Source organism: Arthrobacter sp. Ld5 (assembly GCF_051172775.1).
Classification (GTDB): Bacteria; Actinomycetota; Actinomycetes; order Actinomycetales; family Micrococcaceae; genus Arthrobacter_D.
This window is the reverse complement of the sequence record NZ_JBPKBO010000022.1, coordinates 279,211-336,881: the sequence shown is the minus strand read 5'-3', so window position 1 is coordinate 336,881 and position 57,671 is coordinate 279,211. Positions and strand designations below refer to the sequence as shown.

Here is a 57,671-nt window from a genome sequence, read left to right as displayed (position 1 = left end):
GTAGGTCAACAGCCACGATGGCTGACGGACGATCGCCGCGGGTACATCAGGCTGCTGGCGTCGATCCGCGACTTCGCCGACTCGTTCGCGAACAGCTCCCCCGCGCGTCTCGCCCTGTTCATCTTCAGCGCCGTGATCCTGGTGTTCACCGCGCTGCTGAGCCTGCCGATGGCCACCAGCAGCGGGACCGCCGCCCCCCTGCACGACGCCTTCTTCACGGCGGTCTCCGCCGTGTGCGTCACGGGCCTCACCGTGGTGTCCACCGCCACCTACTGGTCCTTCTTCGGCCAGCTGGTGATCCTGCTGGGCATCTTCATCGGAGGGCTCGGCACGCTGACGCTGGCCTCGCTGCTCGCGCTGATCGTGAGCAAGCGCCTCGGGGTACGGGGGAAGCTGCTGGCCCAGGAGGCGCTGAACAACGCGAGCCGCCTCGGCGAGATCGGCACACTCCTGCGGATCGTCATCACGACGTCGGTGGTGATCGAGATCGTCCTCGCCGTCGTCCTCATCCCCCGCTTCATGATCCTGGGCGAACCCTGGTGGCAGGCCGTCTGGCACGGCATCTTCTATTCCATCTCCGCCTTCAACAACGCCGGCTTCACCCCGCACAGCGACGGGCTGGTCCCGTACGAGACGGACCTGTGGATCCTCACCCCGCTCATGGTCGGGGTGTTCCTCGGCAGCCTCGGCTTCCCGGTGATCATGGTCCTCGTGCAGGTGCGGCACCGCTTCAGCAAGTGGACGCTCCACGCGAAGCTCACGGTCTCCGTGTCGCTGATCCTGCTCGCGGCCGGGACGTTCGCGTGGGGCTTCCTGGAGTGGGAGAACGACCACACGATCGGCACGCTCAGCGTCACGGACCGGGTGATCCATGCCCTGTTCGCCTCGGTCATGACCCGCTCGGGCGGGTTCAACCTCGTGGACCAGAACGACATGACGACGACGACGATGCTCCTGACGGACGCCCTCATGTTCGCCGGAGGGGGTTCCGCCTCCACGGCCGGCGGCATCAAGGTGACCACCATCGCCGTCATGTTCCTCGCCATCGTGGCCGAGGCCCGCGGCGACTCGGACGTCCGGGCGTGGGGCCGCACCATCCCCTCCGGCGTGATGCGCGTGGCGATCTCCGTGATCTTCATGGGCGCCACCCTCGTCCTCATCGGCAGCGGCCTGCTCCTGCGCATGACGGACGAGCCGCTCGACAAGGTGGTCTTCGAGGTCATCTCCGCGTTCGCGACCTGCGGCCTCAGCACCAACCTCAGCGCCGAGCTGCCGCCCGAAGGAAAATACGTCCTGTCCGCCCTGATGTTCGCCGGGCGCATGGGTACCATCACCCTCGCCTCGGCGCTCGCGCTGAGGCAACGCAGCACGCTGTACCGCTACCCCGACGAGAGGCCGATCATTGGCTGAGAGACCCGCCCACAATGCACCCGTCCTCGTGATCGGCCTCGGCCGGTTCGGCGCGGCGACCGCGGAACAGCTCGTCCGCCAGGGACGGGAGGTACTGGCCATCGAGCGGGACCCCCAGCTCGTGCAGAAGTTCTCGGGCGTCCTCACGCACGTGGTCGAGGCCGACGCGACGAACCTCGATGCCCTCCGCCAGCTCGGCGCCCAGGAGTTCTCGGCGGCCGTGGTGGGAGTCGGCACCTCGATCGAGTCGAGCGTGCTGATCACCGCCAACCTCGTGGACCTCGGCATCGACCACCTCTGGGTCAAGGCGATCACGCCCTCGCACGGCAAGATCCTCAAGCGCATCGGCGCCAACCACGTGATCTACCCGGAGGCCGATGCCGGGCAGCGCGCCGCGCACCTCGTCGGCGGCCGCATGCTCGACTTCATCGAGTTCGACGACGGCTTCGCGATCGTGAAGATGTACCCGCCGAAGGAGACCCAGGGCTTCACCCTCGCGGAGTCCGCGGTGCGGTCGAAGTACGGCGTCACCGTGGTCGGCGTGAAGTCCCCGGGCGAGGACTTCACCTACGCGCGCCCCGACACCAAGGTCTCCAGCCGCGACATGCTGATCGTGTCCGGGCACGTGGACCTGCTGGAGCGCTTTGCCGGCCGACCCTAGCCGCACGGACGCCGCCGGCGCCCCGGCCCGGCGGGGGCGCACGCCTGGCGGGTCCCGCCGTCGACCACGCACCGCGGCCGCGCGGTCGGCGGCCTGCCGGTGGGTTGCCGCGGCCGGCGGCGCCCTCGTGCTCGCCGTCGTCGTGCTCGCCGCGCAGATCCACGGGCTGGACCTCTCGGTGTACCGCGAGGGCGCCCTCGCGCTGCTCGGCCGCGCGGAGGGGAAGGACCTGTACGACGACGCCCTGATCCTGACCGACACGCGGGGGCTGCCGTTCACCTACCCGCCCTTCGCAGCCCTGCTCTTCGTGCCCCTCGCGCTCGTCCCGGAGTCGCTCGCCCTCGGGATCGTCACCGCCCTGACCTGCGTGTGCCTCGTGGGCGTGGCGGTCACCGTCGTGCGCTACCTGCGCGCGTCGGGGGTGCTGCCGGAGGTGCCGCGGAACGGCCGTCCCGCCGCCGTCCTGACCGCGGTGCTGCTCATCGGCGTCAGCGGGCCCTGGCGCGAGGGCCTCGGGTTCGGACAGATCAACGCCCTCCTCATGGTGCTGGTCCTCGCCGACCTGCTGCGCTCCACCCGGCTGCCCTCGGGCGTGCTCATCGGGATCGCCGCCGGGATCAAGCTGACACCGCTCGCGTTCGGCCTGGTGTTCCTCGCCCGCCGGGACTGGCGGTCGCTGGCCTGGCTGGCGGGGTCCTTCGCGGCGACGGTGGCCGTCGGCTGGTTCCTGGCGCCCCGCGAGTCCGCGATCTTCTGGCTGGACGCGCTCCTCGACCCCTCACGCGTCGGGGCGACGGCCGATCTCTACAACGTGTCGCTGAACTCGGTCGTGGCGCAGTCGGGCCTGGCGGAGGGCCTGCAGCGGCCCGTGTGGATCCTGGCGTCGCTGGCCGTCATCGCGGTCGGCTACGCGGCGATCCGGCGCGCGGACGACGACGGCGACCCCGTGCGGGCGATCGCCGCCAACGCCGTCGTCATGCTCGCGATCTCGCCCATCTCCTGGTTCCACCACTGGGTGTGGATCGCCCTGGTGTTCCCGGCGGGCTGGGTCCTCGCCCGGCGGCAGGAGGGTGCCCCACGCGCGGTGGGCCGGGCGCTGCTGGCGCTCCTGGTGCCCGTGATGCTGTTCTCCTCGATCACCGTGACCCTCACGCTCACCGGCGCGGTCTCCGGCACGGGCCCGCTGCCGCTGCGGGTCTTCACGGGCCTCGGCGTGATCCTGCCGGTGGCCCTGCTGACCCTGTGGGCGCTCCGCCCCGTCAGCCGGCGGGACGCGTCAGTTCGCGGGTGATCTCCGCCGCGCGTGCCGTGGCGGCGCGGGCGCCGTACGCCACGATGCGGGGAAGGCCCAGCTCGTCGAAGGTCTCGATGGCGCTCTGCGTGGTCCCGTTGGGGCTGGTGACGGCGCGGCGGAGGGCCGCGGCGTCCGCGCCCTCCTCCGCGAGCATGAAGCCCGCTCCCGCGACGGTCTCCCGCGCGATCTGGGCGGCCAGGCCGGCGTCGAGACCCAGCTCGGCGCCGGCGGCGGCCATCGCCTCCGCGAGGTAGAACGCGTAGGCCGGTCCGGACCCGCTGACGGCGGAGAGGGCGTCCACCTGCTCCTCGGGGATCTCGACGACGGTCCCGGCGGACGCCAGGAGCTCCCGGGCCTGTGCCATCTGCCCGGGACCGGCCGCCGCCCCGGCGGAGATCGAGAGCACTCCCCGACCGAGCCGCGACGGCGTGTTGGGCATCGAGCGGATGACGGGCTGGCCGTCGGGCAGGACGGCCTCGATCATCGCGGTCGACACGGCGGCAGCGACGCTGAGGACGACGGCGGCCGGCCTCAGGAAGGGGCCGATCTCGCGGGCGAGCGCGACGGTCCCCGCAGGCTTCACCCCGAGGATGACGACGTCGGCATCCTGCACGGCCGTGGTGTTCGCGGCGTCGTCGTCCGCCGTCGCGCGTGCCGTGACGCCGTGCCGCTGCCGGAGCTCCGCCGCGCGCTCGGCGCGCCGCACCGTCGCGGTGACCCGGCCGGGGTCGAGGCCGGCGGCGAGGAGGCCTGCCAGGATGGACTCGTTCATGGATCCGCAGCCGAGGAAGGCGATGCGCGGGGCGCCCTGGGTAGTCATGCTTCCATCCTGCCACGCAGGTCTCACAGGGTACTCCCAGCCTGCGTGCTGTTGAGGCACAAGGAGGAGCCCTAGTGTTGGAGCTACCTCATAGGGGTGCGAGTGATGCGGCCGGAAATTCCTGATCCGGCCCGGCGTCGGCGGTACCGGATGGATCCCCCACCATCCGGTACCGCCGGCGCCATTCCTCGTTGAGGGGACCGGTCAGTGGCCCAGGTGCTCCCGGGCGAAGCGGAGCGTCTCGGCGAGCCAGTCCTCGCGCTCCCCGGCGGCCCGGGCGCGGCGCGTGCTCACCTCCACGGCGACCACGCCGTCCCACGCCGACCCCGCCAGATGCGCAAGCGCCTCCGCGCACCGCTGCTGGCCCTGGCCGGGGAGGAGGTGTTCGTCCTTGCCATTGGGCGTGCCGTCGGTGAGGTGCACGTGCGCGAGCCGGCTGCCGAGCGTCCTGATCTCCTCGTAGGAGTCCATGCCGGCGATCGCGGCGTGGGAGAAGTCCCAGGTGACGCGCTCGTACGGCTCGGGGATCGGGTTCCAGTGCGGCAGGTAGGCCTTCGCCTCGCGGCCGCGCACCTTCCACGGGTACATGTTCTCGACGGCGATGTCGACGCCGTACTCCGTCGCGATGCGGGCGATCCCCTCGGGGAACTCCTCGGCGTACCCGGTCTGCCAGCGGAACGGCGGATGGGTCACGACCGTCGAGGCGCCCACCTCCGCGGCCATCGCTGCCGACATCTCGATCTTCGTCCAGGCCCTGCCCCAGACCTGCTGGGTCAGGAGCAGGGTGGGGGCATGGACGGCGAGGATCGGGAGCTCGTAGCGTTCGCTCAGCGAGGAGAGCTGGGCCGGATCCTGGCTGACCGAGTTGTTGGTGACCATCACCTCGACGCCGTCGTACCCGAGGTCCTGGGCCAGCGCGAAGGCGTCGTGGACGGCGAGCGGGTAGACCGACGCGCTGGAGAGAGCGACGGGGATGGAGGGCAGGCTGCCGGCGCGCGCCATGTCAGGCCCCCCGCGCGACAGGGGTGCGCGGCGTGGCGTCGAGTTGGGTGTGGCCCACCCCGGCTCCCGGGAGGGGTTCGTCGGCGTCGAACATCTTGGCGTCGAAGCGCCTGAGCAGCAGTCCCTCGCGCAGCGCCCACGGGCAGATGCTGATCGACGGGACGCCGAACAGGTCGAGTGCGGATTCGGCGACGAGTGCGCCGGCGAGCACCTGCGGGGCGCGCAGCTCGGAGACGCCGTCGAGGTGGGTGCGGTCCTCCACGGTCATGGCCGCGAGCCGCTTCGTCCACAGGCCGAGGTCCTCGAGGCGCAGCTCGCGCCGGACGAAGGGCCCGGCGGCCGACGGCGCGGATCCCGCGATCCGGGCCAGGGAGCGGAAGGTCTTCGAGGTGCCCGCCACCAGGTGCGGGGTGCCGAGGTGGGCGAAGTGCGGGACGGCCTCCCGCAGGGTCGCCCTGATGTAGCGGCGCAGTTCCTTGACGCTCCTGGCCGACGGCGGGTCCCCGTGCAGCCAGTCGCGCGTGAGCCTCCCCGCGCCGAGCGGGACGGAGAGGGCCACCTCGGGCAGCTCGTCCGTGCCCATCGCCATCTCGAAGGAGCCGCCGCCGATGTCGAGGTTGAGGATGGACTCCGCGCCCCAGCCGTACCAGCGGCGCACGGCCTGGAAGGTCACCGCGGCCTCCTGGTCCCCGGACAGCTCCTGGAGGTCGACGCCGGTCTCCCGGCGCACCCGGTCGAGGACGTCGCTGCCGTTGGCCGCCTCCCGGATCGCGGAGGTGCAGAACGCGAGGAAGTCCTCGGCGTCGTGTCCCTCCGCGAACTCGCGGGCTTCGCGGACGAAACCGACGAGCTCGTCCTGCCCCGCCCGGGAGATGCTGCCGTCCTCGTCGAGGTAGGCCACGAGCTGCAGGGGCTTCTTGTGGCTCGCGAAGGGTACGGGCCGCCCCCCGGGGTGGGCATCCACGAGGAGCAGATGAACCGTGTTCGACCCTATGTCCAGTACGCCTAGCCGCATCGTTCCCGCGCTTCCAGCTCATCCCCCGCCAATGTGTGTGCCTGCCGTGCCCTTCGGGCTACTTCCCTGCGGCGACCTTCCGCTTCGCGGGAGTCCGGCGGGTCGTCTTCTTGGGCGCCGGTCCCTTGGCGCGCTTCTCGGCGAGCATGTCGATCGCCTGTTCGCGCGTGAGCTCCTCGATCGCCATCGACCCGGGGACGGTGATGTTCGTGTCGCCGTCGGTGATGTAGGGCCCGAAGCGGCCGTCCTTCACGACGATCGGCTTCTCGCTCACCGGGTCGTCACCGAACTCGGCCAGCGGCGGCGTGACGGTCCGGCCGCCGCGCTGCTTGGGCTGCTTGTAGATCTCCAGGGCCTGGTCGAGGGTGATCGTGAAGATCTCCTCCTCCGAGCCGATGGAGCGGGAGTCGCTACCCTTCTTCAGGTAGGGCCCGAACCGGCCGTTCTGCACCGTGACCTCCTTGCCCTCCTCGTCCGTGCCGAGGACCCGCGGCAGGTTCATGAGCCTGAGCGCGTCCTCGAGGGTCACGGTGTCCACGGACATGGACTTGAAGAGGGACCCGGTGCGGGGCTTGACCTTCGCTGGCTTCTTCGGGGGCTTGGGCTTGCCGTTCTTGTAGTACTCGACGGGCTGGGCGGCGAGTTCCTCCGCCGTCGGCTCGGTGATCAGTTCGATCACGTACGGTCCGTACCGGCCGTCGCGCGCCACGACGGTCCTCCCCGTCTCCGGGTCCGTGCCGAGGACACGCTCCTGCGACGTCGGCGCCTCCATCAGTTCGATGGCCTTCTCCGCCGTCAGCTCGTCCGGTGCGAGGTCCTCCGGGACGTTGGCGCGCTGCGGCTCCGTGCCCTCGGGGGCGTCGGCCGGCAGGGGCTTCTCCAGGTACGGCCCGAACTTGCCGACCCGCAGCGTGATCCCCTCCGCGATCTCCACCGAGTTGATGCTCCGCGCGTCGATCTCGCCGAGGTCGTTGACGATGGTGTGCAGCCCGGTTTCCTTGCGGTCCCCGTAGTAGAAGCTGTTGAGCCACTCGACCCGGCCGGCCTCGCCGCGCGAGATGCGGTCGAGGTCCTCCTCGAGCTCCGCCGTGAAGTCGTAGTCCACGTAGTCGTTGAAGTGCTCCTCGAGCAGGCGCACCACCGAGAACGCGATCCAGCTCGGCACCAGGGCCTGGCCGCGACTGCGGACGTAGCCGCGGTCCATGATCGTGGACATCGTCGCGGCGTACGTCGACGGGCGGCCGATGCCGCGCTCGTCGAGCACCTTGACGAGCGAGGCCTCCGTGTAGCGCGGGGGCGGCGACGTCTCGTGGCCGAGGGCCTCGATCGCCGTCGCACCGAGCGCATCCCCCTTGGCGACGTTCGGCAGGCGCGTGCCCTGGGCGTCGCCGTCCGCCGTGTCCTCGTCGCGGCCCGCGTCGCGGCCCTCCTCGTAGGCGGCCATGAAGCCGCGGAAGGTGATGACGGTGCCGGAGGCCGCGAACTCGGCGTCCCGGCCGTCCGCGCTCTTCGCGCCGAGGCGCAGTGACGCCGTCGAGCCCTTCGCGTCGGCCATCTGCGAGGCGACGGTGCGCTTCCAGATCAGTTCGTACAGGCGGAACTCGTCGCCGCGCAGGGACTGCGCCACCTGGGCGGGGGTCCGGAAGGAGTCGCCGGCAGGACGGATGGCCTCGTGGGCCTCCTGCGCGTTCTTGGCCTTGCCCTTGTAGACGCGCCGGGACTCGGGCACGTATTCGGGGCCGTACAGCTCCGAGGCCTGGCGGCGGGCGGCGTTGATGGCCTGGTCGGAGAGCGCGGACGAGTCGGTCCGCATGTACGTGATGTAGCCGTTCTCGTACAGCCGCTGCGCCACCTGCATGGTGACCTTCGAGCTGAACCGCAGCTTGCGGGCCGCCTCCTGCTGCAGGGTCGACGTCGTGAACGGTGCGGCGGGACGGCGCGTGTAGGGCTTCGTCTCGAGCGAGCGCACCGCGAAGGTGGCGCTCCCGAGCCCGGTGGCGAGTGAGCGTGCGGCCTCCTCGTCCAGCCGGACGACGTTCGCGGCCTTCAGTTCGCCGCGGTCGGAGAAGTCCTTGCCGGAGGCGATCCGGTTGCCGTCGACGGCGACGAGCTTGGCGGGGAAGGCGCTGCCCTTGGTCGTGTCCTCGGGCGTGAACGTGCCGGTCAGGTCCCAGTACGACGCCGTCCGGAACGCCATGCGCTCACGCTCGCGTTCGACGACGAGGCGGGTGGCGACGGACTGCACGCGGCCGGCGGACAGCCCGCGGGCCACCTTGCGCCACAGCACCGGGGAGATCTCGTAGCCGTACAGGCGGTCGAGGATGCGCCGGGTCTCCTGGGCGTCGACCATGGGGATGTCGACGTCGCGCAGCTCACCCATGGCGCGCGTCACCGCTTCCTTGGTGATCTCGCCGAAGGTCAGGCGGTACACGGGGACCTTCGGCTTGAGGACCTGCAGCAGGTGCCAGGCGATGGCTTCGCCCTCGCGGTCGTTATCGGTGGCAAGGTAGAGCTCGTCGGCGTCCTTCAGGGCGGCCTTCAGTTCGGCGACGGTCTTCCGCTTCTCCGGGGAGACCACGTAGTAGGGCTCGAAGTCCTTGTCGAGGTCCACAGCGAACTTGCCCACCGAGGACTTCTTCAGCTCGGCGGGGAGGTCGGACGGCTGGGGGAGGTCGCGGATGTGTCCCATGGACGCGGCGACCTGGAAACCCTCGCCGAGGTAGCCCGAGATGCTCTTGATCTTGCTGGGGGACTCAACGATGACGAGCTTCTTGCCGTGCTTCTTGTCCGTGGCCTTGGTCGGCACTTCTCTCCTATATATACGAGCGGGTGCCGCGGCAGATCCTCGGTATCCGGTCCGGATCCCGCTGCCGGGCTCACCTCACAGTATGCGCCATGAGTACCCGCACAAGACTAATGGCAGGTTTCAGGGGGCCGGAAGGAGGAAGCCCTCCCGGACGAGCTGCTCGACGTCCAGCAGCAGCTCCGAGGTGAACGCGGCGTCGGGCCTGTCCAGCAGCATGGCGAGCGCTCCCGCAATCTGCCCGGCCGTGAGCTCGCCGTCGCATGCGGAGGCGAACCCGGCCAATTCGGTGCTGAGCAGGGTGGTGCGCCGGAGACCGGCACCCTGCCGCAGCAGGATGACACCGGGGTGTTCGGCGCCGGGCCGCTGGTGGCGTTCCTCGGTGACGTCCTCGGCGACGAGCAGGAACTCGTCGGCGATGCCGATCCCGGACGCGGCCTGCTCGGTGTGGGCCGCGAGCCAGTCGCTGCGGCCGATCGCCGCGGCGAGGTGCGGGCCCACGGGCTGTTCGATGTCGTGGGTGATCTCCTCGAGCGTCACCCGGACGAGGTCGCTCGGGGTGCGGGGGCGCCGCAGCCAGACGGACCCGAAGCCGATGCCCTCGACGTCGCGGGCGGCGAAGTCGGCGAGATAGGCGGCGAAGCTCGCCACGTACGCGTCGCGGTCGCGGTTCTCGGCGGCGTCCCGCAGCCACGTCTCGGCGTACTGCACCGGGGTCAGCTGCTCGCGCTGGATGACCCACGCGTCGACGCCGGGAGGCACGAACTGCCCGATGCGGCGGTCCCACGGCGTCCCTTCGGTGATCTCCCAGTTGCCGAGAAGCTGCGCCGCCCCGCCCGGCGCGAGGACGTCCGGCAACGCCCCGACCAGCGTCTCGACGATCGCGTCGCCCGCGAGGCCGCCGTCGCGGTAGGTGTAGGACTCCTCCGGCGTACCGGTGCGCGGGGTGATGACGAAGGGCGGGTTGGACACCACGAGGTCGAACTCCTCCCCGCGGACCGGGTCGAGGAGGCTGCCGAGGCGGAGGCTGACCCGCGTGCCGGGCCGGCGGGGATCGACGTCCAGCGCTGGCGCGTTCAGGAGGAGGTTGAAGCGGGCGAAGGCCAGGGCCCGGGCCGAGATGTCGGTCACGGTCACGTGGGCGGCGTGGCCCAGCAGGTGGAAGGCCTGAATGCCGCAGCCCGTCCCCAGGTCCAGCGCCCGCCCGACCGGCGTCCTCAGGACCGTCTGGGCGAGGGTCAGTGAGGCTCCGCCGATTCCCAGGACGTGGTCGTGGCGCAGGGGGCCGGGGCGCTGCTCGGAGCCGAGGTCGCTCGCCACCCAGAGATTGCCTCCGACGTCGGAACCGTACGGGCGGAGCTCGACGGCGGCGCGCCAGCGGGGCACGGCGGGGGCCGTCGCGCTCTCCGGCACGCGCTCGATGAGCCTCAGCTGCTCGAGGCCCGCCAAGCCGCTGCCGGGGAAGGCCCGTCCGAGGTCCTGCCCGGCGACGGTCTCGCCGAGCAGCCACAGGAGCACGGGGGTGGCGCGCGCGTCGTCCGCGTCGGCGCGGCGACGCGATGCCAGCAGGGCCGGGACGAGCTGGCCCCGGCCGAGGGCCGTGTACGCGGCCGCGCCGAGGAGGGCCTCGACGCCCTCGACCGAGTAGTCGAGGGAGCGCAGGTCCTCGGCCAGGACCGCGAGGGCGTCGAGGTCCCGGCTCGACGGCGCGGACGCGACGTCGTCGTCGAATTCCGGCCAGGCCGGGGCATCCGCCCGCATCACGCGGCGCCCGCAGCCGTCGCCTCGGCCTCGTCCGACTCGCAGCCCTGCGGGCACCGCAGGGTCGAGGGATCGGCCGCGCACGCGGTGCAGTACAGGGTGAGGTTGCGGCAGGACTGGTTGGAGCAGTTCTCGTACGTGCTGGTCGGAGCCTGGCAGCGCACGCACCTGCCGAGCGTCACGGCGTCGTCGCTGAACTCGAGGTGCATCCTCTTGTCGAAGACGTACAGCGAGCCCTCCCACAACCCGGCGTCCCGGTACTTCTCGCCGTAGCGGACGATTCCGCCGTCGAGCTGGTACACCTCCCGGAAGCCACGGTTGACCATGAGGCTGGAGAGCACCTCGCAGCGGATCCCGCCCGTGCAGTAGGTGACCACGGGCTTGTCCTTCAGGTCGTCGTACTTGCCCGAGTCGAGCTCGCGGACGAAGTCGTGCGTCGTCCGCACATCGGGGACGACTGCGCCCTTGAAGCGACCGATCTGCGCCTCGAGCGCGTTCCTCCCGTCGAAGAAGACGACCTCCTCCCCCGCCTCGCGCCGGGCGTCGACGAGCGCGTGCAGTTCCTCCGGGGCCAGGTGGACACCGCCGCCCACCACGCCGTTCCCGTCGACCCTCAGCTCGCCGGGGGCGCCGAAGGAGACGATCTCGTCGCGGACCCTGACACTGAGCCGCGGGAAGTCCTCCGCGCCGCCGTCGGACCACTTGATCTCCAGCCCCTTGAAGGCCGGATATTCGCGCGTGGTCCTGACGTACTGCTTCACAGCGCCGATCTCCCCGCCCACGGTGCCGTTGATGCCGTCCTTGGAGATGAGGATCCTGCCGCGCAGCCCCCACTTCTCACAGAGGGCCCGCTGCCACAGCCTGATGGCTTCGGGATCGGGCAGGGGCGCGAAGGCGTAGTACAGGGCAATCCGGTTCATCGACACGATTTAAAGCCTACTTCGCGACTCATAACCGTCACCTCGGGGCCTTTTATACCATCGGCGCCGCCGGACAACTATCGTCAGGACATGAACGCCCATGCAGACAACGAACTCCTCCAGACCTGGCTCACCGGATGGTCCAGGTGTCGGGGCTACGAGCGTCATGACGACGGTCGCAGCACCTCCGTCGTGCTCACGGACGAGCAGAACCAGACCGAACACTTCCTGTTCGAACCCACCACCGAGCAGTTCCTCGAGCTCGCCGCCGAGACGAAGCAGGACCCCACACGGAAGCTGACGGTCGTCACCAACCGGATGCGGGAGCTGATCGACGCGGCGCACCCGCTCGGCGTGCGGGTCACCGACCGACAGCAGGCCCTGATGAGCGTGGACATGAGCGGCCAGGACGTCGAGGATCCGCGCCCTCCCGGTGACGACTACACGCTGGAGCGTATCGGCGACGACGGCTGCCGCCGCGTCCTGGTCCGCGCCCACGGAGAGCTCGCGGCCCGCGGGTCCGTGGTGGCCGTGGGCGACTACGCGGTCTATGACCGCATCATCACGGAGGAGAGCTACCGACGGCGGGGGCTGGGCAGCTTCGTCATGCGCGCCCTCACCGCGGGGGTCCTCGAGGACGACGTGACCACCGGCCTGCTCATGGCGTCGGCCGACGGCCGCGCGCTCTACGAGTTCCTCGACTGGGAGCACCTCGCCGACGTGTTCGTCATCAGAGGATAAGGCGCATTTCCACCGTCCCGGCCGTCCGCCGATGGAAGAATGGCCCGGTGGCTGCGCGTGACTCCCTCATCCCCCTGCTCGGGGGTGGACCCGACCCCGAGCAGCTGCTGCATGTCCGTGAGATCCCCGCCCGCGACGCGGAGAACGCGCCGTGGCCGGCCTGGGCGCACCCCGACGTCGTCGAGGCGTTCACCCGGCGCGGCGTCCACCAGCCCTGGCGCCACCAGGCGGAGGGTGCCACCTCCGCCCACGACGGCGCGCACACCATCATCGCGACCGGGACCGCGTCGGGGAAGTCCCTCTGCTACCAGCTGCCGGTACTCGACGAGATCCACCGCAGCGAACTGCTGGACCGCGCCACGCTGGCGCCCACCGGGTCCGTCGCCCTGTACCTGGCCCCCACGAAGGCGCTGGCCGCCGACCAGCTGTCGGCCGTCAACGCGCTGGGCCTGCCCACGGTCCGCGCGGAGACCTACGACGGTGACACCGAGTCGGGAGCCCGCCGCTGGATCCGCGACCACGCCAACCTGGTCCTCGCGAACCCCGACATGCTCCATTACGGCATCCTGCCGAACCACACCTGGTGGGCGCGGTTCTTCCGACGCCTGAAGTACGTGATCATCGACGAGGCCCACAGCTACCGTGGCGTGTTCGGGTCCCACGTCGCGAACCTCCTGCGGCGCCTGCGGCGCATCTGCGCGAGCTACGGCGCGGACCCCGTGTTCATCGGGGCATCCGCGACGTCGGCGGAGCCAGCCGCGTCCTTCGGGAAGCTCATCGGCGCTCCGGCGCGCGCCGTCGACCGGGACAGCTCGCCGCACGGCTCCACGACGGTCGCGTTCTGGGAGCCGCAGCTCACCGGCAGGAAGGGCGAGAACGGGGCACCCACCCGGCGGACCGTGATCGCCGAGGCCTCGGACCTCCTGGCCAACCTCGTCTCCTCCTCCGTGCGGACCATCGCGTTCATCAAGTCCAGGCGGGGCGCGGAGAGCATCGCGCAGACCTCGCGCCGGATGCTCGAGGACGTGCACCCGAGCCTGCCGCACCGCATCGCCGCCTACCGTTCCGGGTATCTCCCGGAGGAGCGGCGTGCCCTCGAGGCGTCGCTGCGCAGCGGCGAACTGCTGGGCGTGGCGAGCACCTCGGCCCTGGAACTCGGGATCGACATCTCCGGCCTCGATGCCGTCCTCGTGGCGGGGTGGCCGGGAACCCGCGCCTCCCTGATGCAGCAGATCGGCCGGGCGGGCCGCTCCGGCCAGGACGCCCTCGCGGCCTTCGTGGCGAGCGACGACCCCCTGGACACCTATCTCGTCCACCACCCGGAAGCGGTGTTCGACCTCGCCGTCGAAGCGACGGTCTTCGATCCGTCGAACCCCTATGTGCTGGGACCGCACCTCTGTGCCGCCGCAGCCGAACTGCCGCTGACCGAGAAGGATCTGCCCATGTTCGGTCCCACCTCGGAGGACCTGCTCGGCACGCTGTGCGAGCAGGGCTTCCTGCGGCGCCGTCCCGCCGGATGGTTCTGGACCCACCCCCAGAGTGCCGCCGGGATGGTGAACCTCAGGGCCGACGGCGGCGGGCCGATCAACATCGTGGAGACCGACTCCGGCGCCCTGCTCGGGACGATGGACTCGCCACAGAGCCACTACCAGGCCCACCCCGGCGCCGTGTACGTGCACCAGGGCCGCACGTACGTCGTCCAGGACCTCAATGAGCAGGACCGCTGTGCCGTCGTGGCGCGCGCCCACCCCGACTACTACACGCAGGCGCGGGACGTCACGCAGATCGAGGTCATCGACCGGGACGTGAGCAGCCTGTGGGGCGGCGTCCTCGCGAGTTTCGGGGACGTGAAGGTGACGACCCAGGTGGTTTCCTTCCAGCGCAAGGCCTTCTCCTCGAACGAGGTCCTCGGCGAGGAGCCGCTCGAACTGGCGGCGCGTAACCTGTTCACGAAGAGCGTCTGGTTCGAGATCAGTCCGGAGCTGCTCGAAGCCGAAGGGATCCTCGCCGAGGAGCTCCCGGGGGCGCTCCACGCCGCCGAGCACGCGGCGATCGGACTGCTCCCGCTCGTCGCCTCGAGCGACCGCTGGGACATCGGGGGTGTGTCGACAGCCCTGCATGCCGATACCGGCCTGCCGACCATCTTCGTCTACGACGGACACCCGGGCGGCGCCGGGTTCGCCGAGCGGGGGTTCGAGGCGGCCCGCACCTGGCTGTCGGCGACCCGCGACGCGATCGAAGCCTGCGAGTGCGAGTCCGGCTGTCCCTCCTGCGTCCAATCCCCGAAGTGCGGCAACCGGAACAACCCGTTGAGCAAGGGTGGTGCCGTGGCGGTGCTGTCCCTGATCCTCCAGCAGGCCGCCGGCAGCACCACCTCCGGTGGCGCCCTCCCCGGGGTGTCGCGATCGGATGCGCCGGGGCGGGAGACTCCGTCCGGGCAGGACGTGCCGTCGGGACCGAAGACCGGAGCGAGGGCCTCCGGAGCCTGACGGTCCGGGGGTCATTGTCCGGGGCGGCGTCACCATCGGCGTCGGCGTCGGCGCCGGCGTCATGGCGGCGGACCGGCCCGAGCTCTGCCCCCGGCGTCCGGAAGCAGGCCGGGCACGCCCACGGACACCCGGACGACAGCGGTCCCGACACCGGTCGCACCGATCTCGCAGGCCTCGACCACGGCACCGTGCTGTCCCGCCACGGCCGAGGCCGCCGCGCAGGGCTCCCCGGAGGAGAGCCCCCGGGCGGTGTCCGCGGCAGCGAGCGCCGCGAGGTCGGCCGCCGTCGCTGCCTTCGAGGCTGCTGATGCGGCCTGGAGCAGGAGCACCGCCGAGGCGACCAGCAGGAGCGCCAGGAGGGAGAGTGCCCCCATCAGGATCGTGCCGGCGCCCCGCTCTGCGTCGGCAGGGCGCGAGGGCGCCGCGTTCCCCCGCGACGTGGCCTGCTCCTCCTCCGGTGGTTCATCCATCGTGTTCCCTCCGTCCCGATGCCGATGCGTGCAGGTCGAGGTCCATGAACTCCACGAGCGGACCCTCCACCCGCGCCCGCACCTCGACGGTCGTCCATTCCCCGTCCCGCCCGACCTGCGCGGTCGCGGTGCGCCCGGCGAGGCGTTGCACGGTCTGCTGCACGCTCGCGGTGCTCTCGCCCCGCATCACCTCCCGTGCACCGGCCCGCGCAGCCTCCTCCAGGCGCAGCTGCACGGCGCCGACGTGGGCTGTCGCGAGCAGGAGTGCGAGCAGGACGACCACGGCGGGGAGCACGACCGCGACCTCGGCGGTGACGGATCCTCGCTGCGTCCCCGCTGCCCGTTCGCTCCGGGTGTGCCTCCCGCGGAGCGGCCGGGCGAGCACCGGGCAGCACGGAGCGGAGGGAGGCCCGTGCTCCCGCGATCGTGTCGGGGGTTCCCTGTCCGCGCGTTCCGCCCCGGTCCGACCAGCCCCTCCCCGGCCGGTCCGCATCAGCCGAAGCTCAGCGCCGAGGTGATGAGGGACATGAGGAGCCCCTTGATCTCACCGCTGGACAGGACCGCAACGAGGAGCGCTGCGAACCCGACGGCGGCGAGCGTGGCGATGGCGTACTCGGCGGTCGCCATGCCGGCCTCCTGATCCGTACTTTGTCCCCGGCCCTGCCGCATGACCCGATCATTGGCCCGCCGGCGCCGTGCCTGGGCCCGCCGTGTCGCCCGGTCCGCGAACCCACCGGATCCAGGGCCATCGGATTGCTCGGCCTCGGCCTCGGGTTGAGCCTCCGTGGACGGTGCCCACCGGATGAACGACACGGGGTTCCCCGCACACTCCTCGCCGCGCGGAGACCGTGGTGGCAGCGATGGCACCGGGGGCATCAGGATCGGCTCCCGCCGGCGCTCCCCCGACCGGCTCCCCGGCGTCTGGCCCTGCGCCCCGTGCTCTGCAGCGTTTGTGAACGCGCTGCTTCGACCGGCGCGGAGGCCTCCGGACTCCGTCTGGGGAGCCCGGAGTGCCGAGGCCCACTCCTCCGTATGCTGCGTCTCGATCGCCATGGCATGCCCTTTCATCGGTGTGGAGTCACCCCCACATGCTGTGAGCGACGAATGTCGCTGCATCAACTCTGGCCAGCCGGGAGTCGGCCGTGGACGGGAGCAGTGGCTAAGTGGATAACCGGGCTCCGCCCCGTCGGAGACGGCCGCGTGGTCGTGCAGGGTGTACGGGCCGCATCGGCCGGCACCGTCCGGCACAAAGGCACGACGGGGGCGACGGCGCGAAGGCACGACGGGGGCGACGGCGCGAAGGCACGACGGGGGCGACGGCGCGAAGGCACGACGGGGGCGACGGTACGAAGGCCCGGCGGCGGCACGACGGCGACGGCACGACGGGCCGGCGGCACGACGGGCCGGCGGCACGACGGGCCGGCGAAGACTGCCGGGCTACAGGTCGGGGAGCAGACCCAGGACCACCGGGACGATGCCCAGGCAGATGAACGCCGGGAGGGAGCACAGGCCGAGCGGCATGACGAGCCGGACACCCAGCGCGGCGGCCCTCCTGTCCACCTCGCGGTTGCGTCGCCGTCGAAGCTGGGCCGCGTGCGCGTGCAGGAGCGCAGCAGACGGCGCCCCGGTCGCCGTGCCGAACCGCAGACCCTGCCGGACGTCCTCGACGATCAGCAGCGGGTCGTACCGGACGCGGGCCGACCGTCCGGACGGCGACCGCGGGCGCATGGACCACCGGCCTGCCACCCGACGACCGTCCGCGCCCCGATCGGCGGGCGGCACGCCGGTGGACGGCTCGGCGTCGGAGCGGCCGTCCACCGCCCCGGCATCCCACGCGGCATCCCAGGAGGCACCGAGGAGCCGGGCAGCACGCACCCGCGCCAGCACCGAACCCACGGCGGGATCACAGGCTTCCCCCACCACCATGAGCGCGCTTTCGACGGATGCTCCCGCGGACAGCACGGCGGCCAGCAGATCGAGGATGAGGGGGCCGTCCTGGACGCCCCCGCGGAACGCCCGATCCATCGGTGCGCCGGTGACGCGCTGCAGGCGGCCCGACGGCGCGGTCAGGACCAGCGTTCCGCCGGCGAGGAGGAGGCCGACGACCAGCCCTGCCATCACGGCGTACCGTCGACCCGCCCGACCAGATGGCGGGACCAGAGGCGGGCCAGGAGCATGAGCACGACGCCGACGGCGAGCGTCAACCGTCCGAGGGCGGACCCCAGGAGCACCTCCAGCGGGTTCACGCCGAGGGCGAGGGCCAGGACGAGTCCCACGGCCGGGAGCCAGGCGAGAAGCAGGACCGTGGCTCGTGGTCCGGCGAGCGCCGTCTCGCGCGCGGACAGGCTGTCGAGCTGGGTGTCGAGCTGCCTGGCGTACTGCTCGAGGATGCCGGCCAGGGGCGCGCCGCTGCGCTCCGCGACGATCAGGCACCCGGCGAGGTCGATCCACAGCCGGTCGACCTGGGCACCGGCCCCTCCCCTCGGCGGGCCAGATCCGGTGTCCAGCGCCTGACGGAGAGCATCGGGGACGCTCAGTCCGAGCTCGGCTGCCCGCCGGGCCGTCGCGATCACCGGCAGCGCGGCCGCCGCGAAAGCGGTCCGTCCGTCCGTGTGGACGCGCTCCATGTCCTCCCACAGGTGATGCGGAGGGCGCCCCGCGCGGAGGAGACCCGCGAGCTGGTGCACGAACAGGGGAAGCTCGTGCAGGTCGACGGTGCGGTGTGCCGCCGCCCGTCCGTGGTCCTCGCCGAGGGACCTCCGTGGCTGCGCGGAGCCTGCCGTCAGGACACGTCCCTGACCGGCCCCGGGCACCACGCGTCGCCGGCCGGTCCGCGAGAGTGCGAAGGTGATGCCGGCGGCGGCCAGCAGGACGGCCACAGCGATCCCGGTCACCGGACGTGCTGTCCACGCCCCGGCCCGCGCCCCGGCCCGTGGTCGCGGTCCGGGGGCTGTCCCTCACCCTGCGGTGCGTCCGCCGCTGCGTCGGCCTCCCGTCCGGTCCCGGGCCAACCCACCCGCTGCGCGAAGCTGTGCCAGCCAGCAGCGCGGCGGCAGCCCTCCCCTGCATCGGTGAGGATGGGCGTCACGGTGAGCTCCCCCGTGCGGGCCAGCTCCAGGCTGCCGATGCTCGCCACGCGCCTGCCCCGCGCATCGCGCACCACGTGCACCACCACGTCGACGGCGCTCGCCGCCTGGAGCGCCACCCCCTCCGGGGTGAGCCCGGCGAGGGCCGCGAGGGCGCCGAGCCGCGCGGGTACCGCCTCGGCGGAGTTGGCGTGGATGGTCGCGCCGCCGCCGTCGTGCCCCGTGTTCATCGCCGCGAGGAGTTCGCGGACCTCGGCGCCCCGGCACTCCCCCACCACGAGCCGGTCCGGTCGCATCCGCAACGCCTGCCGGACGAGCTCGGTGAGGTCCAGCACGCCCGCGCCCTCCAGGTTGCCGTGGCGCGCCTGCAGCCCGACCGTGTGCGGGTGCTCGGGGCTCAGCTCCGCTGCGTCCTCGACGAGCACCACGCGCTCATGGTGCCCGGCCAGGCCGAGCAGGGTGGCCAGGAGGGTGGTCTTGCCCGTCCCCGTCGCCCCGCTGATGAGGAAGTTCAGGCGGTGCCGCATCACCTGCCGGAGCACCTCGGCCATCATCGGCGCGACCGTGCCGCTGTCCACGAGGTCCCCGAGCGAGAACATCCGTGCGCGGCGGATCCTGATGGAGAGCAGGGTCCCCGCCGTCGAGATCGGCGGGAGGACGGCGTGCACGCGCAGACCCTCGAGCCGGACATCGACGGCGGGGCAGCCGTCGTCGAGGCGCCGTCCGCCCGCCGCCACCAGGCGGACGGCCAGTGCCCGCACGTCCGCATCGGAGGCGAAGGCGCACCCGATGCGGCGCAGGCCCTTCGGACCGTCCACCCACACATCGTCCGGTCCATTGACGAGGATGTCGGTGATCGACTCCTCGGCGAGGAGGTGCTCGAGTGGGCCCAGCCCTTTGAGTTCCGCCCGCACCCGGTCGAGCGCGGAGAGGGTGCCCTGCGAGCCGAGCAGCCTGCCGCTCGCGCCGACGGCGTCCGCGAATGCTGCTCCGGTGGCCGGGACGGTCCCCGCGAGAACGGCCCGGCGAACCGATTCCACCATCGATTCCGTGCCCGGGTCACCCCCTGCTCCCGCGTCGGTCGCCCCGCCCACGGCGGTCGGCACCCGTCCGCCCGTCGCACGCAGCTGTCGCCGGGTGGGCGCTCCCACGGTGCCCCGGACCGCCCACGCCTCGGTCATGCCGTTCTCCCCGGACCGTCTCATGCCGCCACCTCCAGACCGGCGACGACCGATTCGACGAGTTTCCTGGCCCTTCGGGGCAGCGGGAAGTCCAACATCCTGCCGGTGGCTTCCGCCGTCGAGGATCCCCGGACGAAGGGCAGGTACGGCAGCGGCCCGGGGCGCCCGGCGAGATCGGCGACGAGCCAAGCGTCTAGTCCGTCGAGCACCGGGCCGCGCAGGACGACGGTCGTCGGCAGGGAGCCGTGTGCCTCGAGGATGCGGGCCACCGCGACGGCGCTCCGTGGCCGGGACGGCACCAGGAGGACGAGTTGGTCGCACAGCGGCACCAGGGCCTGGATCGCCGCGCTCCCGGCGCTGCCGAGATCGACGACGCTGAGCTCGAACGCCCCGCGGGCGGCATCGAGGACGGCGGCGGCGGACTCCATCCCGTGGCCGGGGTGTGGGCCTGCCGCGTCGGGATGCGCGGCGTGGGACAGGACGGCGAGGCGCCCTTCGGCAGGCAGCGCCGCCGCGAGCTGTTCGACGTTGAGGGTCCCCCGGAGATCACGCAGGTCGTGCCAGCGCACACCCGGGCGCTCCTCGATCCCGAGGGCCAGGTCCAGACCGCCGCCCAGGGGATGCCCGTCCACCAGCAGTGTGGACGTCCCCAGGTCGGCGGCATGGCGTGCGCACCAGAAGGCGAACGTGCTCACCCCCGCCCCGCCGGCCGCCCCGAGGAAGCCGACCACTGCGCCCGACGCCGCCGGGTTGAGGCGTCTGCCCAGGTGCTCCGCGAGCCAGCCTGCCCCCTGCGGGACGATGACCACGCGGGAGGACGCGACGGTCGCCGCGGCCGTCCACGCCCTCGCCTCGTCGTCCGCTGCGCCGACGACGATGACCTCGCGATGCCCCGGCATCCCGCCGACCGCCTGGTCGGCGCCGAGGAGCAGCACGGCCGGCTCGAGGGGAAGGGCCTGCGCGAGGTCGGGGGCGAAGTGCGGGGTGACCCCCGCGGCCGCGCAGGCACGCGCCACCTGGTCCTGGACGAACTGGGAACCGCCGGCGAGGACCACCGGCCGTCGTTCCGTCGGGGGAAGGGTCTGCTGAGTCATCCCTGAAGCATTCCCCGGAGGGACCCGTGCGGCGTGCCCGGGACGCCCTATGTGGACAACGCCCCGGATTGCGGGAATGACAGTGGTGCGGCCGATGATATGGACATGTACATCGCTCTGGCGCCCGGTCCGCCGACCCGCGACAGCCGCGGCTCCGTGGCGCTCCAGCCGCTGGACGCCGCGGGCCGGCGCGTCGGCGAGCCGCTGCTGGTGAACGCCGACCGACTGCCCGCCGCCGTCGCACAGGCAGGGCCCCCGCGGCCGATCTGGGTCTGGGCGGGCACGAGGCTCTGGTATCCCGATCTCCTGGCGGCGGGGGTCGACGTCGACCGCTGCCGCGACCTCGGCCTCACCCGCGCCCTCCTCGCGAACGCCCCGTCCTGCCCGCCGTCGCCCTACCTCGCGTCGATCCGGACCGCGGCCCTCGCGACGGACGGCACCGAACCTCCCCGGACGCTGCTCCCTCCCCCGCCCCCGCCCAACCAGCACTCGCTGTTCGACGAGCCGCGCGAGGCCACGGGTCCGCTCCTCGACGACGTCGTCGAGGAATTCACCCAGCAGCTCTCCACGATCGCGGGCGCCGCCGATCCCGGGCGCCTGGGCCTCCTCGTCGCCGCGGAATCCGCGGGCGCGCTGATCGCGTCCGAGATGGAGCACTCGGGGCTGCCCTGGCGCGCGGACGTGCACGAGGACCTCCTCGAACGGGCCCTGGGGCCGCGACCGGCCGAAGGCGTCCGGCCGGCGGGACTCGAACGGCTCGCCGGGGAACTGCGCCAGGCCCTCGGCAGCCCGGCGCTCAACCCGGACTCCCCGCAGGAGGTCCTGCGGGCCCTGCACCGGGCAGGCATCGAGGTGAGGACGACCCGGTCCTGGGAGCTCGAGCAGCAGCAGCACCCGGCCATCGAGCCGCTGCTCGCCTACAAGAAGCTGTCGCGGCTCCTGACGGCGAACGGCTGGACCTGGCTCGACACGTGGATCCGGGACGGGCGCTTCCGGCCGGAGTACGTGGTGGGTGGATCGGTGTCCGGGCGATGGGCCTCACGCGGTGGCGGAGCCCTGCAGATCCCGCGGCAGGTCAGGGACGCCGTCCGCGCCGACCCGGGGCACGTGTTCGTCGTCGCGGACGCCGCGCAACTCGAGCCGCGGGTCCTCGCGGCCCTCGGACGGGACTCGGCGCTCGCGGCGGCGGCCCGGGGCCGGGACCTCTACCAGGGCATCGCCGACCAGGGCTTCGGCGGCGACCGCTCGAAGGCGAAGCTCGCCATGCTCGGGGCCATGTACGGCGCGACGAGCGGCGAATCCGGGCGCCTGATGCCCCAGCTGACGCGCGCGTACCCGCGGGCCATCGGCGTCGTGGAGGCGGCCGCGCGGGCCGGGGAATCGGGCGACGGCGTGTCGAGCCACCTCGGCCGGGGCTGCCCGCCCGCCTCGGAGGAGTGGCATGCCCGGCAGCGCACGACGACGGCGGAGGAACAGCGCCGCGCGGACGGCGCCGCGCGGGCCCGCGGACGCTTCACCCGGAACTTCGTGGTCCAGGCGACCGCGGCCGAGTGGGCCCTGTGCTGGCTCGCGGAGATCCGGCGACGGCTCACCGAGAGCACCATGACGGAGCCGCGCGGCCGGATCGTGTTCTTCCTCCACGACGAAGTGGTCCTGCACGTCCCGGAGGACCACGCCGCCGAGGCTGCGACGATCCTCGCCGACGCCGCGCAGGCCGCGACCCGGCTGGTCTTCGGGGAGATCCCGATCGAGTTCTCGATCTCGACGGTCACCGTCACCTCCTACGCCGACGCGAAGTAACCGTCCGGACCGGAGGCCCCCGACGGATGGCACCGGCGCCTCACAGCGGTGCGGGGATTTCCAGCGACCGGTCCCACGGCGTCGTCCAGCCGAGCCCGTCGAAGATCGCGTCCAGCAGCATCGCGGTGAACCCCCAGATCACGGCGTCCGGAGTGAGGAAGGCGGGGGTCCGGCTGACGAACCCGTCCCGCCGCACCACGGCCGTCCTCCGACGCTCCGGATCGAGGAGCGTACTGACGGCGCACCGGAAGACGAGCTCGGACTCCGCGGTGTCCACCGCGTAGACCGGGGACTGCTCGGTCCACCACGCGAGCACCGGAGTGACCAGGAAGTTGCTGACCGGAAGTCCCACTTCGGGCAGCGTGCCCAGGATGTCGATGCCGTCGGGATCCACGCCGGTCTCCTCGCGCGCCTCACGCAGCGCCGCCGCGCCTTCGTCCCGGTCCCCGGCGTCGATGGTCCCGCCGGGAAACGCCACCTGCCCGGGGTGGTGTGCCAGGGAACTGGCGCGCATCACGAACAGGAGGTCGACGTCGTCCGGTGCGGGCCGCGCCGAGGCCGGGAACGGCAGGTCCTCCCTCGCCCCGAACAGGATGAGCACGGCGGCCCGACGGCTCTTCGCGGGGTCGAGGGTCGCGAACTGCCACCCGTCGGTCCGCAGGAGGGTCGTCGTCACCTGCATGGACTGCACCCAGCGGGCGAGCTCGTCGCGCGCCGTCACCGCGGGGCCCTCGCGGGTCGGCCGGTGACCGGCCGGGCGGCCCTGCGACGGCGTCCGCGCCGGCGTTCCCGTGCGAGCCGCGGGTGGGCGGTCCTAGGCACCCAGTCCGTGCCCTGCCTCGCGGAGCTCGGCGCGGGTGCGTCCGGCACGCATCGACGCGAGCAGCTCCTCCCGGCCGGGCGCGAGTTCGTACTTCAGCAGCTTCGCCGCCTTGAGCGGGTCCGTCTCCCCGTCGCCGTAGGACGGGCAGAGCGCGGCCACGGGACAGACGCCACAAGCGGGCTTCTTCGCATGGCAGACCCGCCGGCCGTGGAAGACCACATGGTGCGAGAGCATCGTCCAGTCCCTGCGCTCGAAGAGGGCCGCCACGTCCTGTTCAACCTTTACCGGGTCCTCCGACGCCGTCCACCGGAAGCGGCGGGCGAGGCGACCGAAGTGCGTGTCCACCGTGATTCCCGGGATGCCGAACGCATTGCCCAGGACCACGTTGGCCGTCTTCCGCCCGACGCCGGGCAGGGTCACCAGTTCCTCGAGCGTCGCCGGCACGTCGCCGTCGAAGTCGTCGACGAGGCGCCGGGAGAGTGCGAGCAGGCTGTTGGCCTTCGCCCGGTAGAACCCCGTGGGCCGGATGAGCTCCTGGAGCTCGGCTTCCTCGGCCTCGGCCAGGGCCTTCGGGTCGGGATAGCGCGCGAACAGCGCGGGCGTCGTGAGATTGACGCGCACGTCCGTGGTCTGGGCCGAGAGCACCGTCGCGACCAGCAGTTCGAACGGGCTCCTGAAATCGAGTTCGGCCACCGCGTAGGGGTAGGTCTCACCGAGGATCCGGTTGATCTTCCGGGCGCGTCGCTTCCGTGCGACCGGCGATTCCTCGTCGGTCTGCGCTGTCCTGCCTGCCACTCGTGTGTCTCCTTCCGGTGCTGCTGCCCGTCGGGATCGCAGCGGTGGGGTCAGTCCTGGGGGGCGCGTTCGATGTTGCGGAGGTTCCGGAGGATGCCGATCGCGCCCGTCCGCTTGTCCTGGACGAGGAATTCGCTGCCGCGGTCCTCGATGCCGACCTCCCAGTCGCCGGGCTGCAGGGTGAAGACCTCCTGGCCCGTCTGCTCGTCGAAGACCGGACGGGGGGACCCGACGGCGAACCAGAACGCCTCGACGACGGGCTCCTCCTCCGCCGAGCGCGTCGCGGTGATCGGCTCCTGGCGCTCCCGCTCCTCGGAGGGACGCGTGGTGTCGGGGGCGGGCTCCTCCCGGACGGCCTCGTGGACCCGGGTCTCGCCGGGGGACGACGCCTGGACCGCCGTGGAGGACGTCGTGTCCTCCACGGCGTCCTGAGCCGCGTCGCGGTCTTCGACGGCGTGGGATCCGCCCTCGGATGCCTCCGACACGCTGCGGGAGGTGTCAGCGGACGTATCGCCGGGCGTGCTGCGGGAGGTGTCAGCGGACGTATCGCCGGGCGTGCTGCGGGAGGTGTCAGCGGACGTATCGCCGGGCGTGCTGCGCGAGGTGTCGGCCGTGCCGGGCTCCATCCCGGACTGGCCCGAGGCAGCGGCGCCGGCGCCCACGGCTCCCGCTCCCCCCACCCCGTACAGGCCGGCGCCGTTCTGCAGGACGGTCGCAGCGGCGGGGTTCACCCCGGACTTGTCCTTCCGACCGAACCGGGGGCCCGATGGGGCGGCGTCCTTCGCGGCGGTGTCCTTCGTGAGGGCGGGCTGCGCGGCGGCGTCCTCCTTCACCGGCTTGGCGGGGCGGGGCTGCGCCGCCGTGATCGAGCGCGCCGCGGGGTGGGCAGGCACCTCGGGGCGGTCCGCGAAATCGTCCTTGAGGACGGGCAGGAAGGGAGCGAGGACGGTCGCCGTCAGCATGACCAGCCCGCCGATCAGCGCCACCAGCGGTCCCACGTGGAACTGGGTCACCGTCTGCAGGAAGAAGTAGGTCGTGGCCAGCACCGACGAGACCGAGGCGAACTGGTCGACGGACAGCGAACCGACACGCAGCCCCGAGCTACCCAGCCGGCGCCCGGCGACGAGGGCCAGGGCGATCACGGGCAGGAGGATCCCGATCCCGACGAAGAAGAGCGGAGCGGTGTTCCAGAAGTTCTCGTAGCGCACGATGCCGTCGATGAACGGCAGCAGGGTGCCGAGGAAGACGAGCAGCACACCGCCGCCGAACAGCACCTCCCGCAGCGGAAACGGTCCGACGAGGGCCCGGCTCCGGCCGACGGGGCGGCTCTCCGTGGACGGCGCGTCCGATCCGGTGGACGGCGCATCCGATCCGGTGGCCTGCGCGGAGGAGGAGGACCGCTCCGCGCCGCCGGACGATCCGTGGCCTGTGCTGCGGTGTTCCTCGGATGCTTCGGTCATGGTGTTCTCCCGTTCATGGCGCTGGTGTCCGGCCGGAGCACCAGCGGCCTCCGACGTCGATTGCCTCCCTCCACCCTAGCCACCGGCCCACCCCTTCTCCACCAAGCGCGGGCGCCGGCGCCCGCGCCGCTCATCGCACAATCGCCGCAGTTCGGCTAGGTCCTGTGACGGCGGGCACACGCGGCCGGGAGAACTCGATAGTGTCGGCGTAGAGCACGTGGTGGTGCGCCGGACCGGCGCACCACGCTACTTCTGTCCGTTACCGACCACGTCACAAAGGGGTAGATCATGACCGCCGAACGACAAGGCGACGCCTTCGAGAACCTGCTGCACGAGGAGCGCCGCTTCCCGCCGAGCGCCGAGTTCGCGGCACAGGCCGTCGCGCAGCCGTCCCTCTACGACGAGGCCCGTGAGCAGGGCGTCGAGTTCTGGGCCAGGCAGGCCCGCGAACTGCTCACCTGGGACCGCGACTTCACCCAGACCCTCGACTGGTCGGACGCCCCCTTCGCCAAGTGGTTCGTCGGCGGGACCGTGAACGCCGCCTACAACGCCCTGGACCGGCACGTGGAGGCCGGCCTCGGCGACCGGGTGGCCATCCACTTCGAGGGCGAGCCCGGAGACACCCGCACCATCACCTACGCGGAGCTGACCCGCGAGGTCAAGAAGGCCGCCAACGCGTTCGGGGCCCTCGGCGTGCAGAAGGGCGACCGCGTGGCCGTGTACCTGCCGATGATCCCCGAGGCCGTCGTCACGATGCTCGCCTGCGCGCGGATCGGCGCCGTCCACTCCGTGGTCTTCGGCGGCTTCTCCGCGGACGCCCTCCGCAGCCGCATCGACGACGCCGAGGCCAAGCTCGTGGTCACGGCCGACGGCACGTACCGCCGCGGCAAGCCGAGCGCCCTCAAGCCGGCCGTGGACGGCGCCCTCGAGAAGGACGGCCACACCGTCTCGCACGTCGTCGTGGTCCGGCGCAACAACGAGCCCGTCGCCTGGAGCGAGGGACGCGACCTCTGGTGGCACGACGTCGTCGAGAGCGCCCCGGACGAGCACACGGCCGTCGCGCACGACGCCGAGCACCCCCTGTTCATCCTCTACACCTCGGGGACCACGGGGAAGCCCAAGGGCATCCTGCACACGACCGGCGGGTACCTCACGCAGACCGCGTTCACCCACCGGAACACGTTCGACCTCCGCCCGGAGACCGATGTCTTCTGGTGCACCGCGGACATCGGATGGGTCACCGGGCACAGCTACGTCGCGTACGCGCCGCTCGTGAACGGCGCCACCCAGCTCATGTACGAGGGGACGCCCGACACCCCGCACCAGGGCCGCTGGTGGGAACTCGTCGAGAAGTACAAGGTGAGCATCCTGTACACAGCGCCGACGGCCATCCGCACCTTCATGAAGTGGGGGCGGGACATCCCGAAGAAGTACGACCTCTCGTCGATCCGCGTGCTCGGCTCCGTCGGGGAGCCCATCAATCCGGAGGCCTGGATGTGGTACCGGGACGTGATCGGCGGAGGCACGGCGCCCATCGTGGACACGTGGTGGCAGACCGAGACCGGAGCGCACATGATCGCCCCGATGCCCGGGGTGACGGCCACCAAGCCCGGTTCGGCCCAGGTCGCCGTTCCCGGGATCGCCGTCGACGTCGTGGACGAGATGGGGCAGTCCGTCCCGGACGGCGCCGGCGGCTACCTCGTCATCCGCGAACCGTGGCCGGCGATGCTGCGCGGCATCTGGGGCGACCCGCAGCGGTTCAAGGACACCTACTGGTCACGCTTCGACGACATGTACTTCGCCGGCGACGGCGCGAAGAAGGACGCCGACGGCGACATCTGGCTGCTCGGCCGGGTCGACGACGTCATGAACATCTCGGGCCACCGGCTCTCGACCACCGAGATCGAATCGGCCCTGGTCAGCCACCCCTCGGTGGCGGAGGCCGCCGTCGTCGGGGCGAGCGACGAGACGACGGGCGAGGCGATCGTCGCGTTCGTGATCCTGCGCGGCTCCGCGAAGGACGACGACGACATCGTCACCACCCTGCGCAACCACGTGGGCACGGAGATCGGCCCGATCGCGAAGCCGCGGAACATCCTGGTGGTCCCCGAACTGCCGAAGACCCGCAGCGGGAAGATCATGCGGCGGCTGCTCAAGGACGTCGCGGAGGGCCGCGAGGTCGGCGACGCCACCACGCTGTCCGACCCGACGATCATGCAGCAGATCGCGGTGTCGCTGCGCAAGTAGCGGCTCGCGGAGACGAGGAGGGCCCCCGCACCTGCGGGGGCCTTCCTCGCGTCGGATCGGCTCAGCCGATCGTCGCGTCGACCGTGACCTCGATGTTGCCCCGCGTGGCATTCGAGTAGGGGCACACCTGGTGCGCGTGCTCCACGAGCCGGTCAGCGGTCTCCTGGTCCACCCCGCCGATCTCGGCGTGCAGGGCGACGGAGAGCTGGAACCCGCCGCCGTCGGTCGCGCTGATGCCGACCTCCGCGGTGACCGCCGTCTCGCTGATGGTGGCCTTGCTGCGGGACGCGACGAGCTTGAGGGCGCTGTGGAAGCAGGCCGCGTAGCCGACGGCGAAGAGCTGCTCGGGATTCGTCGCGCCGCCGGCACCGCCCATCTCCGTGGGGACCGCGAGGTCGACGACGAGCTGGCCGTCGTCAGTGCGTGCCTTGCCGTTGCGACCGTCACCGGTCGCCGTCGCCACTGCCGTGTAGAGAGCGCTCATGGTGTCGTTCCTTTCGTCGTGGGGGCCGGATGCCCTTGCCGACTATGTAGACTAACTAGTAACTCCACTCCCGCCAAATCAGCACGACGACCGCAGATCGGAGCAGCATGACCACCCTTCCCGTCCGCGAGCGCATCCTCGCCTCGGCGACCCGCCTGTTCGACGCCACGAGCATCCGCTCGGTCAGCGCCGACCGGGTGATCGCCGACGCCGGCACCACGAAGGTGACCTTCTACCGCCACTTCCCGACCAAGGACCACCTCGTCGTGGCGTACCTCGAGGACCAGCTGCACCACCTGCAGGAAGCGGTCGACGCCGCGCGGGCCGAGGGCTCGGACGCCTGCAAGATCCTGCTCCGGCTGGCCGCCGCGAACGGCGCCGCGGCGTGCCGGCCCGGCTTCCGCGGATGCACGTTCATCAACGCGGCCGCCGAGTACCCCGCGGAGGGCCCGGTCCGCGACGCCGTCGGGCAGTACCGGGCCTGGCTGCACGCCGTGGTGACCGAGCTGCTGACCGAGCTCGCGGTGGAGGGACCCGCCGTCGTCGCGGACCAGCTCATCATGCTGCGCGACGGCGCCATGGTGCACGGCTTCATGGGAGACCCGACGGCGGTGGCCGAATCCCTCACCACGGCCGGACGGGCGATCATCGGCGCGCGGCGCCGCACTCCCCTGCCGGCCTGAGCCGGGCTCGGGCCGGTCCCGTCCGGTCCGGTCCGGATGTGACGTTCGTCCTGAAAGGTGGCCGGTACCCTGCGGCGAGAGGATGATTTCAGCGTGTCCACCACCCTGCAGCAGCCTCCCGCCACCGATCCCCGCATGGCCCGCCGCGTCGCCGGCGCCTCGTTCGTGGGGACGGCCCTCGAGTCCTACGACTTCTACGTGTTCGGCACGGCGGCAGCGCTCGTCTTCAACACGGTCTTCTTCACCGCACAGGACCCCCTGGCCGGCACCCTCTCGGCATTCCTCGTCTTCGCGATGGGCTTCGTCGCCCGTCCTCTCGGCGCCATCCTCTTCGGCCACCTCGGTGATCGGATCGGCCGCAAGCGCACGCTGATCTGGACCATCACCCTGATGGGACTGGCGACCGGCGCGGTGGGTCTGCTGCCGGACTACTCGACCATCGGCATCTGGGCGCCGATCATCCTGACCGTGCTCCGCCTCCTGCAGGGACTCTCGCTCGGCGGCGAGTGGGGCGGCTCCATCCTCATCGCCACCGAGCACGCCGAACCGCGCAAACGGGCGCTCTACGCCTCCATCCCCCAACTCGGGTCACCCGTGGGCACCATGCTGATCTCCGCCATCTTCCTCGCCCTCACCGTCGTCGCGCCGGAGGTCATGACCACGTGGGGCTGGCGCATCCCGTTCCTGCTCGCCTTCCCGTTCCTCGCCATCGCGATCTATCTGCGGCTCGCGATCGACGAGACGCCCGTCTTCAAGGAGACGAGCCGCGGGCAGGCGCTCCCCCGGATCCCCTTCCTCGCCGTCCTGGCATCCCAGCCGGTCGCCATCGTCGTCGCCATCGCCTCCGCCGTCCTGGGCATCGGCTCATACTTCCTGATGGTCACCTACACGCAGGCGTACGGCACCGGGACCCTGGGACTGTCCCAGGCGACGGTCCTGAACGCGGCCCTCGTCGGATCCGTCCTGCAGCTCGTCACCATCCCCGCGTTCGGCTACCTGGCGATGCGCATCGGCTCCGCGCGGGTCGTCGCCGGCGGGGCGCTCGGCACGGCACTGATCGCCTTCCCGCTGTACTGGGTCATCAGCATCGCCACCGAACCCGTGTACGTCGCGGCGATCATCCTCGGCGGCATCCTCCCGACCGCCAGCTGGGCGGCGCTCGGCGGACTCATGGCGGACATCTTCACCCCGGCGACGGCGTTCACCGCACTGTCCTTCGCCTACAGCATCGCCGCGATCGTCGCCGGCTTCGCGCCGTCCATCACGCAGCAGTTCGGCATCGCCACCGACGGCGCGTGGTGGCACCCGGGCGTCGTCCTCGCCGCGATGAGCCTCGTCACCGCGGCCGGCGCGCTCGGCGCGGTGCGCCTGCGCGCGCGACGCCACACTCCCCTGCCGGCCTGAGCCCGACCCGTGACGCCCTCCGCCCCGCGGGTGCGGCATAGTTAGGGCATGACCCCGCGCACGCCCCGCATCCTCGTGATCAACGGACCCAACCTGAACCTGCTCGGCACACGGGAACCGGACGTCTACGGGACGGCGACGCTCGACGACGTCGTCCGGCTGGCGTCGGACACGGCCCGGGACCGAGGCTGCGCCCTCAGCGCAATGCAGTCCAACCACGAGGGCGGGATCATCGACGCCGTCCACGCCGCCCGGACGACGGCGGACGGCATCGTCATCAACGCCGGCGCCTACACGCACACCTCGATCGCCATCCGCGACGCGCTCGCGGGGGTCGGACTGCCCGTGGTCGAGGTCCACATCAGCAACGTGCACCGCCGCGAGGACTTCCGGCACCACTCGTACATCTCCGGCGTGGCCGACGCCGTGATCGTCGGCGCCGGCATCGACGGCTACCGCCTCGCCGTCGACCACCTCGCCGGGCGGCTGGGCGCATCGGCCACGAACGGTGCGCCGACACCGGAAAGTTAGCCCCGGCACCGGTCGCCACGACACCGATCTCCCGGCGGATGAGGCACGATGGTCCTATGACGGACATCACCCCCGCCGGCAGCGCCGCCGCCCAGCCCCTCGACCCCGACGCACCCCTGCTCGAGGTGAGGAACCTGGCGGTGAGCTTCCGCACCACCCACGGCGAGGTCCAGGCGGTCGAGGAGGCCAGCTTCACCCTCCGGCGCGGCAGCGCCCTGGCCATCGTCGGCGAATCCGGGTCGGGGAAGTCGACGACGGCGATGGCCTGCATCGGCCTGCTGCCGGGCAACGGCAGGGTCACCTCCGGCAGCATCCTCTTCGAGGGCCAGGACCTCACGAGCCTGTCCGAGGCGAAGATGCGCTCGATCCGTGGGAGGGCGATCGGCCTCGTCCCGCAGGATCCGATGTCCAACCTGAATCCGGTCACCAAGATCGGGACGCAGGTCGCCGAGACCCTCCTCGTCCACGGGATGGCCACGAAGAGGAACGTCAAGCAGCGCGTCATCGAGGTCCTCACCGCGGCAGGCCTGCCCGACGCCGGGGAGCGGGCCAAGCAGTACCCGCACGAGTTCTCGGGCGGTATGCGCCAGCGCGCTCTCATCGCGATCGGCCTCGCCTGCCAGCCGCGCCTGCTGATCGCCGACGAGCCGACGTCCGCCCTGGACGTGACGGTGCAGCGCACCATCCTCGACCAGATCGAGAGCATGACGGAGCAGATCGGCACGTCGGTGCTCCTGATCACCCACGACCTCGGCCTGGCCGCCGAACGCGCCTCGCAGCTCGTGGTCATGCATCGCGGTCGGGTGGTCGAGACGGGTCCGGCCGCGCAGCTGCTCAACGACCCGCAGCACCCCTACACGCAGTCGCTGGTGCGGGCCGCCCCGAGCGTCGCCGCCGTCCGCCTGAGCCCGGGCGCCTACACCGCGGACGCCGCGAGCCGCCTGAAGCTTGCGGAGGCCGCCCTCGATGAGCACGACGCCGCACCCGCCGAGTCCTCCCCGTCCACCGCGCCCGCGGCCGGCGGGGCGCACGCGGCGACGTCGTCATCGGACCGGCAGGCTCCGCCCGCGAGCACGGGGACACCCGCCGCTCCCCCGAACATCGTCGAGATCCGCGACCTCACGAAGGTGTACAGGCGGCGCGGCAGCACGGAGGACTTCTACGCGGCGAAGAACGTCACCCTCGACATCCCGCGCGGGCAGACCGTCGCGATCGTCGGCGAGTCCGGCTCCGGCAAGACCACGACGGCGCGCATGCTGCTGAAGCTGATCGAACCGACGTCGGGCACCATGACGTTCGACGGCATGGACGTCGCGACCCTCGACAAGGCGCAGCTGGGCGATTTCCGGCAGCGCGTGCAGCCCATCTTCCAGGACCCCTACTCCTCGCTGAACCCGATGTTCACGATCGAGCGCATCGTCGAGGAGCCCCTGAACGCGTACAAGCGCGGATCGAAGAAGGAGCGCGCGGCCCGGGTCCGCGAACTGATGGACCAGGTCTCGCTGCCGCAGAACGCCCTGCGCCGCTACCCTGCGGAGCTCTCGGGCGGGCAGCGGCAGCGCGTCGCGATCGCGCGCGCCCTGGCGCTGAAGCCGGAGCTGATCGTGTGCGACGAGCCGGTCTCCGCCCTCGACGTGCTGGTCCAGGCCCAGATCCTGAAACTCCTCGGCGACCTGCAGTCGGAGCTCGGCCTCAGCTACCTGTTCATCTCGCACGACCTCGCGGTGGTGCGGCTCATCTCGGACTACGTCTGCGTCATGAAGGACGGCGAACTGGTCGAGGCCGCGAGCTCGGAGGAGGTCTTCCAGAACCCCCGCCACCCGTACACGCGGAAGCTCCTGGCGTCCATCCCCGGCAACGAGCTCAACATCGGGGAACTGGCCTCCTAGGGCCCCTCACCAGCTGATCCGTTCGAAGGCGTCCCTGAGCCTGCGGCCCCGCTGCGGGTTCAGGGACGCCACCCAGGAGATCCGCTCCGCAAGTACGCCCGAAGATCGGCCTGCCCGCGCCGCTGGGACTCCGGCCCGTATACGCGGCAGTTGTGGAGGATCGCCGTCAGGGCGTCGTAGTCCGTCCGCGCCCCGTTGGTGCGCGCGTTCACCACGACCCCGGCCACCGTCTGCCGGACCGGCGCCGCGCACCCGGGTCTTCCGCCGGTTCACGGTGTGGCCCTCGGCGACGACGACGTCGGCCCTTCCGGGGCTGTGCGGAGCGCAGTCGGGCGCCTGAGGCGCCCTGTGCCTGTCGGCCTGCGTGCCCCAGGGCAGCCCCGGAGAGGACCGCGCACGGCGTACGCTGCCCGCCTCGGCCGGGGTCCGTCGCTGTCACACCTGCAAGCGGTCCGGGCCCGCCCTGTACGGGCAGCCCGCGCGCCGCATAAATTGTCCGCACGCGACGACGGAGGACACCATGAGCGGGCACGGCACGATGAACGGGACGACGACGGCCGGCGGCTGGCCCGCCCTCCGGGTCGAGGACTGGCAGGACACCCGCGCAACCCTGCACATGTGGTGCCAGATCGTCGGCAAGATCCGGATGGCCCACGCTCCCCTGGTCAACCACTGGTGGCAGGTGCCGTTCTACCTCACCGCACGCGGCTGGGGCACGTCGTCGATCCCCTATGGCAACGGCCTCTTCGACCTGGAGTTCGACGTCGTGAACCACCGTCTGCTCCTCCGCGCCAGTTCGGGTGAGGACCGCGTGGTCCCCCTCGAGCCGCAGTCCGTGGCCCGGTTCCACGAGCGGACGCGAGGGGCGCTGGCCGAGCTGGGGATCGACGCGCCGATCCGCTCGGTCCCCACGGAGGTGGAGCCGGCAGTGCCCTTCGCCGAGGACCACGGGCACGCCTCCTACGACGCCGGCGCCGTCGCGGCCTTCTGGCGCCAGCTCATCCAGGCCGACCGCGTCCTCACACGGTTCAGGGCCGAGTTCCTGGGCAAGGTGAGCCCCGTGCACTTCTTCTGGGGAAGCATGGACCTGGCCTGCACGCGCTTCTCGGGACGGCCCGCGCCCACCCATCCCGGAGGCGCCCCGAACTGCCCTGACTGGGTCATGGAGGAGGGATACTCCCACGAACTCTCGAGCTGCGGATTCTGGCCCGGAGGCGGCGAGGAGGGGGCGTTCTACTCGTACGCCTACCCCGAACCCGAGGGGTACCGGGACGCACCCGTCGACGTCGAGGGCGTGTTCTACAGTGCCGAGTACCGCCAGTTCCTGCTGCCCTACGAGACCGTGCGGAAGGCCGACGACCCGGACGCCGTGCTGCTCGCCTTCCTGCGGGCCACGTACGACGCGGCCGCGGCGGCGGGCGGCTGGGACGCGCGGCTCCTGACCGACCCCCGGCGGCTGGAGGTGCACGCGCGCTGAACGGCGCAGGAGCGGCCACCCGCCCGGAGGCTGATGGCCACTCCTGTCCGGCGTCCTGCTCGCGCCGTCTACTTCTTGCGGGTCTTCGGGTCGAGGGCCTCGCGCAGCGACTCGCCGAGCAGGGTGAAGCCGAGCGCCGTGATGGCGATGCACGCACCCGGCAGGAAGGCGAGCTGCGGAGCGACCGCGAGTTCCACCTGCGCGTAGGTGAGCATGCGCCCCCATTCGGCGGCCTGCGGCAGCCCGCCGCCGAGGCCGAGGAAGGACAGTGCGGCGGCGTCGATCACGGCAGTGGCGAGCGTGAGGGTGGCCTGCACGATCACGGGCCCCATACTGTTCGGCAACAGGTGGCTCATCGTGATCGTGCGGCGGCTGAGGCCCAGGGTCTGTGCCGCGAGGATGTAGTCGGCACCCCGCTGCGAGAGCATGGTGGACCGCAGGAGCCGCGCGAAGATGGGGATCTGCGAGACGCCGATGGCGATCATGATCGCGTAGGAGCTCTGGCCCAGCACCGCCGCGATGCTGACGGCGAGGAGGAGGTTGGGGACGGACAGCAGGATGTCCACGAAGCGCATGATGGCGTTGTCCACCCAGCCGCCGATGCCCCCGGCCAGGACGCCGAGCAGCATCCCGCCCGCGAGGCCGAGCGCCGTCGAGACGACGCCGATCAGCAGCGACGCCCGGGCACCCCAGATGAGCTTGCTGAGCACGTCCCCGCCGAAGCGGTCGAGTCCCAGCGGGAAGCCGTCGATCTCTCCCGGCCCGGGGATGGTGGTGGGGGTGATGGACGTGCGTCCCGGGAGGTCGTCGCCGCCGTAGGGCGCGAGGATCGGCGCCAAAATGGCCACGATCAGGAAGATCCCGATGATGATCGCGCCGACGATGGCCTGCGGGTTCCTGCGCAGCCGGAGGTACGCGTCCTTCCACAGGCCGGTACCGCGCCCGGTGTCGATGGCGGGATCGTTCGGAGCCGCGGAGCCGCCGGCGGCGGGAGGCAGGATGGTACTCATTGCACACGCACCCTCGGGTCGATGACGGAGTAGGAGAGGTCGACGATCAGGTTGATCAGCGCGTAGAGGATCGCGATGAAGATGATGAACCCCTGGAGGACCGGGTAGTCGAGCCCGAAGATGGCGTCCCGCAGGAACCGGCCGATCCCGTTGAAGGCGAAGACCGTCTCGGTCAGCACCGCCCCGGAGATGAGCAGGCCCAGCTGGAGGCCGATGGTCGTCACCACCGGGAGCATGGCGTTCCGGAGGATGAAGCCGTTGCGGATGCTGCGTTCCATGAGGCCCTTCGCGCGGGCGGTCCGCACGTAGTCCGCGTTCTGCACCTCGAGCACGGAGGCACGCGTGATGCGGACGATGATCGCGAGCGGGATGGTGCCGAGGGCGATCCCGGGCAGGATCAGGTGCAGGAACGCGTCCCAGGCGGCGTCGTACTCGCCCGTCAGCAGGCCGTCCAGGACGTAGAACTCGGTGTAGTGGGTGGCGTCGATCCTCGGGTCCTGCCGGCCGTCCGGGGGCAGGAGCGACCACTGGATCGCGAACAGGTACTTGAGGATGAAGGCGAGGAAGAAAACCGGCACGGTGATGCCGACCAGACTGAGGACCACCGAGCTGTGGTCGATGAACCGCCCGTTGTGCCGTGCCGCGAGGTACCCCAGCGGCACGCCGACGCCGATGGCGAAGACGAGGGCGATCATCGTCAGTTCGAGGGTGGCGGGGAACCGGGTGGCGAACTCCTCCAGGACGGGGCGCCCCGTGTTGATCGAGACGCCGAAGTCGCCCTGGAGCAGCTTGCCGATGTACGTCAGGTACTGGGTGATCAGCGGGCGGTCGAACCCGTACAGCTCGTTGACCCGGGCGATGGCCTCCGGGGTGGCCTTTTCCCCGAGGAGGGCCGTGGCCGGACCTCCCGGGAGGCTCCGCACCCACAGGAACAGCAGGATGGAGAGACCGAACAGGGTGGGGACGAGCAGGGCTAGCCGCTTACCGATGACGCGTAACACTGGGGATCCTTCCGGGTGAACCGGGGTGACGGGCGGGTAGAACAGTGCGGGCCGGCCACCGGGATCAGTGGCCGGCCCGCACTGGGTGAGGCTACTACTCGCTCAGCTCGATGTCCGTGAAGACCTCGTCGTTGACGGGGCTCGCCGGGTAGGAGGTGACGCGCTTCGCGAACGCCAGCGACGGAGCGGGGTGGGCGAGCGGGATGGCCGGGTTGAACTCGGCGATCTGCTCGTTGATCTCCTTGTACAGCTCCGTCTGCTCGTCGCGGTCGCTCATCCCGCGGGCCTCGTCGAGGGCCTTGAACAGCTCGGGGTTGTCGAAGCCGAATTCCAGCTTCTCCTGGCCGAAGAAGACGCCGATGAAGTTGTCGGTGTCGTTGTAGTCGCCGGTCCAGCCGAGGAGGTGCAGACCGTGGTCCGGGGTGCCCTGGACCTGGTTCAGGTAGTCCGGGGACCAGGCGGCGGGAGCGGGCTTGACCGTGATGCCGACCTCGCTGAGCTGGGCCTGCAGATTGGTGAAGACCTGCTCCGGGGTCGGCATGTACGGACGCGAGACGTTCGTCGGGTAGTTGAACGTGACCTCGAAGCCGTCGGGGTAGCCGGCCTCGGCGAGCAGTTCCTTCGCGCGGGCGGGGTCGAAGTCGTAGGTCGTGACGTCCTCGTTGTATCCGTCGACGACCTCGGGGATGAACTGCGTGGCCACCTCGGTACCCTCGGGCAGGGTCTGCGCCACGAGGGCGTCCTTGTCGATCGCGTGGGCGATGGCCTCTCGGACCTTCGGGTCCTTGAGCTCGGGGATGGCCTGGTTCATGCCCAGGTAGAGGATGGTGAACGGGTCGCGTGGGGTGATGTTGTAGCCGGCGTCCTTCAGGGACTGCGTGTCGGCGGGTGCCACGAGGTCGTAGCCGTCGATGTCACCGGCCTCCAGGGCCTGGCGGCGTGCCTGCGGATCGTCGATGATGCGGAAGATCGTCTTGGTGATCTGCCCCTTGTCGCCCCAGTAGTCGTCGTAGATCGAGAGCTCGAGCTGCTGCCCGACGTTCCACGAGTCGAACTTGAAGGGGCCGGTGCCCACGGGGTGGCCGAGGGCGTATTCACTCAGCGAGGGGGCTTCGGCGGTCCCGCCGATCTCGTCGGCGGAATACTCCTCGAGAGCCGTCGGACTCTGCATGGCGAAGGCGGGCAGCGAGAGTGCCGCGATGAACCCGGCGAAGGGCTTGGCGAGGTTGACGGTGACTTCGTTGTCGCCGTTCGCCTCGCAGGACTCGTAGACGGCATTCTCGGGGCTGTCGGCGAACCCGCGGAACAGTGACCCGTAGTAGTACGACGTCGTCTCGGCCTGCTGGATGCCGGTCCAGTTGTACCAGCGGTCGAAGTTGAAGCACACGGCCTCGGCGTCGAAGGGCGTGCCGTCGTGGAAGGAGACGCCTTCCTTGAGCTGGAAGACCGTGGACAGGCCGTCCTCGCTGGTCTCCCAGGACTCCGCGAGCAGCGGTGCGGGGTCGGCGGTGCCGGGCTCCACGCCGACGAGGCCCTCGAAGATCTGCCGGCTGACGCGGAAGGACTCGCCGTCGCTCGCGAAGGCGGGGTCGAGCGACTTCGGGTCGGAGGACGCGGCGAAGACGAAGGTGGAGTCGATCCCGGAGTCCCCTTCGGCGCCGGTGTTCTCCTCGCGCTGGCTCTGGACGCAGCCGGTGAGGAGAAGTGCGGCGATGGAGATTCCCGCGGTGAGAGCGGCGCGCTTCCTGACGAAACCTGCGCCGCGCACGGATGTGCCTCGGTTGGACATGTAGTACTCCCTGGTGACGAGTGATTCCTGGCGGCCGTGCCGGACCCTGGGGATCGCGACGACGACGCGCTATAGGTGTGATGAGCCTAACTTCCAGACGGGGCTCAAACGGTATTTCGGGGGTCCGGGTGGTTACGATTTGGTATCGTCGGCGCGCCGGACGGGCACGTCGACGGCGCAGCCGGCCAGGAGGACCGATGACGGAGACGGAAGCGACCACCGCGGAGCGCTACCGCCGCTTCGCCGCGATCGAGGCACGCGGCTACTCGCCGCTCTACGACGAGTGGTGCACTGGGATCGCCGACGACGACGACCTCCTCGCCCGTCTCGACACCCTGGCGCCCGAGCGACGCCAGCCGGTCCTCTTCCTCGGCGCTGCACGGTTCGTCGGGGTGCCCCTCGGCGACTACTCCGCCTTCCGCTCCTTCGTCCTCGCCCGGTGGGCTTCCATCCGGGACGTCGTGGAGACCAGGACCACCCAGACCAACGAGGCCGGACGATGCGCGGTCCTGCTCCCGCTCCTCGCCGCCATCAGCGCCGACGAGGGGCGGCCGCTCGCCCTCATCGAGGTCGGAGCCTCGGCCGGTCTCTGTCTCTACCCGGATCGGTACGCCTACGCCTACACCCCGGGCCCAACGGTCCGCCCGCGCACCGGATCACCCGTCCCGCCCCTTGAGTGCGCCGTGTCCGGGGACGTGCCCCTGCCCTCGCGCCTGCCCGAGGTGACCTGGCGGGCCGGGATCGACCTGAACCCGCTCGATGCGCGGAACGAGGACGACGTCCGGTGGCTCGAGGCGCTCGTCTGGCCGGAGCACGCGTTCCGGGCGGAGCGGCTCCGCACCGCCCTCGACGTGGTCCGGGCCGATCCGCCGCTGCTCGTCCGGGGTGACCTGAACGAGCACATCGAGCCTCTCGTCGAGCGCGCCCCGCGGGACGCCGTCGTCGTCGTGTTCCACAGCGCGGTGCTCCCCTACCTCGGCCGGACGGGTCGCGACCGCTTCGCCCGGACCATGCTGAGGCTCGCGGCGGACCGGACCCGCCCGCTGCACTGGCTGTCCCACGAGGGCCATCGCACGCTCACCGGCGTGCCCGGCGCCATGCAGCCGGCGCCCGGGGAGCAGGACGGGCTGTTCGTGCTGCAGCACAACGGCCGGTCGGTGGCCCGGACGGGTCCGCACGGACAGTCCATCGCCTGGCTGCAGGAAGTCCCGGATCGGTCCGGCTAGCTGCGGGTGCACTGTCCTGCGGAGACCGTGTCGTCGAGGCCTTCGGCGCTCTCGGCGATGGGCCGCAGTTCCTCGAGGGAGAGGGCGTAGCCGACGGGGGCGTCCGCCGTGGACTTCGCGAAGACGACGCCTGCCACCCGGCCCTGCAGGTCCAGCAGCGGACCGCCGGAGTTCCCCTGCTGGACGTTGGCGGCGAGGCTGTAGATCTGCAGGGGCCGGGGGTCGGCGCCGTAGATGTTGTTGACGAGCACGGGCGAGAGACCCTGCACGCTCGCCGGCTGGATGCGGTAGGGGCCGCCCGCGGGGTAGCCGGCGAAGGCCGCCGTCGAGCCGTTCGCCAGTTCCTCACCGAGGGACAGCGGCGGGGCCTGCAGGCCGTCGACGGCGATCACGGCGACGTCGCGCACGGTGTCGAGCTGCACCACCCGGCCCGGCAGCGCGCCACCGCCCGGCACCTCGACGACGGGCCGTTCGACGCCGGCCACGACGTGCGCGTTCGTGACGACGCGTCCGGGCGCGATGACGAAGCCCGAGCCGGTCTGGTTCTGTCCGCACTGGAAGGCGGTTCCGGTGATGCGGACCACCGATGCGCCCGCGGCGGCGAGCTCGGGCGTGTCCACCGACGCGTCGGGGACCTCGGCGGGGGCCGCGGGACCCACGCTCTCGAGGATGGTGGGGATGCCGTCGTCGACCGCGATGGTGCGCAGCTGGGCCATCCACGTGCGGACGTGTCCGGGTGTCGCCGTGTCGATGGTCCGGATGACCTGGGAGGAGGCGAGCTGCTGGGACAGGAGCGGGACGCCCAGGGTGCCGACGCTGAAGGCGAGCATCGACAGCACCAGTGCGGCGACGGCGACGTTCACCACCCCGCCGAGGAGCCGGTCGATGAGGCGCAGGGGCGGGAAGTCGGACCAGCGGCGGATGGACGCCCCGAGGGCGGAGCCGATGCCCTGGCCGACGACGATGAGCACGATGACGGTGCCGATGACCGCGATCAGGCGCCACGGGTTGTCGGGTACCCAGCCGCTGACCAGCGGGACGGCGAAGAAGGCCGCCACCGCTCCGGCGACGAAGCCGGCGATGCCGCCGAGCGTCACGAGGAACCCGTTGCGGAGCCCCGCGACCAGATAGCCGAGGAGGACCACCACGAGGATGATGTCGAGGAGGGTGAACTCCCCGAGACTGACTTCCGGCACGTACATTCTCCCCTGGCTATGGGTGCGGGACTGCGGCGCGGGTCCCGGCACTGCGAGCGAGTCTAGCGGCGAAGCTTGGGAGAAAGCGGGGAGAAGGCCCGCTTCCCGCCCGCAATACGGGCCGGAGGCGTGTAGCGGTCGTCACAGCCGCCCCGGTACGGCAAGATGGACAGGAGACGACGGCGGGGACCGCCGCGGAACGACGCACTACAGACGCATCAGGAGAATCAATGGACATCGAGGTACTGCGCCGGGCACCCCTCTTCGCATCACTGGGAGACGACGTCTTCGCCGCTCTCACGGACGAGCTCATCGAGGTCGATCTGCCCCGCGGGTCGTCGGTCTTCCGCGAGGGCGATCAGGGCGACCAGCTGTACTTCATCGTCTCCGGCAAGATCAAGCTCGGACGCACTGCCCAGGACGGCCGGGAGAACCTCCTCGCGATCCTCGGCCCCGGCGAGCTGTTCGGCGAGATGGCGCTCTTCGATCCGAGCCCCCGCACCGCGACCGCGACCGCCGTGTCCGAGACACGCCTGGCCGGCCTCAAGAACGAGAACCTGCGGGCACTGCTCGAGACGCGCCCCGAGGTCTCGGCCCAGTTGCTGCAGGCCCTGGCCCGACGCCTGCGCCGTACCAACGAATCGCTGGCCGACCTCGTGTTCTCCGACGTTCCGGGACGCGTCGCGAAGGCCCTGCTCGACCTCGCGGACCGGTTCGGCCGGCCCGCGACGGACGGCATCCTCGTGGCCCACGAACTGACGCAGGAGGAACTGGCGCAGCTCGTGGGGGCGTCCCGCGAGACGGTCAACAAGGCCCTGGCCGAGTTCGTCCAGCGCGGTTGGCTCCGGCTCGAGGCGCGCGCCGTCGTCATCCTCGACGTGCAGCGTCTCCGCCAGCGCAGCCGCTGACCGAGGGGCCTCTGCCGGCCCCGTCCCGCCCCGTCCCGGCCCTGAGCGGGCAGCTGTGGCGGGTCCCACGCGCGGACACCCACCACACGTGCACACCGAGCCCCCGGGGTTCTCGCGCCACGCGTGTGCCGTCCCTGAGTGTGCAGCTGTGGCGGGTCCCTCGCGCGGACACCCACCACACGTGCACACCGACCTCCGGGCCGGCTTCAGACGACCCGCCCCCTCCGCTGAGCGCACAGCTGTGGCGGGTCCCACGCGTTACGACCCACCACATGTGCGCACCGAGCCCCCGGGGTTCTCGCGCCACGCGTGTGCCGTCCCTGAGTGTGCAGCTGTGGCGGGTTCTCGGCGTTCCGACCCACCACACGTGCGCACCGAACTCCCGGATGCCGCTCACGCGAGGCGTCAGGATTGCCATCCGCGTCGCCTGAGGACGCGACCGACCTTGGCTGCGACCCACCAGGGACCTTCCCGCAGATCGAGACGGTTCAGCTTCACCTGCGCCCACCCCAGCTCGGCGGTCAGTGCGTCACGGTGCATGTCCCTCGTCTGCTGCTCCGGCGTCAGGTGATGGGCTCCGTCGTACTCGACAGCCACTCTGTACTGCTCGTTCGTCAGGTCCGGCCAGAGTGCCGCGACACCGTCCGGGGCCAGAATCGGGCTGTCGACCGCGAACACGGGGAGGCCCGCATCCTCGAGCATGAGGCGCATGAGGGTTTCGGGCGGCGAGTCGACGCCGACGCGCAGGCGATCAAGCGCGCGTTGTGCAAGAGCGAGCCCCCGCACCCGTCCATGACCTTCGACATACGTGCGCAACTCGTCGATCGGGACGAGTGGGTCGGTCCACGCGCCGAAGGACCGCCGATGCCTGCTTACGAGGTAATCACCGGCAACGACGAGGGGGACGGGACCCAGGAGCGCGGACAGGTCGAGCCAGGTCCGCGCCGGCGTCGTCACCCTCAGGCCGTCGATCTCGACGGTCTCGGCGTCCTCCAACGACAACCGCCGTCCGACCACTCCCCGGCGGCGCGGGTTGGCAGCACCACGCGGCCGAGCGAGATGCACGCGCCGGTCCTGCTCGAACACCGGAGGCAAAGGGATGCCGTGCAGCCGGGCCGCTGAGACGTGGCTCAGGCAGCCATCCGGGGTGACGAGCAGGTACGGCCGACAAAAGTCGGCATAGCCCTCGCTCGCAGCGCGAGGGTGCCGGATCCCCCGGCTGGGAGTCACCAGATCCGCACAACGCGTCCGACTGCGCGGCACCTCGGATGCCACCACGAGGGCGAAGGACACACCGCTGATCGACGGCGGCAACTCGGTTCGGCGGGTCATCGCCCCAGTCCACTACGGCCCCCGTGTCCTGGGCGATTGTCCACAGGGCATCGCGCCGAGTGGGCAGCTACGGTCGGTGCACGACACCCCCACCCACCACAACTGCCCGACGAACCGAGGCAAGGGGGAAGGGAAGCGCGACGAACCGAGGCGGAGGCCCGACGAGCGCGGTCAGCGCCCGCGCTGGACCGACCCACCCTCGGTGAGCTTGGGGCACTCGACCTGCAGCATGAGATCGCCGTCGTGCTCGGCGAGTTCCGGATGGTAGAGCTTCACCGGGCGCTTGTGGGAGAGGTAGGCGATGCAGCCGCGCGAGGAGCCGATCTTCTCGAGGATGATCTCCACGGCCGGCACGGCGAGCTCGCTGAGCGTGCGGCCCGCGGTGTTCTGCTGGCCCACCTCGTCACCGAGCCGTGTGGTGTCGCGGTCGGCCACCTCCTGGGCGGCCCACCGCCATTCGCCCCACACGCCCTTGCTCTCGAGGATGCTCGGCTCCTGGTTCACGGGCTGCGCGGCGGCGAAGTAGTGGGTGTCGAACCGGCGGTGCGCGAAGTCGGGTGTGAGCCAGTGCGAGAGCGGCTTGATGAGGTCCGTCCGGACGCCGAGGCCGCGCCGGCTGAGGATGTCCGAGAACCGGCACTCCCCCTCGTTGATCGCCTCGCGGGCCTTCATCCACTCCCGGGCCTGGGTGCCCTCGACCATCGATGAGGCGTCGGGCCCGGCGAGCAGGACGCCGGTCTCCTCGAAGAGCTCCCGGATGGCGCACAGCACGTGGCGCCTGGCCACGCGGTGGTCGTCGAGGCCCAGCGTCTTCGCCCACATCGTCGGCGTGGGGCCGTACCAGGGGATCTCGTCGTCGTCGGACTCCTCGATGCTGCCGCCCGGGAAGCCGATGATGCCCAGCGGGGACTGCCCGCGGCGGTAGGAGAGGTAGGTCTCCGTGCCGATCGCACTGTCGCGCAGCAGGACCACGGACGACGCCGCGCGCGCCTTGAGGGGCGTGCGCTCCCCGTGTTCGACCCAGCTCTGCGCTGCCGTGCGCTGGTCCGGGTGCACGGGGAAGAACCTGGTGCTGAGACGGTCCACGATCTAGACGAACTCCGCGATGATCTCGACCTCGACGGGCGAGTCGAGAGGCAGAACGGCCACGCCGACGGCGGAGCGGGCGTGCACACCGGCGTCGCCGAGGGCGTTGCCGAGAAGGTCCGACGCGCCGTTGATGACTCCCGGCTGACCGGTGAACGAGGGGTCCGAGGCGACGAAGCCCACGACCTTCACGATCCGCGTGATGCGGTCGAGGTCGCCGATCGCGCTCTTGAGCGCGGCCAGCGCATTCACGGCGCAGACCGCCGCGAGATTCGTGGCGGTCGCGGCATCGACACCCGCTCCGACCTTGCCCGAAGCTGGGAGTTTGCCGTCAATGAAGGGAAGCTGCCCCGAGGTGTAGACGTGATGCCCGCTCACGACGGCGGGAACGTAGGAGGCGACCGGCGGAGCGACGGCCGGCAGGGTGATCCCGAGATCGGCGAGACGCGCTTCGACCCCGGAGATCACGGAATTCTCTGCGGACACTGCTAGTTCTTCTCCCTCTTGAGATAGGCGACGAGGCCGTTGCCGTCGGGCCCGGGAACCACCTGCACGAGCTCCCATCCATCGTCACCCCACTGATCCAGGATCTGCTTCGTCGCGTGGATGATGAGCGGAATCGTGGAGTACTCCCATTTGGTCATGAAGAAAGCCTAGCGCGTGCTTGTAAACTGGAATAATGGCTGCGCGCAAATCACCCCTCTTCGACACGGCTACCACTCTCGGCAAGATCATTGCATTCCTCGGAATCAGTGGGCTCGCCGGCGTGCTCGCCGCAGGCCTCCTCGTACCGGTGGCCGCGGCTGCCGGGACAGGGGCATCCGCTTCGATCCAGTTCTTCGAGGAGCTGCCGGCCGAGCTGGAGCGGGAGGCGCTGGCCCAGCCCACGAAGATCCTCGCGGCCGACAACTCGCTCATCGCGACGCTGTACGAGGAGAACCGGCAGCCGGTCACGCTCGACCAGGTGTCGCCGTCCATGAAGGACGCCCTCATCGCGATCGAGGACTACCGCTTCTACCAGCACGGCGGCGTGGACCTCGAGGGCATCTTCGGTGCCATCGCCAGCAATCTCACGAGTGATACGACCCGCGGTGCCTCGACCCTCACCCAGCAGTTCGTCACCAACGTCCTGAACGACTCCGCCCGGCAGAACGGCGGCACGGTCACGCTGAGCGGCGGGAAGTCGGTGGGTGACAAGCTCCGCGAGATGAAGCTCGCCATCGCCGTCGAGAAGGAGCTGTCCAAGGACGAGATCCTCGAGGGGTACCTCAACATCGTGCAGTTCAGCGGCACGAGCTACGGGGTCCAGGCGGCCTCGAAGTACTTCTTCGACGTGGATGCGAAGGACCTCAACATCCAGCAGAGCGCACTGCTCGCGGGTGTCGTCAACGGCCCCACCGTCTACAGCCCGATCGAGAACCCCGAGGGTGCGCTCCAGCGCCGCAACCTCGTCATCGACGCCATGCTCACGCGCGGCAAGATCACGCAGGAGGAGCACGACGCGGCCATCGCGACGGACCTCGGCCTGAAGGTCACCCCGACCCTGAGCGGCTGTGTGGGCGCGGCCCAGGCGCCGTACTTCTGCGACTACGTGACGCACCTGATCCTGAACGACCCGGCCTACGGCGAGACCCAGGAGGACCGCCAGAAGGTGCTCTACCGCTCCGGGCTCACGATCAAGACGACGCTCGACGCCCGCGTGCAGGCCGCAGCCCAGACCGCGGTGACGGAGACCGCCAACCCGGACACGACCGACGGCAAGGTGGGGCACACGATGGTGAGCCTCGACCCCAAGACGGGCAACATCCTGTCGATGGCGCAGAACACCCGGTACAACCCTGAAGCAGGCGAGGGCAACACGGTCCTGAACTTCAACGTCGACCAGTTCGACGGCGGCGATCCCACCAAGAGCCTCGGCGGCGGCGGCGGCTTCCAGCCCGGCTCGACCTACAAGCCGTTCACGGTCGCCGCGTGGGTCGAGGACGGCAAGTCGCTGAACCAGTACCTCGACGGCAGCAAGAAGACCTACCGCCAGGGCGACGAGTGGGAGGCCAGCTGTGCACGGGGTGGCGAGTTCCTGGTCCAGGAGGAGGACGGCTACACGCCGCAGAACTATGGGGACACGAACTACTACTCCACGACGGTCCTGGAGGGCCTCGCGAAGTCCCTGAACACCATCACCATGGCCAGCGCGAAGCAGCTCGACCTGTGCCGCATCCGTGACATCGCCTACGACATGGGTGTCCACCAGGCCAAGAGCTCGGAGGGCGAGGAGGAGCGCTTCGCCTTCCAGCCCTCCGCCCTGATCGGTGGCGGCGGCGAGGCCGCTCCCATGTCGATGGCCAAGGCCTTCTCCGGCTTCGCCAACGAGGGTGTCGTCTGCGACCCCCGCGCGCTGACCGAGGTGACCGCCGTCGACGGCACCAGCTACCCGGTGCCCGCCGTGGACTGCGATCGGAAGATCTCCCAGGACGTGGCCCGCGGGGTCAACTACGCCACCGAGCGCGTGATGACCGAAGGATCGGGCCAGCTGCTCGAGTACGGTGACATCCCGATGGCGGGCAAGACCGGCACCAATGACGCCCGGTCGCAGACCTGGTTCATGGGCTACAACTCGGGGATGGTCACGGCGAGCTGGATCGGCAACTGGCAGGGCGAGGGCCCCGACAGTTCGCTGAGCGGGTTGCAGATCGGCGGGCAGGTCTACCCGGAGATCGACGGCTCGCTCATCGCCGGCCCTTCCTGGGCGCGGTTCATGCAGCAGATCCCGGGACTGTACGTCGGGGAGCCCTTCGTGGACCCGCCCGCCCGGATGATCAACGGCTCGCGGGGCTCCGCCCAGGACTCGGGTAACCGGGGAACTGGCACGGGCGGCTCCACCGGTGGTACGACTGGTGGAACGAACGGCGGCAACAACGACGACGGAGGAAACGACTAGCGTGACATCGACTCGGACATCCCGGAGCGGGGCACCGCTCGGCTGGGCAGCAGGGCTCACCCTGACCGCCGCGGCCGCAACCCTCGCCTACGCTTCGGCCGTCGAGCGCACGCTCTACCAGCTGAGGGAGGAGACGCTCCCCATCCTCCCGCCCGGCGCTGCTCCCCTGCGGGTCCTGCACCTCTCGGACATCCACATGGTGCCGGGGCAGAAGTCGAAGGCCGACTGGCTGCACAGCCTGGCGAGCCTGAAACCCGACCTCGTCGTCAACACGGGCGACAACCTCAGCCACCGGAAGGCCCTGGGCCCCCTCCTCGACGCGCTCGGACCGCTCCTGTCGGTGCCCGGCGTCTTCGTCCCGGGCTCCAACGACTACTACGCGCCGATGTTCAAGAATCCGCTGCGCTACTTCGCGGGTCCGTCGATCGCGCCCAAGGAGTCGACGCCCCAGGATCTGCCGTGGGCGGAGATGTTCAGCGCGTTCGGCGCGGCCGGATGGGTTGACCTGACGAACCGGTCCCAGTCGATCGGTTTCCGGAACATGCGCATCGACTTCACCGGCGTGGACGATCCGCATCTGAACCGGGACCGGTTCGCGCCCTACCCGCCCGGGAGCAGCACGTCGGCCGAGGCGCCGCACATCCGGGTCGCCGTCGCGCACGCGCCCTACCAGCGCGTCCTCGACTACTTCACGGCAGGTGGTGCGGAGCTCATCCTGGCCGGGCACACGCACGGCGGCCAGGTCTGCGTCCCGGGCTATGGCGCCCTTCTCAGCAACTGCGACCTCCCGACCTGGCGCGCCCGGGGGCTCACCCAGTGGGAGTCGGACGGCCGCTCCGTCCCCCTCAACGTCTCGGCGGGCATCGGGACCTCCCGCTTCGCACCGATCCGGTTCGCGTGCCGCCCCGAAGCAGTACTGCTGACGCTCACGCCCCGGAGCCGCACCTAGCCTGCACCCGCCTGCTTCTTCGGGCCGGGCCCTGTGGCCGGCATTACAGACCTCGTGGCCTAGGATCGTTGCTGAGGGACACCAACAACCGTCGATCACCGAAGAGTTGGCATGAAGAAGCAGAACACCCTGTGGGAGTCGCTCGGCCGCCTCTACCCGCACGTCAGACCCATCGTTCCCCGGCTGGTCCTCGGGCTGCTCTGCGCGCTCGGCGCCAGCCTCATGGCCCTCGCGATCCCCCAGGTGCTGCGCGTCCTCATCAACGACACCCTCGCAGAGGGCGGATCGGCACGCACCGTCTGGATCGCGTCCGGCGTCGTCCTGCTCCTCGGTGTCCTCGAGGCGACCTTCGTGGCGCTGCGGCGCCAGTTCGTCATCACCCCGGCGACGACGGTCGAGACCGCCATGCGCACGTCCTTCTACCGCCACCTGCAGAACCTCACCGTCGAGTTCCACGACCGATGGGGCAGCGGCCAGCTCCTCTCCCGCGCGATGAGCGACCTCAACCTGATGCGGCGGTGGATGGCCTTCGGCCTCATCATGCTGGTGGTCACCTCGCTGACCGTGGTGATCGGCGTCGTCATCATGTTCTTCATGAGCTGGGTCCTGGCCCTGATCTTCCTCGCGGCCGCCGTGCCGCTGATGGTCTACGGCTACCGCTTCCGCACCTCCTACAGCCGGGTGTCCCGCAAGAGCCAGGACCAGGCCGGCGACCTCGCCACCACGGTCGAGGAGTCCGTCCACGGCATCCGGGTCCTGAAGGCGTTCGGCCGCAGCCGTGAGGCCCTCGAGGGCTTCGAGGAGCAGGCCGAGGAGCTCCGCCAGACCGAGATCCACAAGGCGAAGTCCCTCGCGACCTTCTCCATGGTCGTCACCCTGCTGCCCGAGCTCGCCCTCGGCGCATCGCTGATCGTCGGCGTGATGCTGGCCGCGAGCGGCGACGTGAGCATCGGCGCGCTGGTCGCCTTCTTCGCGACCGCCGCCGCCGTGGCCGGACCCGTGGAGTTCATCGGCCCGCTGCTCGCCATGACCTTCACGGCGAAGACGGCGATCGACCGGCACTACGAGGTCATGGAGTCGGAGAACACCATCACCGACCCGGCCACGCCCGTCCACCTCGCGGCGCCCCGCGGGGACGTCGTGTTCGACGCCGTCCACTTCCGCTACCCCGACGCGCAGGAGGGCACCGGGGACGTGATCGACGGCGTCGACCTGGCCCTGCGCGCCGGGGAGACCATGGCGCTGGTCGGGGTGACGGGGTGCGGCAAGAGCACGCTCCTGCAGCTCGTCCCCCGCCTGCACGACGTCACGGCCGGCAGCATCACGATCGACGGCGTGGACATCCGGGGCCTCGCACTCGGCGAGCTGCGGACCCTCGTCGCCGTGGCCTTCGAGGACACCACGCTGTTCTCGAACTCCGTCCGCGACAACGTCCTCATGGGATGCGACGCCACGGGCGCGGAGGCGGAGCGCGTCCTCGCCGAGGCGCTCGAGGTCGCGCAGGCCCGGTTCGCCTACGACCTGCCCGAGGGCCTCGACACCCTCATCGGCGAGGAGGGACTCAGCCTGTCCGGCGGCCAGCGCCAGCGCCTCGCCCTGGCCCGTGCGATCGCCGCACGGCCGACCGTCCTGGTCCTCGACGACCCCCTGTCCGCGCTCGACGTCGCCACCGAGGAGCGCGTCGAGGTGGGGCTCCGCGCCATGCTCCGCACCACCACGACGCTCATCGTCGCCCACCGCCCGTCCACCGTGGCCCTCGCGGACCGGGTGGCGCTGATGCAGGACGGGCGGATCGCCGACGTCGGCACCCACTCGGAGCTGCTCGCCCGCAACGACCACTACCGGTACGTCATCGCCAGCCTCGACGACGAGGAGACCGCCCAGCCCGGGCTGATCGGCGGGTCCGTGCACGACGACGAGGAGGCGCTGGCATGAACCGCACCACGGCTGCGCCCGGCGGGGCGCCGAAGGACAGGGACGGGCAGGGCTCCACCTCCGCCGGTGTCCTGAACGAGGACGACGTCCTCCTCGACCGGGCACAGAGCAAGTCCGTCCGGTCGCGGTCCTTCCGCCTCCTCGGCTCGCTGGTCCGGCCCAACCGCCGGCAGTTCCTCTGGACCGTGCTGCTGGTCGTGATCTCGCAGGCGGCCCGGGTGGCCGGACCGGCGATCATCGCGTTCGGCATCGACCGCGCCCTGCCCGCCCTCCTGGCGGGGGATCCGCGCCTGCTGTGGTTCGCCGGCGGCACCTACCTCCTTGCGGCCGTCCTCGCCGCGGTCCTGACGGCGGGCTACGTACGGGCGACGGCGCAGCTCAGCCAGGCCATGCTGCTGGACCTGCGGGTCCGGGTCTTCCGGCACACGCAGCGCCTCAGTCTCGAGTTCCACGAGAAGTACACCTCCGGCCGCATCATCTCCCGGCAGACCTCGGACCTCGAGGCGCTCCGGGAGCTGCTGGACTCGGGTGTCAGCTCGCTGGCCTCCGGCGCCGTCTTCATGCTGTTCACCGCCGCCACCATCTTCGCCCTCGACTGGCCGACCGGCCTGCTGATCCTGGCCGCGGCGATCCCCATGTTCCTGCTCGCCCGCTGGTACCAGAAGCACTCGCAGATCGCCTACCGGGAGTCCCGCGTGGTGTCGGCGAGACTCATCGTCCACTTCATCGAGACGATGACCGGCATCCGCGCCGTCAAGGCGTTCCGCCGCGAGAAGGTCAACGCCGATCGCTACGACGAACTGGCGGAGGACTACCGCAGGGTCACGGTCCGCTCGATCAACCTCAACGGCGTCTTCCAGCCGGGGCTCGTGCTGATCGGCAACGTGACCGTCGCCGTCGTCCTCGTCGTCGGCGGCTTCCGGGTGCTCGACGGAACACTCGAGGTCGGGGCGCTGCTCGCGCTGCTGCTCTACAGCAAGCGGTTCTTCCAGCCCGTGGACCAGATGGCCATGTTCTACAACTCCTTTCAGTCCGCCGCCGCGGCGCTGGAGAAGGTCTCCGGCCTGCTCGAGGAGGTCCCGACCGTACGCCCGCCGAAGCACCCGGTCTCCCTCCCCGACCCCCGCGGCGCCGTCGAGTTCCGCGACGTCGAGTTCCGCTACGGCACCGGGCCCGTGGTGCTACCGCGCCTGGACCTGACCATCCACGCCGGGCAGACGGTCGCCCTCGTGGGCCAGACGGGTGCCGGCAAGTCCACGCTGGCCAAGCTCATCGCGCGGTTCTACGACGTGTCCGAGGGCCGCCTCACGCTCGACGACGTCGACCTCCGCGATCTCGCGCCGGCCGACCTCCGACGCGCCGTCGTCATGGTGACGCAGGAGGCCTTCCTCTTCAGCGGCTCCGTGGCGGACAACATCGCCCTCGGCAAGCCCGAGGCGAGCCGCGAGGAGATCGTCGCCGCCGCCCGCGCCGTGGGCGCGGAGGAGTTCATCCTGGAGCTGCCCGAAGGCTTCGACACGGACGTCAACAAGCGCGGCGGCCGTGTCTCGGCGGGGCAGCGCCAGCTCATCAGCTTCGCGCGGGCCTTCCTCGCAGATCCGGCGGTCCTGATTCTCGACGAGGCGACGTCGTCCCTGGACATCCCGAGCGAGCGTCTGGTGCAGGAGGGACTGCAGAAGCTCCTCGGGAACCGGACGGCGCTGATCATCGCGCACCGGCTCTCCACGGTGGCCATCGCCGACCGCGTGCTCGTGGTCCACGACGGCCGGGTCGTGGAGGACGGGACCCCCGCCGACCTGATCGGCGGCACGGGACGCTTCGCCACGCTGCATGCGGCGTGGAAGGACTCGCTGGTCTGACGCCGGGCCGAGTGCCGCCGGTTTTCCTCGCCGCGGATCCTCCGCTATCCTTGGACAGTTGCTGTTCGGGAGTCCGCCCGCCGGGAGCGACATCGGGGTGTGGCGCAGCTTGGTAGCGCGCGTCGTTCGGGACGACGAGGTCGCAGGTTCAAATCCTGTCACCCCGACCACCAGAAGCAAGAGGCCCGCCGGCAGCAGCCGGCGGGCCTCTCGCGTTCCCGATCAGGACCAGTCGGGGTCAGCCAGAAGCCCCATGGGCGACGGCGGCCTGGACGGTCGCCGCGTGCAGGGCGATGTCCGCGTCGTGGCCGGGCCGGGCCGGCGCGAGGTCGAAGACGACCTGGCGCACGTCACCCGTGAAGGCGTAGGGGGCGCGGTCCTCGTAGTCGAGGTCGACGACGCCCCCGTTGTCGCGTCCGATGTCCATGCCGGCGTAGGTGGTGAAGATCAGGGAGATGCTGCGGGGCAGCACTCCCTCGCCGATCGTCCGGTCGTTCGCCAGCAGCGTGACGCGGCCACCGGTGCCGGGGGTGGACTCGTCGGCCTCGAACAGCATCGTGAGCGTGACGTCGCCCGTGGGGATCGGTTCGGTGGAGGTCTGCCGGTAGGTGTCGACCCCGAGGAACTGGTAGGTGTGGTTGAGCAGGCCGTTCTCGTCGACCCAGAGCGCGAAGCCTCCGATGAAGTCGGCGAAGGCGACGAGCACGCCCTCGGCGCCGGCCTCCGGCACGTGGACGTGCGCCTCGATGGCGTAGGACCGGCCGTAGATGCGGGGGATCATCGTCGTCTGGATGTTCTGCACATCACCGGCGAAGGTGAACCGCGTCTGGGTCGGCAGGGGCGGGAGGATCCCGAAGAACGCCGCGAACCCGCCGAGCAGCGGGAGGACGTGGTTCCGCTCCGCCTCGGCCCAGAAGAGGTCGACGAGCTCGGCGACCCTGCCCGGGTTGTCGGCCGCGAGGTCGTGGGCCTGGGAGAAGTCGTCGGGCAGGTAGTAGAGCTCCCAGACGTCGTCGGCGGGGTCCCACGTCCCGCCGGAACCGAACCGCGCCAGCGTTGCGGGAGAGAAGTCCCAAGGCAGCTTGTCGAGTTTCGCGCAGGCCCACCAGCCGTCCTTGTAGATGGCGCGGCTGCCGTACATCTCGAAGTACTGCACGAGGTGCTCCTCGGGCGCGGCCGGGGCGTCGAAGGTGTACGCGAAACTGGTGCCGTCCATCGGCTCCTGGTCGACGCCGTCCACGACGGTGGGCTCCGGGAGTCCTACGACCTCCAGCACCGTGGGCACGACGTCGATGCAGTGGGTGAACTGCGTCCGCAGCGTACTGTCGGCGGCGATCCTGCGCGGCCAGGAGATGACCATCGGATCACGGGTGCCGCCCAGGTGGGAGGCCATCTGCTTACCCCACCGGAACGGGGTGTTGTTCGCGTGCGCCCATGCCGCGGCGAAGTGCGGCGCGGTGTGGAAGCCGCCGAGCTCGCCGATGCCGCCGTACCTGTCGATGAGCGCGAGCTGCTCCTCCGGATCGAGGACGACCCCGTTGAAGAAGGTGGTCTCGTTGAACGACCCGGTGAGGGTGCCTTCCATGGACGCGCCGTTGTCGCCCCAGATGTAGATGACGAGCGTGTCGTCGAGTTCGCCCATCGCCTCGACCTCGTCCAGCAGGCGGCCGACGTTCCAGTCGGCGTTCTCCGAGAAGCCGGCGAACACCTCCATCTGGCGTGCGTAGAGCCGGCGATCGGCTTCCGGGAGGGAGTCCCACGCGGGGAACGCGTCGGGGCGCGGGGCGAGGTCGGTGTCGGCGGGGACGATGCCGAGCTTCTTCTGCCGCTCGAGGGTCCGTTCGCGGTAGGCGTCCCAGCCGTCGTCGAACTCTCCCCTGTACTTGTCCGCCCACTCCTGGGCCACGTGGTGCGGCGCATGCGTGGCGCCGGTCGAGTAGTAGACGAACCACGGCTTCTCGGCGTCCTGCGCGCGGACGGCATGCAGCCACTCGACGGCCTTGTCGGTGATGTCGTCGGGGAAGTAGTACAGCGCGCCGTCCTCCCCCTCGGGGACGCCCAGGGTGGAATTGTCCTGCGTGATGATCGGGTCGTACTGCCCGGCGGCCCCGGTCAGGAACCCCCACCAGTGGTCGAAACCCCAGCCCGTGGGCCAGTGGTCGAAGGACCCCGCCGCCCCCATGTCGCGGCCGGGCGTCATGTGCCACTTGCCGAACCCGCCGGTGACGTAGCCGTTCTCCCGCAGGATGCGCGGGAGTGCGGTGCAGGCCTGCGGCCGGACCCCGGTGTACCCGGGGAACGGGCCGGGGAACTCGGCGATGCCTCCCATGCCCACGCGGTGATGGTTTCGACCGGTGAGCAGGGCGGCGCGGGTGGGCGAGCAGACCGCCGTGACGTGGAACCGGTTGTACGTCACGCCCTGCTGCTGGACACGGGTGAGGTTAGGGGTGCGGATCCCGCCGCCGAACGTGTCCGGCGCGCCGAAGCCGGCGTCGTCGATGAGGACGATGAGCACGTTCGGCGCGTCCTCCGGCGGCTTGGCGCCGGCCACGATGGTCCAGTCCCCGACGGACTCGTCGATGGTGCGGCCGGCCACCCCGCTGAAGGGCTTGTCCGGCAGCGGGAGCACCGAGCGGTCGGGCGAGAACTTGCCCATGGCCTCGGCCAGCCTGGCCTTGAGCTCGTCGATGCCCTTCTCGTCGCTCTCGACGACGGACTTCAGCGGGGCGCCGGGAAGGGCGCGCTCGACGGCCAGCCGATCCTCGGCGGGAAACACCCCGATGGTGACGGCCGTGCCGGCCTTCAGTGCGGCGCCGACCTGTTCCTGCACGGCGCGGGTCAGCTTGTGGCCCGCGAAGTGACCCACGACGGCGCCCGCGGCCGCGCCCACCGTGACCGCTCCGAGCATCGGCGGGGCGAACATCCCGACGAGCACGCCCGCGCCGCCACCCCAGCCGGCTCCGCGGCGGCCGAGGTGGTTCCCGGTGTCCATGAGCCGGGGTTCGCCGTCGGCGTCCTTGCCGACGAGGATCATGCCCTGGCTTCTCAGCTCCCCGGCCTCGACCCGGGTGGTGAGGGCCCTGAACTCCCTCTCGGCGACATCGACGTCCGGGTAGCCCGCGACGATCAGCATCTGGGTGTCACTCATGCGATTCTCCGATCCTTGCGGCGAGGACGTTCCCTGCGGGGTCGTCCCTCATGCGCTCCTGGGGGTGGCCCGGCCCGTAGCCGATCCGCCAATGCTCGCCGCCGGCGGTACACCCGGGCATCGCCTGCACGGGGTGAGACCCCCTCCCCGGGGCGTCAGGGCATCGCCGCGCCATGGCAGGAGCCCCAGGGTCGTCCGGCGCCGCAGGTGCACGGTTCGTGGGCCGTGCGCCGGGCATCCCGGGCGGCATACCAGGCGCGGAGTCCGGTGGCGTCCCTGCCGTCCCGGAGCAGTCCCGCCATGACGCGCATGGGCTCGTCGACATGGCGGAAGAAGAGCTGGTAGCCCTCGCACAGGTAGTGCAGCCCGGGCTCGCCGTCGGGCGTGGTGATGAAGCGGTCCTTGGGGCACCCCCCGTTGCAGGCGAACCGGACGTCGCAGGAGCGGCAGTAGGCGGGCAGCGTGTCGAGCTTGGCCTGGCCGAACGCACGCTGCTGCGGCAGGTTCACCAGCTCGAGCATGGTCCGCCCCTCGGCGATGTTGCCGAGGAGGAACCCGGGCTCGACGTAGTGGTCGCAGGAGTAGAGGTCACCGTTGTGCTCGAGCGCGACCGCGTCCCCGCAGGTCCGGGCCTGCACACACGAGCCGACCTGGTCCATGCCCAGCCAGTGCGCGAGGGCGGTGTCGAACATGGTGACGAAGACGTCGCCGACGTCGTGCCGGGCCCACTCCTCGAAGACCTCGACGAGGAACTGGCCGTACTCCTGCGCCCCGACCGTGCGGTGGGTGACCAGGTGGCCCTCCTGGCGGTACAGGGGGCGGTCCCCGGCCCGGCGGCCCCAGCCGGACTCCGCGAGCGGCAGCAGTTCGGCGGTCACCCGTTCCACGATCGGGATGAGCTGGACGTACGCGGCCCCGAGCTCGTCGCGGAGGAACCGGTAGACCTCCAGCCCGTGCGGGCCGTTGGCCGAGTTCACGGTGGTCAGGGCGTTCCAGTCGACGCCGTGCCGCTTGAGCGCGTCGATCCCGCGGACGACGCGGTCGAAGGTGGGCTTGCCGCCCTTGTCCACCCGGTAGGCGTCGTGCATCTCGCGCGGCCCGTCGATGGAGACCCCGACGAGGAAGTCGTGCTGCCTGAAGAACGCGCACCAGGCGTCGTCGAGCAGGGTGGCGTTCGTCTGGATCGTGTTGAGGATGCGCTGGCCGGGTGCCGCGTACTGGCGCTCGAGCTCGAGGGTCCGGCGGAAGAAGTCGAGACCCATGAGGGTCGGTTCCCCGCCCTGGAAGGCCACGACGACCTCGTCGGCGCCGCGGTGGGCGGCGAGGAGCTGGGAGATGTACGCCTCGTGGACGTCCGGCGGCATGCGGAAGCTGCTGCCCGGGTACAGCTCGTCCTTGGACAGGAAGAAGCAGTACTCGCAATCCAGGTTGCAGATCGCCCCGGTCGGCTTGGACATGACGTGGAAGGCCCGCGGCGCGGTCAGGGATGGAGTCCTCGACGAGCCGTCACGGGCCCCCGTGGTCACCGCCACGCGAGCCTACCTGTGCTCCGGTCCATGAGCCCTCCCTCTCCCGTGTCCGGGCGGGGCCCTCCCCCACCGGTCCCGCGTCCTGCCGCACTGCGTCCCCACTGTGCCGCGGGGCCCATTCCCCGGCATCACCTCTGACGGATGAGGCGCCTACCCGGGCGCCCCCGAACGGCAGCCCGGATAGGAGTGTCGGACCGGCGGTCAGCGCGCCGGGACCGTCACCACCTCGTACCCGCCGGGATCGACGACGCCGAATTTCGCATTGACCAGCGCGAGCGTGTTGCCGAACAGCGCCACCGTTGTCGGCACATCGAACAGCGGGCTCGTGATAATGTCCTCGACCTCGCCTCGCGTCAGGTCCCTCGACAGATCGATCCGGCTGACCTGGTTGATCCTGTTCTGGACGGCGTACACGGTGTCTCCCTTGGCGAGGATGCCGTCCACGTTGGGGAGCGCACCTGTGGCGATGACCGCGCTGACGCCCGTGTCCGGGTCGACGGTGTAGATGGCCTGGTTCGCCGAATGCGCCACGATCAGCGTCCTGCCGCGGTCCACCGACGTGATGCCGTTGAGGTTGAAGCCGGGTGTCACCGCTGCTGCCGGTCCGGACAGGACGATGGTCTCGGGTTCGCCGAGTGCCCCGTCATGGCCCACGGGGACGAAGTACAGCGCCGCACTCCGCGAATCGGTGAAGTAGGCGCCGTCCCTCGTGAGTGTGACGTCGTTGATGAACGCATCGCCCGTGGCGAGTTGGAAGTCCGCCACCGCCTGCCCCGTGTCGGTGTCGTAGACGTACGCCTGGCCCGTCGGTCCCCCGGAGACGAACAGGAGGCCGTTCCGCACATCGGCCTTGAGGCCGACGGCCGCCCTGCCGTCGGGTGCGTCGATGAACAGTTCCGCGGTCCCCCTCCGGAGGTCGCCGCGGAAGATGTCACCGCGTCCGAGGTCTCCCGCATAGAACGTGGATCCCTTGCCCTTGGCGATGCCTTCGGCGGAGGAGGCACCGGGCAGCGGGATGGTGGTGTCCTGCTGCCGGTGGGATGACACCGACGCCGGAAGGGACGACGTCGGCGGTGCTGCCACGGCGCCCGCCGCCGGCAGCAGGAAGGCTGTCGCAGCGAGGGCGACGGCTGCTCGGGTCGCGTGTCGGGTGGCTGTCGAGCGGCGCGGGGTGTGCTGGGTGCTGTTCACGGTGCTCCTCGAAGATTCGACGCCGGTCGCGACCTCGACGATCCGCACGGCGCTGGGTCGGACAAAGCTGGGACGGATGAAGCAGGGTCGGGGGAGGCTGGGGTGAGGCCTGCTCCGACCGGCCGGGCGCTGCCCGGACCGAGACGACAACGATCCGCACACGGGTATCGTCCCCGGACCCGGTGTGGCGCCGTCGTGGTCGCGTCGCCGTCGTGCACGGGTTTGCTGCCCGGA

The 57,671-nt window shown here is 71.0% G+C and carries 46 protein-coding genes and 1 tRNA gene (1 of these 47 running past the window's edge); 19 read left to right on the top strand and 28 right to left on the bottom strand.

The features are described from left to right. The 3 genes in view from ACSGDB_RS12300 to ACSGDB_RS12290 are tightly spaced (each overlapping or abutting the next) and all read left to right on the top strand, a layout consistent with a single transcriptional unit that may run on beyond the window. Positions 1-1,410: the 3' portion of a TrkH family potassium uptake protein gene (locus ACSGDB_RS12300; RefSeq protein WP_434995054.1), read on the top strand. It extends 3 nt beyond the left edge of the window; the window shows 1,410 of its 1,413 coding nt (coding positions 4-1,413); the start codon falls outside the window, past its left edge; its stop codon occupies positions 1,408-1,410. Then, positions 1,403-2,071: a potassium channel family protein gene (locus tag ACSGDB_RS12295; RefSeq protein ID WP_434995053.1), complete on the top strand. Its 669-nt coding sequence runs from the start codon at positions 1,403-1,405 to the stop codon at positions 2,069-2,071. The genes ACSGDB_RS12300 and ACSGDB_RS12295 overlap by 8 nt, the downstream gene beginning before the upstream one ends. Next, positions 2,055-3,362, top strand: coding sequence for a glycosyltransferase 87 family protein (locus tag ACSGDB_RS12290; protein WP_434995052.1), 1,308 nt, complete (start codon positions 2,055-2,057; stop codon positions 3,360-3,362). Before ACSGDB_RS12295 ends, ACSGDB_RS12290 begins: the two co-directional genes overlap by 17 nt. On the opposite strand, the gene proC is transcribed toward ACSGDB_RS12290, so the two are convergent. The 6 genes from proC to ACSGDB_RS12260 form a co-directional block, all read right to left on the bottom strand. Continuing rightward, complete coding sequence (gene proC, locus ACSGDB_RS12285) at positions 3,331-4,185, bottom strand: pyrroline-5-carboxylate reductase (RefSeq protein WP_434995051.1); 855 nt, start codon at positions 4,183-4,185, stop codon at positions 3,331-3,333. The two genes, ACSGDB_RS12290 and proC, sit on opposite strands and share 32 nt — an antisense overlap. Before the next feature lie 204 nt (positions 4,186-4,389). Then, on the bottom strand, positions 4,390-5,187 hold the full coding sequence (locus ACSGDB_RS12280) for a sugar phosphate isomerase/epimerase family protein (RefSeq protein WP_434995050.1): 798 nt from the start codon (positions 5,185-5,187) through the stop codon (positions 4,390-4,392). Between the two features lies 1 nt (position 5,188). Continuing rightward, positions 5,189-6,202: a Ppx/GppA phosphatase family protein gene (locus ACSGDB_RS12275; RefSeq protein WP_434995049.1), complete on the bottom strand. Its 1,014-nt coding sequence runs from the start codon at positions 6,200-6,202 to the stop codon at positions 5,189-5,191. A 58-nt stretch (positions 6,203-6,260) separates the two neighbouring features. Further along, the gene (gene topA / locus ACSGDB_RS12270) at positions 6,261-9,008 is read right to left on the bottom strand and encodes a type I DNA topoisomerase (protein ID WP_434995048.1); all 2,748 of its coding nucleotides are present in this window, start codon (positions 9,006-9,008) and stop codon (positions 6,261-6,263) included. Between the two features lie 120 nt (positions 9,009-9,128). After that, a complete protein-coding gene (locus ACSGDB_RS12265; RefSeq protein WP_434995121.1) occupies positions 9,129-10,766 on the bottom strand; it encodes a DUF7059 domain-containing protein in 1,638 nt (545 codons plus the stop codon). Continuing rightward, complete coding sequence (locus ACSGDB_RS12260; protein ID WP_434995046.1) at positions 10,766-11,692, bottom strand: rhodanese-related sulfurtransferase; 927 nt, start codon at positions 11,690-11,692, stop codon at positions 10,766-10,768. The genes ACSGDB_RS12265 and ACSGDB_RS12260 overlap by 1 nt, the downstream gene beginning before the upstream one ends. Positions 11,693-11,776: 84 nt before the next feature. On the opposite strand from ACSGDB_RS12260, the gene ACSGDB_RS12255 reads away from it, so the two are divergent. Further along, positions 11,777-12,427: a GNAT family N-acetyltransferase gene (locus ACSGDB_RS12255; RefSeq protein ID WP_434995045.1), complete on the top strand. Its 651-nt coding sequence runs from the start codon at positions 11,777-11,779 to the stop codon at positions 12,425-12,427. A 47-nt stretch (positions 12,428-12,474) separates the two neighbouring features. Next, positions 12,475-14,916 carry a DEAD/DEAH box helicase gene (locus tag ACSGDB_RS12250; RefSeq protein ID WP_434995044.1) on the top strand — a complete coding sequence of 814 codons (2,442 nt, stop codon included), beginning with the start codon at positions 12,475-12,477 and terminating at the stop codon, positions 14,914-14,916. 59 nt (positions 14,917-14,975) lie between these two features. Here the strand turns inward: ACSGDB_RS12250 and ACSGDB_RS12245 are convergent, their stop codons facing one another. The 7 genes from ACSGDB_RS12245 to ssd all read right to left on the bottom strand — a co-directional run bounded on the left by ACSGDB_RS12245 (position 14,976) and on the right by ssd (position 20,747). Continuing rightward, positions 14,976-15,386 (bottom strand): Rv3654c family TadE-like protein, encoded by a 411-nt coding sequence (locus ACSGDB_RS12245; RefSeq protein ID WP_434995042.1) that lies wholly within the window; start codon positions 15,384-15,386, stop codon positions 14,976-14,978. Then, positions 15,379-15,771, bottom strand: a complete 393-nt coding sequence (locus ACSGDB_RS12240; protein ID WP_434995041.1) for a TadE family type IV pilus minor pilin — start codon at positions 15,769-15,771, stop codon at positions 15,379-15,381. Before ACSGDB_RS12240 ends, ACSGDB_RS12245 begins: the two co-directional genes overlap by 8 nt. Positions 15,772-15,878: 107 nt before the next feature. After that, entirely contained in the window at positions 15,879-16,055 is a 177-nt protein-coding gene (locus ACSGDB_RS12235; protein ID WP_434995039.1) for a DUF4244 domain-containing protein, read from the bottom strand. Between the two features lie 768 nt (positions 16,056-16,823). Continuing rightward, the gene (locus ACSGDB_RS12230) at positions 16,824-17,504 is read right to left on the bottom strand and encodes a hypothetical protein (protein WP_434995119.1); all 681 of its coding nucleotides are present in this window, start codon (positions 17,502-17,504) and stop codon (positions 16,824-16,826) included. Then, positions 17,504-18,280, bottom strand: a complete 777-nt coding sequence (locus ACSGDB_RS12225) for a type II secretion system F family protein (protein WP_434995038.1) — start codon at positions 18,278-18,280, stop codon at positions 17,504-17,506. Before ACSGDB_RS12225 ends, ACSGDB_RS12230 begins: the two co-directional genes overlap by 1 nt. Beyond that, positions 18,277-19,677 carry a TadA family conjugal transfer-associated ATPase gene (locus ACSGDB_RS12220; protein ID WP_434995037.1) on the bottom strand — a complete coding sequence of 467 codons (1,401 nt, stop codon included), beginning with the start codon at positions 19,675-19,677 and terminating at the stop codon, positions 18,277-18,279. Before ACSGDB_RS12220 ends, ACSGDB_RS12225 begins: the two co-directional genes overlap by 4 nt. Continuing rightward, positions 19,674-20,747, bottom strand: coding sequence for a septum site-determining protein Ssd (gene ssd, locus ACSGDB_RS12215; RefSeq protein ID WP_434995036.1), 1,074 nt, complete (start codon positions 20,745-20,747; stop codon positions 19,674-19,676). Before ssd ends, ACSGDB_RS12220 begins: the two co-directional genes overlap by 4 nt. A 105-nt stretch (positions 20,748-20,852) precedes the next feature. On the opposite strand from ssd, the gene ACSGDB_RS12210 reads away from it, so the two are divergent. After that, the gene (locus ACSGDB_RS12210) at positions 20,853-22,547 is read left to right on the top strand and encodes a bifunctional 3'-5' exonuclease/DNA polymerase (protein WP_434995035.1); all 1,695 of its coding nucleotides are present in this window, start codon (positions 20,853-20,855) and stop codon (positions 22,545-22,547) included. Positions 22,548-22,587: 40 nt separating this feature from the next. Here the strand turns inward: ACSGDB_RS12210 and ACSGDB_RS12205 are convergent, their stop codons facing one another. The 3 genes from ACSGDB_RS12205 to ACSGDB_RS12195 all read right to left on the bottom strand — a co-directional run bounded on the left by ACSGDB_RS12205 (position 22,588) and on the right by ACSGDB_RS12195 (position 25,625). Then, complete coding sequence (locus tag ACSGDB_RS12205; protein ID WP_434995033.1) at positions 22,588-23,268, bottom strand: NUDIX hydrolase; 681 nt, start codon at positions 23,266-23,268, stop codon at positions 22,588-22,590. A 93-nt stretch (positions 23,269-23,361) separates the two neighbouring features. Continuing rightward, positions 23,362-24,165: an endonuclease III gene (nth, locus tag ACSGDB_RS12200; protein WP_434995032.1), complete on the bottom strand. Its 804-nt coding sequence runs from the start codon at positions 24,163-24,165 to the stop codon at positions 23,362-23,364. A 50-nt stretch (positions 24,166-24,215) separates the two neighbouring features. Next, positions 24,216-25,625 (bottom strand): hypothetical protein, encoded by a 1,410-nt coding sequence (locus ACSGDB_RS12195; RefSeq protein WP_434995031.1) that lies wholly within the window; start codon positions 25,623-25,625, stop codon positions 24,216-24,218. Positions 25,626-25,913: 288 nt separating this feature from the next. Here ACSGDB_RS12195 and acs point away from each other — a divergent pair, with 288 nt between their 5' ends. Continuing rightward, complete coding sequence (acs, locus tag ACSGDB_RS12190; protein ID WP_434995030.1) at positions 25,914-27,872, top strand: acetate--CoA ligase; 1,959 nt, start codon at positions 25,914-25,916, stop codon at positions 27,870-27,872. Positions 27,873-27,933: 61 nt separating this feature from the next. On the opposite strand, the gene ACSGDB_RS12185 is transcribed toward acs, so the two are convergent. Continuing rightward, positions 27,934-28,356, bottom strand: coding sequence for an organic hydroperoxide resistance protein (locus ACSGDB_RS12185; RefSeq protein ID WP_434995029.1), 423 nt, complete (start codon positions 28,354-28,356; stop codon positions 27,934-27,936). 107 nt (positions 28,357-28,463) lie between these two features. Between ACSGDB_RS12185 and ACSGDB_RS12180 the strand changes: the two genes are divergently transcribed. From ACSGDB_RS12180 to ACSGDB_RS12160, 5 genes are all read left to right on the top strand, one after another. Next, positions 28,464-29,039, top strand: a complete 576-nt coding sequence (locus ACSGDB_RS12180; RefSeq protein ID WP_434995028.1) for a TetR/AcrR family transcriptional regulator — start codon at positions 28,464-28,466, stop codon at positions 29,037-29,039. A gap of 93 nt (positions 29,040-29,132) precedes the next feature. Continuing rightward, the gene (locus ACSGDB_RS12175) at positions 29,133-30,443 is read left to right on the top strand and encodes an MFS transporter (RefSeq protein ID WP_434995027.1); all 1,311 of its coding nucleotides are present in this window, start codon (positions 29,133-29,135) and stop codon (positions 30,441-30,443) included. Between the two features lie 48 nt (positions 30,444-30,491). Continuing rightward, on the top strand, positions 30,492-30,974 hold the full coding sequence (gene aroQ, locus ACSGDB_RS12170; RefSeq protein ID WP_434995026.1) for a type II 3-dehydroquinate dehydratase: 483 nt from the start codon (positions 30,492-30,494) through the stop codon (positions 30,972-30,974). A 56-nt stretch (positions 30,975-31,030) separates the two neighbouring features. After that, positions 31,031-32,863, top strand: a complete 1,833-nt coding sequence (locus ACSGDB_RS12165; protein ID WP_434995025.1) for a dipeptide ABC transporter ATP-binding protein — start codon at positions 31,031-31,033, stop codon at positions 32,861-32,863. A gap of 520 nt (positions 32,864-33,383) precedes the next feature. After that, positions 33,384-34,340: a DUF5996 family protein gene (locus tag ACSGDB_RS12160; RefSeq protein ID WP_434995023.1), complete on the top strand. Its 957-nt coding sequence runs from the start codon at positions 33,384-33,386 to the stop codon at positions 34,338-34,340. Positions 34,341-34,408: 68 nt separating this feature from the next. Here the strand turns inward: ACSGDB_RS12160 and ACSGDB_RS12155 are convergent, their stop codons facing one another. The 3 genes from ACSGDB_RS12155 to ACSGDB_RS12145 form a co-directional block, all read right to left on the bottom strand. Beyond that, on the bottom strand, positions 34,409-35,350 hold the full coding sequence (locus ACSGDB_RS12155; RefSeq protein ID WP_434995022.1) for an ABC transporter permease: 942 nt from the start codon (positions 35,348-35,350) through the stop codon (positions 34,409-34,411). Continuing rightward, a complete protein-coding gene (locus ACSGDB_RS12150) occupies positions 35,347-36,351 on the bottom strand; it encodes an ABC transporter permease (RefSeq protein WP_434995021.1) in 1,005 nt (334 codons plus the stop codon). Before ACSGDB_RS12150 ends, ACSGDB_RS12155 begins: the two co-directional genes overlap by 4 nt. Positions 36,352-36,445: 94 nt before the next feature. Next, positions 36,446-38,140 carry an ABC transporter substrate-binding protein gene (locus tag ACSGDB_RS12145; protein ID WP_434995020.1) on the bottom strand — a complete coding sequence of 565 codons (1,695 nt, stop codon included), beginning with the start codon at positions 38,138-38,140 and terminating at the stop codon, positions 36,446-36,448. A 197-nt stretch (positions 38,141-38,337) separates the two neighbouring features. On the opposite strand from ACSGDB_RS12145, the gene ACSGDB_RS12140 reads away from it, so the two are divergent. Beyond that, positions 38,338-39,366, top strand: coding sequence for a DUF2332 domain-containing protein (locus tag ACSGDB_RS12140; protein WP_434995019.1), 1,029 nt, complete (start codon positions 38,338-38,340; stop codon positions 39,364-39,366). Here the strand turns inward: ACSGDB_RS12140 and ACSGDB_RS12135 are convergent. Continuing rightward, positions 39,363-40,562 (bottom strand): MarP family serine protease, encoded by a 1,200-nt coding sequence (locus tag ACSGDB_RS12135; RefSeq protein WP_434995018.1) that lies wholly within the window; start codon positions 40,560-40,562, stop codon positions 39,363-39,365. The genes ACSGDB_RS12140 and ACSGDB_RS12135 overlap by 4 nt on opposite strands. Before the next feature lie 230 nt (positions 40,563-40,792). Between ACSGDB_RS12135 and ACSGDB_RS12130 the strand changes: the two genes are divergently transcribed. Continuing rightward, a complete protein-coding gene (locus tag ACSGDB_RS12130) occupies positions 40,793-41,470 on the top strand; it encodes a Crp/Fnr family transcriptional regulator (RefSeq protein ID WP_434995017.1) in 678 nt (225 codons plus the stop codon). A 405-nt stretch (positions 41,471-41,875) separates the two neighbouring features. Here ACSGDB_RS12130 and ACSGDB_RS12125 read toward each other — a convergent pair whose 3' ends face one another. The 4 genes from ACSGDB_RS12125 to ACSGDB_RS12110 all read right to left on the bottom strand — a co-directional run bounded on the left by ACSGDB_RS12125 (position 41,876) and on the right by ACSGDB_RS12110 (position 44,532). Then, positions 41,876-42,802, bottom strand: a complete 927-nt coding sequence (locus ACSGDB_RS12125) for a hypothetical protein (protein WP_434995016.1) — start codon at positions 42,800-42,802, stop codon at positions 41,876-41,878. 171 nt (positions 42,803-42,973) lie between these two features. After that, positions 42,974-43,888 (bottom strand): NUDIX hydrolase, encoded by a 915-nt coding sequence (locus tag ACSGDB_RS12120; RefSeq protein WP_434995014.1) that lies wholly within the window; start codon positions 43,886-43,888, stop codon positions 42,974-42,976. Between the two features lie 3 nt (positions 43,889-43,891). Further along, complete coding sequence (locus ACSGDB_RS12115; RefSeq protein WP_434995012.1) at positions 43,892-44,374, bottom strand: RidA family protein; 483 nt, start codon at positions 44,372-44,374, stop codon at positions 43,892-43,894. A gap of 2 nt (positions 44,375-44,376) precedes the next feature. Continuing rightward, positions 44,377-44,532, bottom strand: coding sequence for a DUF4177 domain-containing protein (locus tag ACSGDB_RS12110; protein WP_148599555.1), 156 nt, complete (start codon positions 44,530-44,532; stop codon positions 44,377-44,379). A gap of 35 nt (positions 44,533-44,567) precedes the next feature. On the opposite strand from ACSGDB_RS12110, the gene ACSGDB_RS12105 reads away from it, so the two are divergent. The 5 genes from ACSGDB_RS12105 to ACSGDB_RS12085 all read left to right on the top strand — a co-directional run bounded on the left by ACSGDB_RS12105 (position 44,568) and on the right by ACSGDB_RS12085 (position 51,739). After that, positions 44,568-46,826, top strand: a complete 2,259-nt coding sequence (locus ACSGDB_RS12105; protein WP_434995011.1) for a transglycosylase domain-containing protein — start codon at positions 44,568-44,570, stop codon at positions 46,824-46,826. A gap of 1 nt (position 46,827) precedes the next feature. Further along, entirely contained in the window at positions 46,828-47,775 is a 948-nt protein-coding gene (locus ACSGDB_RS12100) for a metallophosphoesterase (protein ID WP_434995010.1), read from the top strand. Positions 47,776-47,886: 111 nt separating this feature from the next. Beyond that, the gene (locus ACSGDB_RS12095) at positions 47,887-49,710 is read left to right on the top strand and encodes an ABC transporter ATP-binding protein (protein WP_434995008.1); all 1,824 of its coding nucleotides are present in this window, start codon (positions 47,887-47,889) and stop codon (positions 49,708-49,710) included. Next, the gene (locus ACSGDB_RS12090; protein WP_434995006.1) at positions 49,707-51,569 is read left to right on the top strand and encodes an ABC transporter ATP-binding protein; all 1,863 of its coding nucleotides are present in this window, start codon (positions 49,707-49,709) and stop codon (positions 51,567-51,569) included. Before ACSGDB_RS12095 ends, ACSGDB_RS12090 begins: the two co-directional genes overlap by 4 nt. A 93-nt stretch (positions 51,570-51,662) precedes the next feature. Next, a tRNA-Pro gene (locus ACSGDB_RS12085) sits at positions 51,663-51,739 on the top strand. A 68-nt stretch (positions 51,740-51,807) separates the two neighbouring features. Here the strand turns inward: ACSGDB_RS12085 and ACSGDB_RS12080 are convergent. From ACSGDB_RS12080 to ACSGDB_RS12070, 3 genes are all read right to left on the bottom strand, one after another. Next, positions 51,808-54,717, bottom strand: coding sequence for an arylsulfatase (locus ACSGDB_RS12080; protein WP_434995005.1), 2,910 nt, complete (start codon positions 54,715-54,717; stop codon positions 51,808-51,810). A 155-nt stretch (positions 54,718-54,872) separates the two neighbouring features. Beyond that, on the bottom strand, positions 54,873-56,249 hold the full coding sequence (locus ACSGDB_RS12075; RefSeq protein WP_434995004.1) for an anaerobic sulfatase maturase: 1,377 nt from the start codon (positions 56,247-56,249) through the stop codon (positions 54,873-54,875). A gap of 198 nt (positions 56,250-56,447) precedes the next feature. Next, positions 56,448-57,437, bottom strand: a complete 990-nt coding sequence (locus ACSGDB_RS12070) for a hypothetical protein (RefSeq protein WP_434995002.1) — start codon at positions 57,435-57,437, stop codon at positions 56,448-56,450. Positions 57,438-57,671: the final 234 nt, after the last annotated feature.

Coding starts and splice junctions, on each gene's coding strand:
- ACSGDB_RS12080 (WP_434995005.1), bottom strand. CDS start 54,717: ATGAGTGACACCCAGATGCTGATCGTCGCGGGCTACCCGGACGTCGAT.
- ACSGDB_RS12235 (WP_434995039.1), bottom strand. CDS start 16,055: ATGCGGCAGGGCCGGGGACAAAGTACGGATCAGGAGGCCGGCATGGCG.
- proC (WP_434995051.1), bottom strand. CDS start 4,185: ATGACTACCCAGGGCGCCCCGCGCATCGCCTTCCTCGGCTGCGGATCC.
- ACSGDB_RS12160 (WP_434995023.1), top strand. CDS start 33,384: ATGAGCGGGCACGGCACGATGAACGGGACGACGACGGCCGGCGGCTGG.
- acs (WP_434995030.1), top strand. CDS start 25,914: ATGACCGCCGAACGACAAGGCGACGCCTTCGAGAACCTGCTGCACGAG.
- ACSGDB_RS12165 (WP_434995025.1), top strand. CDS start 31,031: ATGACGGACATCACCCCCGCCGGCAGCGCCGCCGCCCAGCCCCTCGAC.
- ACSGDB_RS12125 (WP_434995016.1), bottom strand. CDS start 42,802: ATGACCCGCCGAACCGAGTTGCCGCCGTCGATCAGCGGTGTGTCCTTC.
- ACSGDB_RS12220 (WP_434995037.1), bottom strand. CDS start 19,677: ATGAGACGGTCCGGGGAGAACGGCATGACCGAGGCGTGGGCGGTCCGG.
- aroQ (WP_434995026.1), top strand. CDS start 30,492: ATGACCCCGCGCACGCCCCGCATCCTCGTGATCAACGGACCCAACCTG.
- ACSGDB_RS12155 (WP_434995022.1), bottom strand. CDS start 35,350: ATGAGTACCATCCTGCCTCCCGCCGCCGGCGGCTCCGCGGCTCCGAAC.
- ACSGDB_RS12210 (WP_434995035.1), top strand. CDS start 20,853: ATGTACATCGCTCTGGCGCCCGGTCCGCCGACCCGCGACAGCCGCGGC.
- ssd (WP_434995036.1), bottom strand. CDS start 20,747: ATGACTCAGCAGACCCTTCCCCCGACGGAACGACGGCCGGTGGTCCTC.
- ACSGDB_RS12245 (WP_434995042.1), bottom strand. CDS start 15,386: ATGGATGAACCACCGGAGGAGGAGCAGGCCACGTCGCGGGGGAACGCG.
- ACSGDB_RS12105 (WP_434995011.1), top strand. CDS start 44,568: ATGGCTGCGCGCAAATCACCCCTCTTCGACACGGCTACCACTCTCGGC.
- ACSGDB_RS12130 (WP_434995017.1), top strand. CDS start 40,793: ATGGACATCGAGGTACTGCGCCGGGCACCCCTCTTCGCATCACTGGGA.
- ACSGDB_RS12195 (WP_434995031.1), bottom strand. CDS start 25,625: ATGACCGAAGCATCCGAGGAACACCGCAGCACAGGCCACGGATCGTCC.
- ACSGDB_RS12110 (WP_148599555.1), bottom strand. CDS start 44,532: ATGACCAAATGGGAGTACTCCACGATTCCGCTCATCATCCACGCGACG.
- ACSGDB_RS12095 (WP_434995008.1), top strand. CDS start 47,887: ATGAAGAAGCAGAACACCCTGTGGGAGTCGCTCGGCCGCCTCTACCCG.
- ACSGDB_RS12145 (WP_434995020.1), bottom strand. CDS start 38,140: ATGTCCAACCGAGGCACATCCGTGCGCGGCGCAGGTTTCGTCAGGAAG.
- ACSGDB_RS12230 (WP_434995119.1), bottom strand. CDS start 17,504: ATGGCAGGGCTGGTCGTCGGCCTCCTCCTCGCCGGCGGAACGCTGGTC.
- ACSGDB_RS12265 (WP_434995121.1), bottom strand. CDS start 10,766: ATGCGGGCGGATGCCCCGGCCTGGCCGGAATTCGACGACGACGTCGCG.
- ACSGDB_RS12280 (WP_434995050.1), bottom strand. CDS start 5,187: ATGGCGCGCGCCGGCAGCCTGCCCTCCATCCCCGTCGCTCTCTCCAGC.
- ACSGDB_RS12185 (WP_434995029.1), bottom strand. CDS start 28,356: ATGAGCGCTCTCTACACGGCAGTGGCGACGGCGACCGGTGACGGTCGC.
- ACSGDB_RS12090 (WP_434995006.1), top strand. CDS start 49,707: ATGAACCGCACCACGGCTGCGCCCGGCGGGGCGCCGAAGGACAGGGAC.
- ACSGDB_RS12275 (WP_434995049.1), bottom strand. CDS start 6,202: ATGCGGCTAGGCGTACTGGACATAGGGTCGAACACGGTTCATCTGCTC.
- ACSGDB_RS12255 (WP_434995045.1), top strand. CDS start 11,777: ATGAACGCCCATGCAGACAACGAACTCCTCCAGACCTGGCTCACCGGA.
- ACSGDB_RS12180 (WP_434995028.1), top strand. CDS start 28,464: ATGACCACCCTTCCCGTCCGCGAGCGCATCCTCGCCTCGGCGACCCGC.
- ACSGDB_RS12140 (WP_434995019.1), top strand. CDS start 38,338: ATGACGGAGACGGAAGCGACCACCGCGGAGCGCTACCGCCGCTTCGCC.